Genomic DNA, 55,441 nt, shown 5'->3' on the forward strand with positions numbered 1-55,441 from the left:
GGCTCGCCGGATTCGGGGAGCGCTATCCGGACGTCCAGGTCCGCCGGATCCTGGTCCGCGACCGCCCGATCCAGTCCCTGCTGGATGCGGCGGAGAACGCCCAGCTGTTGGTGGTCGGCAGTCATGGACGCGGCGGTTTCGCCGGCATGGTGCTCGGCTCGACCAGCAACGCGCTGCTGCACAGCGTGGAATGCCCGATGATCGTGGTGCCGACCCGCTGACCGGGCCGACATGGTCTCGGCGTAGTGGTACCTGCAGTACCGCCCCCGACAAGGGGGTGCGTGCTGCTCGTTGATTGCATGTTTTCTAAACTAATAACCTAGTTTATTAGTGAAGGAGGATATTGCCATGGACGATCAGACCACTGCGGAGCGGCCGGCAGCAGTACTGGAGCAACCGATAGCGTTGAAATCGGCTCTGGTGCAAGAACTGTGAGCGTGCGGGCACTGTTGCCGGTCTGGTCGGACTGGCGTGCGGGCGTGCGTGCTCCGGGCGCGGATCTGCTGTCCGGGCTGATCGTCGCCCTGGTCGCGCTGCCGTTGGCGCTGGGCTTCGGGATCTCCTCGGGCCTCGGCGCGGCCGCCGGCCTGGCGACCGCGGTGATCGCGGGCGCGGTTGCGGCGGTCTTCGGCGGATCGCGGTTCCAGGTGTCGGGGCCCACGGGGGCGATGACCGTGGTGTTGGTGCCGATCTTCCATCAGCATGGTGCGAGCGGGGTGCTGGCCGTGGGGCTGCTGGCCGGGCTCGTGCTGGTGGTGCTCGCGGTCGCCGGGGTCGGGCGTGCGGTGCGCTACATGCCCGCCCCGGTGATCGAGGGCTTCACCGCCGGTATCGCGGTGGTCATTGCGCTGCAACAGGTCCCGGCCGCGCTCGGTATCGCGCACGCGCACGGGGACAAGGTGTGGCAGGCCGCCGCTGACGCCGTGCGCCAGTACCTGGGCCATCTCGACCCGCTGCCGATCGCCACCGCCCTGCTGGTGGCAGCGCTCATGCTGGTCGGTGGCCGGTATCTGCCCCGCTGGCCGTTCGCGCTGCTGGCCGTGGCGCTGGCGACCGCGGCGGTGGCGGTGTTCGATCTGCCGTTGGAGCGGATCGGCGCCATCCCGTCGGGATTGCAGGCCCCCGGCCTCGGTTTCCTTCATGCCGATCAGCTGGGTTCGCTGCTGGCGCCAGCGTTGGCGGTAGCCGCGCTGGCGGCATTGGAGTCGCTGCTGTCGGCCACGGCCGCCGATGCAATGGCCGTGGGGACACGCCACAACTCCGACCGCGAGCTGTTCGGTCAGGGCCTGGCCAATATCGCCGCACCGCTGTTCGGAGGTGTCCCGGCCACCGGCGCGATCGCGCGCACCGCGGTGAACGTCCGCTCGGGCGGTCGCACCCGGCTGGCCGCGCTCACCCACGCGATCGTGTTGGCGGCCATCGTCTTCCTGGCAGCCCCGCTGGTCGGGCAGATTCCCCTCGCCGCGCTGGCGGGGGTGCTGCTGGCGACCACGGTGCGGATGGTCGAGACGGCGTCGCTGGCGGCGATCGCCCGCGCTTCGAAGGGAGACGCGGCGATCATGGGCGTCACGTTCCTTGTCACCGTCGCCGCCGATCTGGTGACCGCGGTGGCGGTGGGTGTGGGGATCGCGGTGGTGCTCGCCTTGCGCGCAGTCGCGAAAGAGGCTCGCCTACAACAGATTCCGCTGGACGAGGGAGATCATCTGGCCGAGGAGCACGACCTGCTCGACGAACACATCGTCGCCTATCGGCTCGACGGGCCGCTGTTCTTCGCCGGCGCGCACCGATTCCTGCTGGAGCTGGCCGAGGTATCGGATGTGCATGTGGTGATCCTGCGCATGTCGCACGTCACCGCGCTGGACACCACCGGTGCGCTGGTGCTCAAGGATGCGATCGGCAAACTCGAACACCGCCACATCGTCGTGCTCATGTCCGGGCTTCGCCCCGATCACCAGCGCCGTCTCACCGCGATCGGGGCCCTGCCCGCGGGCGGCGCCGCGCACCTGTTCACCCACACGCCCGATGCCATCACCTGTGCGCGGAAGCTGGCGCCCGCGGTGGTCGGGGACGGTCACGTAGCGGGCGCCTGACATCCCTGGTCCGCGCTGTTCAGTGCGTGTTGGTGGAGGGGCGGGCGGGGAGCCCCAGGGCGGAGCGGTTGCAGGCCAGGGCGAGGTCGGTAGCGGTCACCAGGCCGGTGAGGCGGCCGGTGGGGTCGGTGACGGCGACGGCATCGAGGTTGGGGCGCAGGACGATTCGGGAGATGACGTCGGCGAGCAGATCGTCGGAGTGAGCGATGGCGGCCGGGGGGAGCGGGCGGGCGAGGTCAGCGACCCGCAGGCCGGGGTGCGGACCTGCGCGGGTGCGCAGGAGATCGGCCCAGGCGAGGACGGCGTTCGGGTGGCCGTTCTGGTCGACGACCGGGAAGAGGTGGTGGTGGGTGTAGACGAGGTCGGATCGGAGGAGCTGGTCGAGGGTCCATGCGGCGTCGGCCATCCGCGGCGCGGGGGTCATGACATCGCCGATGGTGGTGGCGCCCAGGCGATGTCGCAGGCCCGCCATGGTCAGCTCGCTGTTGGCGGCGCTGTAGAGGAACAAGCCGAGCAGTATCAGCCACAGGCCGCTGAAGTCGCGGAACGCGATGATCTCGGCACTGCCGAGGCCGCCCAGGACCATGCCCAGGACCTGGCCGGTGCGGGCGGCCGTGGTCGCGGCGCGCAGGCGGTCGCCGCTGCGCCACCAGATCACCGCCCGCACGACGCGCCCACCGTCGAGGGGCGCCCCCGGCAGCATATTGAACACGGCGAGAACCACATTCACGGTGGCGAGCCAGACGAGGGTTGCGGTGACCGGGCCGCCGGGGGAGAAGACCGACGACACGGCCGCCGCGCCGTAGGCCAGCACGCCGAGCATCAGACTGGTGGCGGGGCCGACCAGGGCGACTCGTAGGTCGGTCCGGGCATCCTTGGGCTCGTCGGTCAGCTCGGAGGCCCCGCCGAGCAGCCACAGCACGATGCGTTCGACATGAATCCCATTGCGGGTGGCCACGATCGAATGTGCCAGCTCGTGTGCGAGCAGGCAGGCGACCAATCCGAGAGCGCCGGCGATCGCCGCGGCCCAGATGATTCCGGCGCCGGCGGTGCCACGGAGGTAGGCGGCGAGGATCCACGTGAAGAGCCCCACGGTGACGGCCGCCGACCAGTGCGCGGCGACCCGGATGCCGGCGATTCTTCCCAGTGGGACCGTGGATCGGAGCTGCATGGTGTCCTCGTCTGTCGTGCCGGTCGGATCAGTGCTCGGCCCCGGTCAGCCCCTGAGCGAGCAGGATGCGATGGGCCTGCTGCGCGGCCGAGAATCCGCCGTGCTCGTCCGGTCCGGCGTCGGCGGGATACTCGAGGCCACGCACGAGCGCGGTGACGGCCTCGGTGAGCGCGGTCAGGCGTCGTTCGATGTCATCGGTCTGCATCGGGCCCGGCTGTGTGGGGACCGCCGCGCCCCCGTAGACCGCCGCCAGGTCGGTGCCGAGCAGGAGGAAGCGCAGCGCCGCCGGCAGCTGCGCCAGCACATGGTCGAGCTGACCGGGAGAGAAGAGGTCCGCGAGGGCATCGGTCACTACCCCCACCAGCGGCACGGCCTCCTCGGAAGTGACGCCCGCGGCATGGGCGAACTGGGCGAGGAATGACGGCACATCGCGCGGGACCGGCACGTGGGCCGGTATCCAGCCCTCGTAGAACGTGCCGCGGAGCAGCTCGGGCAACTGGGCGCTGAGATGCGCGGCGGCATTGACGCCCAAGCGGTCGCGCACGGTGTGCAACCATGCGCGCAGGGCGCGATGGGCGAGGAAGCGATCCTCGGTGCCCATCGCGTCGGCCACGGCCGCCAGCCATTCGTGGGCGGTGTGCACGCTCCGCGCGAACGGATCGGTGTGATGGCTCATGGGACACGTCCTTTCGGGAGATGAGAACGCACTGAGCTGACAGGTCTGGTTCCACCCGCGCAATGCCTGGGCGATGGTGGCATCCATCGAGGTGGTGGTATCCACGGTAGTCGCGTCCGGCCACGGAGAGCTGGTCGTGGCCAGTGCATGCGCGATTTCGGGCGTGGCCTCGGAATCACCGGCGCGGCGCGTGCGGATGCGCGTGTCGGACGTCCGGGGCGGGCACTCACAGCGCAGCGAGATCAGCTCGGCGTGGGCGCCCGCCGCGAGCGCCTGGGCGCGGGCCCGTTCAGCGGCATCGATCCAGGAGGCGTCGAGTATCACCGAGATGCCGAGCCCGAGCCGCTGCCGTGCCATTTCCAGCATGTGGGTGTACACCAGTGATCTCGCATCGGGCCGGTAGGCCCCGGCGTCGAAGACGCCCCTCGCACCGGTGATCGCTCCCGAGGCGCGGAGCCGGGCCCGCACGGTGTCGCTCGAGATCACCTCGGCGCCGGTGACCTGTGCGAGACGGGTTGCGACAGTGGACTTTCCGGTCCCAGGCAGGCCGCCGACCAGAGCCAGCCGCACCGCGCCGGCCTCCAGGTGCCGTACCGCGAGGTCCAGGTGCCGGATCGCGTGACCGACGAACTGCTCGTCGCCCTGTGCGGCCCGGATATGGTTCGTCTTGGCCCGCACCATGGCCCGGTAGGCGATGTAGTGGTGGCGCAGTGAGGCCGGCGGCGAATCCCCGGCCGCGCGCAGGTAATCGGTGAGAAAGTCCTCGGCGAGCTGCGGTCGGCCGAGGAACTCCAGATCCATCGCCAGGAAGGCGGCATCGTCGAGGCCGTCGACAGCGCGGAGGGAATCGTCGAAGTCGAGGCAGTCCAGGATCCGGAAGCCGTCGGGGAGCGCGAAGATGTCTTCGGTCAGCAGATCGCCGTGCCCATCCAGAATCCGGCCGTCCGCAATGCGTTCGGCCAGCAGCGGTGCCCGGCCGTCGAGGAAACGCATGGCCAGCCGCTCGATGCGGTCGACCAGCAGGGGATCGAGCGCGCTGAGCGGATGGGATCGAGGGCCGCGCAACAGGATTCGCCATCGCTGCCGCAGGGCCTGTGCCGTCCCCGCCTGATCGATCGTGCTGCTGCGGACGGCACTGCGATGGAATCGGGCCATCACCGTCGCCAGCTCGGACAGTTCCGCCCGGTCGATCTCGCCGCTGGCGACCAGCCTGCTCAACCGCCGAGATTCCGGCATCCGCCGCATGATCAGCACGGGCTCGCCGGGACCGTCGACCGGACCGGTGAGATGTGCCAGGCCCAGGTACACATCGGGCGCCCAGCGCCGATTCAACTCGAGTTCGCGGCGCAGCGCATGTTCCCTGGCCTCGGTCGTGGCGAAATCGAGGAAGTCGGTGACGATGGGTTTCTTCACCTTGTACGCCCGATCACCGAACAACACGACCAGCCCGGTGTGCGTTTCCCGCAGCTCCGCGGCGCTCGCATTGTGGAGGATCTCGCTGCGCAGGTGCTCGGCAGCCACGGCGCGGTTCGCCGCCCGCTGTCGCATGTCGTCGGGCCGGACGACAGGACGTGACGTGGAGGCGTTCGTGTCCATGCCTCCCACACTCCGCGCTCCGGGCGGGCGGGAACAGAGGACTTCGGTCCCCGCGGTGACGACAACGGTCCCGTCGCCGGCAATCGCCCGCAACTACATCGCCGATCAGCAGCTGCCGGAGCGGTCTGAACGCACGGGTGCGCGGCGTCGCGATCACCGCGGGGCTCCAACCGGCGCTTTCCCGGAGCCGTTCGACACCGCCCGCCCCCCGGTCGGATGGAGACGCGGGCACATGAAGGGGCGTGCTGTTCCCGCTACGACGCTCGGAGGGACTCGATCGCGTGCATCAAACGGGTGCCCTCGGGGTCGGCTGTGGGTGCCGGTAGGACGATGCCGTGGACGAGGCCGGCGTAGCGGTCATGCACGAGGTCCGGCAGGGCGTCGTAGTCGCCGCAGACGATCAGCGCGTCGAGGACGTCGTCGGTGACCACGTCGTGGAGTTGATCCCAGCGTTGCGCTTTCACCAATTCGCGTAGGCGGTCGAACAATTCGGGCATACCGAGGCGTGTGAGCGTCGGCCGGTAGGACGGGGTGGAGTAGAGGAAGGCGAGTAGCCGCCGCTGCCGCTCACGGTCGCGTGCCACCTCGGCTGCCGTGGCGCCCGTGGCGATCGGGACCGCGGCGATGATTCCGGGGGCCTGGCGTGAGCGTTCGGCGGCGCCCGCGTGCACTGCGGGCTGGACGACGTCGCGCAGGTATCCCGGATCGGCGTTGGTGGAGTGCGTGATCACGCCGTCGGCGAGTTGTCCTGCGAGGCGGCACATCCCGGCATTCACCGCACCGAGCAGGATCGGTGGCGGGGCGATGTCGTCGGGGCCGGGGTTGAAGTAGGGCTGCAACCGGGTCAGCCGGTAGCTGTCGCCCTCGAAATGGATCGAATCGCCGGATGCGAACGCGGCGAACAGCTCTCGCAGCACGGTCACGTACTCCCCGATCCGCGCGACGGGTTCGGTCCACGGCATCCCGAAACGGCCTTCGATGTTCTGCTTGATCTGCGTTCCGAGCCCCAGCTCGAAGCGCCCGCCGGAGAATTTCGCGAGATCCCAGGCGTTGTACGCGACCAGCGTCGGGCTCCGGACGAAGGCCAGCGTGATCGCGGTGCGCACGGTGATCCGGCTGGTGTGCTCCGCCGCCAGCAGCGCGACCGCGAACGAATCGTGGATCGTCTCGGGGATGTGAACCCCATCGAATCCCAGCTCCTCCACCCGCCGCGCCACCTGCGGCACCTCGGACAACGGCAGTCGCGGATCCAGGGCTGCATAGACTTTCATCAACCGTCTTCCTCGGCGTCGGTGCATTCTCACCGCAGACGGTAGCGGGCGCACCGCTTCATCGGCCCTCGGGCCGAGCCGTCGAAGTCTCTCGAACGATGCCGACGGCGATGCCACCAAGTGGAACCGCGCCGGTCAGCACCGGCACATACTGTCGCATGAGCGGCACTGTGCGTCATCGATGGAATGCGACTGCCGCGATAGGTTTCTCGATGCCGACACCCCAAACAACACCGCGTCGGCGCGCAAAGGGTTAGCGCCCGCCCGGGCGGCAAATTCTTTCAGGGCGGCCCGGGCGGGCATTCTCTGTCCACGGATGATGATCTCAATCGCTTCGGAATTGACGCCACATGTGGCCTGCGCGAACGGTACTAGTGGCGCATGGGAGAATGTTCGCGTTGAATGCCTCGATCGCTTCACGACACCCAACGCAGACGATGCCGCCTGAACGAATGGGGTGTTTCCCCACTTGGCACCGGTCGGTCCTCAGGCCGGGCTGTTGAAGTGCCCTCGAATGATGCCGGCGGCGAAGGCATCCCATTCACCGGGGGCGAAGACAAGAGCGGGGCCTGTCGGGTTCTTCGAATCGCGAACTCCGACCGTGCCTCCGTTCAGCCAGGCTACTTCGACGCATTCGGTTTGGCCGCTACTGTGGCTGCTCTTGAACCAATGGGCACCGGACAGGTCGATGTTCATGCGGTATGACTCCTTGCTACCCGTCTGAGCAGGTCTCGCGTTGCTGTCTCGTCCAATGCGGTTTCTCTTATGGCCGAGGCGATTTCATGGTAACGCCGTACATCATCGTTGTTCTCCATGTAGATGTCCGGTTTGCCCGCTCCCTCGAGATAGACGAGAGGCGGCTCGATCGGGCGAGATTTGGCATCCTGTCCGAACTCGAGAATGACAAAGGGGCCATGCAGCAGACCGCGGCTACACCCACTCGCGAACGGCTGAACGCGCAGCGAGATGTTCGGCAGCTTGCCGATCTCGGCCATGTGCTGTAGCTGAGCAGCCATGACGCGCGGTCCGCCGATCATGCGGTGCAGTGCCGACTCGTGAAGCAGCAGCTCGAGTTTCACCGGATCGGTCTTGCGAGTGATGATCGTTTGCCGTTTGAGCCGCAACTCGACCCGGCATTCGATGTCTTCCCGGCTGCTTTCGACATAGAACGCGCTGATCAGGGCACGGGCGTAGTCGGCGGTTTGCAGGAGACCCGGAACGATCTCGTGGTAGGTGATCAGACGCTGAGCCGATGCCGCCAGCCCGACAAACATATTGAATGTCGTATCGCTGTAGAGACCGCCGAATGCGGTGTACCAGGAAGTGACCTGCGCTTGCTTGGCAAGTTCGACGGCCCGATCGGTATCGGCGGGAGTGACCTCGTACAGCTCGCACAACGCTCGGATGTCGCGGATGCGAAGCTTTTTCACACCACCGGTCTCGATGCGGTGCAGCGCGGTCTTGCTCAGCTCCACCAGGCGAGCCGCGCGATCCATCGAGAATCCACGGCTGTCGCGGGCCTCGCGCAGGAACCGGCCCAGTTGCCGCCTGGGCAGTGTCGAGGGTTCGTCATCGTTGGTCATGTGTGCATCCTGTGAAATTTCGGAACGGAACACGCGCCATCGCGGAACAGACTGTACGCCGGGCGCGGACCCCGTCCTGGCCAATCGGACCAATCGTGTTCGGAACGTCCGAATTCGCTGTCTCGCCAGGACATCGGTGGTGTCCTGATCGCACGCCCGGCGAGAAATCACACCATCTGGTTCTCCAAATGCCTGGCGCGCCATAGTCGTCCGATGAGCAGGGGGTCGATGATGTCCAGAAACAATCCGTGGTCGGTGCAGGCGATCATCGACCGCATCGAACGTGAGAAGCAGCGAACCGTTGACACAGAGCACGCCGAGGTCGGCGCGGCCGGGTATGCGGTGCGTGGGCTGTGGTCGTGCTACGACGATCCCGGCACATTGACTGCCGGACAGGCGCATACCGCCATGCAGCTGCATCTCGGATGCGGGGTGGACAGCTGCTGGGTGCGGTGGCGGGCGCGGACCGCGCTGGTCGTGGCAGGGCGCATGGTGCTCGATCCGCGTGCGGCACGGGTGCCGGGTGTGCACCGTAGGTCCCTTTTCGCCGTGTTGCGGATGGCGGGTTTCGGGTGTGGCGCACTGTTTTTCGGAGGTCGTCATGCCCTGCGATGACCCCGACCGGATCGAGATCCAAGTCATCCAGGACGTACTCGATACCGTCGAAGCCCGGCTGTGCGACCGCGAACGTCGCGGGTGGCGGTTGACCGCGCCCCGTTCGCTCATCTACGCAGCCGTCCTGCACGCGGTCATCGTCAGCGCCCGTGCCTCTCACCGCCTGCCCGCCACTCTCGACCACGCCGCGGTCCTCGACGCCATCTTCGACGGCACCGAACCGTCGGAACCCGGCGAACGCGGCCGCCCGGTCGAGGACGTGATCGAACGCCACACCGTGAACATGAACTGACTGCCTTCGCCGGGGGCGCAACGACTCGCCGGTCATGGCGGCAGCATGTGTCGACCGTGCGGATTACTCTCTTGCACAGAGGACTTCGTCATTCGAGGAGATGGTTGACACCATGACGATCAGCGAACCCACGAGCGTGGGAACCGACCCCTATCTCACGCCCCGTGCGTCGTCGTCGGCTCTGGTGCTCATCGATGTGCAACGCGACTTCTACGAGGACGACGCCCCGGCGGGGATCGATGGCACCGCCGCAGTGATTCCCGCGATGGCGCAACTCGTGCATCTGTTCCGCCGCCAGGGCAGGCCGATCGTGCACGTTGTGCGGTTGTACCGGCGTGACGGTTCGAATGTGGATCTGGTTCGCCGGCATGCGGTCGAATCGGGTGCGCAGATCGCCGTGCCGGGATCGGAAGGGTCGCAGATCGCGCCTGAATTGCTCCCCGGCGCAGTCGAGTTGGAGCACGAGCGGCTGCTCGCCGGGCAGTCGCAGCAGGTCGGTCCGGCCGAGTATGTGATGTACAAGCCGCGGTGGGGAGCGTTCTACGGCACCGGTTTGGAACAGCATCTGCGCGCGAGCGGGGTCGACACCATCGTGTTCGCCGGATGCAACTTCCCCAACTGCCCCCGCACGTCGATCTATGAAGCCTCTGAGCGTGATTTCCGCACGGTCTTGGTGTCCGATGCGATGTCAGGACTCTACCCGCGGGGTGCGGAGGAATGCCGGGCCATCGGAGTACACGTGCGCACGCTCGCCGACGTGTCGACGTGGCTCACCACGGACTGATCATTCTCTCCAGCCGTCGACGTTGGTGATCGAGACGAAGCTCACGAGGGTGGCCGGCGCAGAATCGGTTCACTTCGTCCTCCCGTCAGGTCTGGTTCGTCCTGGTCCGAACCCGGGTGGGAACGCGCAGCGCCCTACTTACGAGCCTCGATGGGCTGGCCTCCGATGAGCTGTTCGCGATCCCAGCGCACCCGCACGGCACCGGTCCATGTCAGAGCTCCACGGCTCAGCGGTCACAACATGTCCGATCGTGCGGGCGGGCTCGAACCACGACCTACACCACCCTGTATCGACGACCGGATCCGGAAGGCGCACCGTGCCAACCGAATCTAGCCGCACTGTCCGCATCCACCATGGCGCCCGCCACCTTAATACTGCAACCGACACCTGTGTGGGTTGGCGCTGGTAGATCTGTTGTGCGGCGTTGGATCGTGTTGTGGCCGAGTTGGATTCGTTGATTTCGCGGATCGGGGGCCGGTTCGCGCGGTCGGAGCCGCGGGTCCGGGCGCGGGAGTACGTGTCGGGATTGTTGGCGGGGCTGGAACGCAAGAACGGGTGGACGCTGGCCGAGCGTGCCGGTGAGACTGGCCCGCAGGGGATGCAACGACTGCTACGCGCGGCCGATTGGGACGTCGACGCGGTCCGTGACGATGTTGTCGAGCACGACGCGACAACACCAAGCCCGACTCTCCCACTACCGACGCCGCGGCCACCCACTCACCCGAATGTCGTTGCAGTACTGGGCCTGTCGATTCCGACAAGTTTGGCAAGGAAACGGTCCAGCTGTTCGGTGACGGGCGGCCAGGGCAAATCGGGTTCGTTGATACGTTGGGAGAGCATGCCGTTCACGGCAGTCCGCAGATCGATCGCCACGGTGGTCGCATCGTCCGACGGTGCGACGCCAGCGTCCATACATCGCTGCACCGAGTCGATCGTGCGTTGGACCATGACTTCTTTGAACGGCATGCCGAGTCTGCGGTGCACCGTGCTCTCGTGTAGCACCTTGTACAGCCCGGGGTGATCCTCGGCCCAGCCTGCCTGCGCCAGGATGCGGGCGCGCAGACCCGCACCGGGATCGGATTCGGCCGCGTCGGCCGAATCGCCGAGCTGCACGAGTTCTTCGTGGCAACGCAGGGTGGCAGCCAACACAAGGGAATCCCGGTCGGGGAAGTGGAGGTACACCGACGTGGCGGCGATCTTGACTTCACGGGCGACCGCGCGCAGCGAGAGCGCCTGATCGTCGGCCAGCTCGTCAAGCATCCGCACGGCGGTGGTGACGATGTCCTCGCGCAGCAGTTCGCCTTGGCCGCGCGCATTCGGCCGCCGACGGGCGGTGGAGGTAGCTGTGTCGTCCATGATTCGGCCATTGTAACCGGACACTCTTAGCGCTACGGTTATAGCGCTACGTCTGTAGCGCTATGGTTGTTCATTGATAGGAGGGGTCGTGACCCCGAGCAACATCATCGAGGCTGCAAAGCTTGATCTGCGTGCGTTGGACCCGGCATTCGCACAAATGGGTGCTGCCACCGTCGCGCAAGCCGATTCGGTGTCCGAGTTGACCGATCGGGAGAAGGTATTCCTGGAAATCACTGCCGATGTCTGCCAACAAGCGCTCGGGTTACCCTTCGAGCTGCACGTGCGCGCGGGCCTGGAGCGTGGAGTGTCCACCGCCGACATCCGTGCGCTGCTCCGTCTGATCTCCTACGACAGCGGCTATCACGCGGCATTGGGGGCTTTCGAACGGCTGGCTGAGATCGAGGCAGCGCTCGGTCTGCCCCGCCCCGACGTCGCTACGCTCGACGACGAGCTGCTGTCCACCGGACCGGATGCGCCGGCCAGCCCGCTGCCCGAGTCGGTCCGTGCCACGCTGGCGGAGCTGGACCCGCACTTCGCCGAGTTCTTCGACCTGCAGTCCCGCATGCGGCTGCCGTCCGGCCCGGGCACATTGACCGTGCGGGAACGGGCATTCGCGACGATGAGCGTGGACGTGCACTATCAGACGCTGCGGGACACCTTCCGCATCCACATCGAGCGGGCACTGGGCGCGGGCGCGACCCTGTCGGACGTGCGTGGGGTGCTGCGTTACACCGCTCAATTCGGCGCCACCCGAATGTGGCACGCGTGGCAGGCATTTCACGCCCACGCCGCCGAGGCCGGTTGGATCGACCGAGTGCGCTGAGCCGTCCATCGATATCGACGACAAGGAGACAGGTTGACATGAGACACGTTCTGAGACCGTGTCTCATGTCATTGATTTCGCCTTCGCCAGCTTCTGGTATCAGGTGAGTGCGGCGGCGAGGGTCGGAAAGGCGGATCCGCCGCCTGCTCATCGCCTTCGTCCTCACCCGCCACCACCCCGCCGACCACACCTGGGCCTGGTCACGATGGCGACGACGCCGACAACACCAAGCCCGTCTATCCCACTACCGACGCCGCGGCCATCCACTCACCTGAATGTCGTTGCAGTATTGGGTGGCGCACTTGAATCCCCGTGCCTCCGTGCAGATTACCAGCGCTCCCGATGATCGGTGCTGTTTGGAATGGCCTGGAACATCCTTAGCCTCATCGCATTTCGGGTGCTGTGAGGCTTCGGCATCTGAGCGTCCAACGCGCGAACATGTGTTTTCGGCGACCTCGGCCAACGTCGCCTGCCGTTCGAGAACACGCTGCACCGTCGGTAGATCCAGCCCCAACTGCCTCAGGGTGTGAACCAGCTCGAGGCGCTCGATCGCAGCGGCATCGACAGGCGGTACCCGCCCCTCGACCGTGCCACCGGCGGCACTGCTCCGATATCGGACCAGAACCGGATTGTTCTACCCGGCAACCCGGTTCGCTGTGCCAGTTGGCCGACCGTGAAGAGATCGGTGTCCTCGTGCATGGAATCCAACCTGCACCTTCCACCCACTGCCAGGTCGACTCGGTGGGCATCGCACCCGCTCGGGCACGTAACGCCGGCCAGAAACCACACGCCAGACAGCCGGCTCGCTCATCGGCAGCCGGCGATCTGGCACCCGCGGAAAGTCAACGGGCCGAGACTATCTCAGCTTCGGCAACGCATCGTACTGCCGATGCGGCCGGTAGGTGGTCAGTCGGATACCGCCTTGCGCGCGGCCAGTCGCGTCGTGAGCTGGGCGAGCACATGATCGGGAACCAGCCCGGAGACGTCGCCGCCGTGCCCCGCGACCTCTTTGATCAGCGACGAGGACAGGTGGCTGTACTCCGGATCGGAGGCCACGAACAGCGTCTCCACGGTGGACAGCCGGTGGTTCATGAGCGACATCGTGAGTTCGTACTCGTAGTCGCTCACCGCGCGCAGGCCCTTCACCATGGCGCGTGCGCCGTGCTGCACGCAGAAGTCGGCGAGCAACCCGTCGATGGCCTCGACGCGGACGTTCGGATATGCGCCGGTGACGTTGCGGATCATGGCGATCCGTTCCTCGGCGGTGAACAGCGCGCGCTTGCCGACGTTCTTGCCGACGCCGACGATCACCTCGTCGAACAGCATCGCGGCGCGGCCGATGATGTCGAGGTGGCCGTTGGTCACCGGGTCGAAGGAGCCTGGGTAGACCACACGCCGGATGGCTTCGCCGGTCAAGTCCGCGGAAGGATGATCGCGCGCCCCACACCATCAGGTCGGCCTGCGGCGCCCTGTTCGGCAGCGAAACGCTTCAGCCGGGTGAGGAGGTCGGCGGGCATGGGGGTAGTCCTTCTCGTCTCGAGGTCGACATGCAGGTCCAACTGCTCGGATGCGGCGACTCGGGTTTGGTTGCCGAGAGTGCGGACTTCGTGGAAGAAGTGCAGGCGTTTGGTATCCACACCCAGCAGCCAGGAATCGACTGCCAACCGTGCCCCACGGCGTACTTCTCGTTCGTAGGTCATTGCGGTCTGCACGACAACCTTGCCGAACCTTGTCTTCCTGACGTAATCGTCGCCCAGACCCAGAACCTCGGTGAACGCGGCGTGCGCCCGATAGACCACGATCCCGTAGAACTGGGCGTTCATGTGATCATTGATGTCGATCCACGTTGCGTCGACATCGCATTCGAGAGTTCGCACAGCGCCCCCACTTGTATCGGACCGCCGTAATCGGGTGCAGGCGGACATCAGTCGCGTATCCGGGCGGTCCGTCGGCGGACAGTCTTGGTCAAGACCGGCACCAGCAGGTAGATGACGATCGGGACCACGATGATGGTGAGCAGCAGTGTGCGAAGGGGAAGCGGGGTGTGTGCTGTCGTCGGGCCGATCAACGCCAGCGTGATCGTGATGGTCGGGTAGACAGCAATCCAGGTGATGAGCGCTCGCGTGTGGACTGACGGCTGATCGGTGATCACCTGTTGTTCGGTGATACTCATGATGCATATCCCCTCCGAGCCGGTTGGCGACGATCTTGCGATGTGCGGGTCGGCACCCGCCCCCTCTGCTCCGCCCTGATCCGGATGAGCCGAAGAAGCGGGGCGGGTTGCCGCCCTGGGCCCACAAAGATCATCAGCGACGTGCGCGCAGCCGGTCAATCCTCGGTTTGCCTTGGTAATCCCCAAGATTCAGCTTTGAACCGGACACGCATTACGGTGGGCTCGATGCGGATGACCTTCGATGACCTCCGGGTATTCGTGGCGGTCTGTCAGGCCGGAAACCTCAGTGCCGTCGCTCGCGACCTCGCGTGTACCCAGCCCGCGGTGAGTCAGCACGTCAAACGGCTCGAAAAGGCCACCGGCGTACGGCTGCTCGAACGCGGACCTGACGGCGTGACCCCCACCGCGGAAGGGCTCGTGCTGTATACGGCAGCGCGCGACGGCATCGTCGGTGTGGACCTGGCGCTACGCCAACTTCGCGAAATGGCCCGTGGCCAAACCGGTTCGGTTCGCATCACCACAGGAGCGACAACCATCCGCAACTTCATGTCCGAAGCCGTCGTCGACTTCCGCCGACGCTATCCCCACGCCGGACTCGAGTTCCGAACGATCATTTCCAGTCGCCGATGCTTCGAATCCCTCGCCGAGGGCCTCGTCGATCTGGCGTGGGTGACCATCGCCGACGCGATCCCTGGCATCGAACAACGCCCCGTCATGGACCTGCCTTGGGTGCTGGCGACCCGAGACGACGACCCTCTGGCTGACCGGCCCTCGATCACACCGGCCGACCTCACCGCGATCCGACACATCCAACTACCTGACAACGCAGTATCGCGTGTCCACCTCGACACCGTCCTCAATCGACTCGGAATCCAGCTGACACCCGAAACCGGTGTCGCAGATTGGAACACCGCAGTCCTGCTCGCCGAACTCGGCGTCGGCCACGCCATCGTTCCCTCGCTGCCATACGACTCCGCCGCCGCCTCGCACCGGCCACTGCGATTTCAGCCTTTACCGTTCCTTGCTCCACTGACCGTCGGATGGGCCGTCCGCCGCTGGGAAACACTCAGCCCGCTGGCGAGAAGCTTTGCAGACATGGTCGAACAACAATGCCGAGACCATTGAGAACTCGACACCGAGGCCAACGTCCGCACCGCGATCCGCGCGTTGCTTACCGAGGGTTCGGTGTTGTCGGCAAACGATCGTTCCGATCGACGATGCCGCGCGCTCGGCGGCACCCCGTCGTAGTCCGGGGCCACCAGTTCACCGTCGTGGGTCATCTCCCGCCCCGCCGCCAGCGACAGCAGGGTGGGGGAGATCTCGGGGAAGGCCGGGTTGAGGGAGTTGCCGTTGCGGCTGACCATGTGGCATACGCCGTCGGAAATCCATGCCAGGCAGCGGATTCCGTCGTGCTTCCATTCGTAGGCGTACCGGGTGTCGTCGTCGGCGGGAGCGGGCCCGGCCGTGGCGAGCATCGGCGCTGGTGCGGCAGCCCCATTCGGATGCAACCCAGTCGCTCACCGCGCCATCGCGCAATTCTCACCGTGGAGCAGCCCTACCGGGGCCCCAGATCATCGGTAGGGCTGTCGGTGATTCGGTGTCGATGTGTCCGGTTCGTGCGAAATAGCCCCAGACTCTGCGTAGTTGAGCGCCGAGTCTCTCGATATCGGTCCATGTGGTGGTGCCGAGCATCGGTGCTGGTTGCCATGCTTGCCGTGTGCCCAGGAGCAGAGGTAGTTCGACGCCGTGTGTCGCGCCGAACGCCGATCCCTCGGGGCGCCAGTCGAAGCGGTAGATGTGCACGCGGGCGCCCGCGTCGTCGAGCTCGGCCGCGAACGCCCGCACCGGTTGTGCGAGCAGTTGTTCGGTCAACTCGAGGGTTTCCGGTCCCGGGGCGGTCGCGGTGAATGCTGAGGTGTCGTCGAGGTTCCAGCCGCAGAGCACATCCAGGCCGGTGACGTTGTCGGCGAGACTCGCGCCCAGTGTGTGTAGCGGTTCTGCGCCCGAGACCGGATAGAACGGCGGTAACGCGACCCCACCGGCTGACGCCAGCTCCGTCGCGGTTCGGGCGGCGGCGTCGAGCATTGCGGCGACGGGGGCGGCACGCGGATCGACGCCCAGTTTCTCGATGAAGATCTCGCCGATCTTTTGCGCGTCCTGTCGTGCTCGGGTTGGTCGGGGTGCTGGTCCGCTCTGCAGGATGGCGCGGGTGAACAAGCCTCTCGCGGCGGGGATCTCCATGAGCAAACGGATCGACAACGCGCCGGCGGACTGCCCGAACACCGTCACCCTGTTGGGATCCCCGCCATAGCCGCGGATGTTGGTCTGCACCCAGCGCAGAGCCTCCACCTGGTCGAGGAGTCCGAGGTTCGCGTCGCTGACCCCGTCCAGACACAGGAACCCGAACACGCCGAGGCGATAGTTCACGCTGACCACCACGACATCGGCGTCGGCGGACAAGACACTGCCGTCGTACCAGTCCGACAGGCCGGCGCCGCTGCTGAAGGCGCCACCGTGGAAGAACACCATCACCGGCCGCGCCGCATCGTCACATCCGGGCGTGGTGATCGACAGGTTCAGGCAATCCTCGCCCTGCGGAAGTTCGGCTTTCGAGGTGCCCATGACCGCCCCCAGACGCTGCGGCAACTGCGGACAGATCTGACTACTCGACGCGACGGTATCGGTGCTCATTTGCGGGGGTTCGAACCTTCCCGCTCGCGCGTATCGAATGGACGCGATCCGCACGATCCCTGCCGTGTTCACGCCCCACCGCCGTAGGACATGGCGGGCCGTCGGTGCGAGCGAATCGCCACGACCGATAGTGAAACACTTGTTACACACATGGATGCATCAATACATGGAACAGTCGTTACAGTCAACGGATGCAGCCGATCCCGCACGAGGTCAAACGCGCCGACATACTCAGCGGTGTCATCGACTACATCGCACAGCACGGAGTGAGCGGGTTGTCGCTACGCCCTTTGGCCGCCGAACTGGGCACGAGCGCACGGATGCTCGTGCACTACTTCGGATCCAAGGAGAAAATGCTGATAGCAGCGCTGGAAACGCAACGCCCCGATATCACCGAGGCCTTCGCCGACGTGCACGACGCCCAGACCCTGCGCATGCGCCTACTCGACGGCTGGATCGCCAACACCAGCGGCGCTGCCACACGAAGCACAACCGTCGTTCTACAGGTCCTCGGGCAGGCAGCCGTGCAACAGGACCCATACCTGGCCTACGCGCGGGCAGCCATCGAAGTCCTGGTGTCCGCCCTCACCCAGGTTCTGCAGCGTATCGATCCCTCGGTCGAAAACCCGCAAGCATCAGCAACATTGCTCGTGTCCGGCATCCGCGGCCTGGTCCTGGACCGCCTCGTCACCAGCGACAGCGACCGCGTGGATACAGCAGCCCGCCAACTGATCGACCAGACACTCAGCAACTACAACCACACGGCCCGCCACTGAAAACCTTCCCCGACCAGTGCGGAGTGTTTCCCCGCGCACCAGTTCCGGTCATGTGAGGTGGCGGCCGAATCCCTCGAGCAGGGCTGTCACTGCGATGTCGAAGTGATCGGTTCCCACCGCCGCGTCGTCGGCAACGGCCAGGAGGTTGTAGTCGGGCGAGTCCGGTGCGGGTTTGCGACTACGGTCGGCGCTGTCGCCAGCTTTCGCCAGCATGTGACCGAGGACGTATTCCTGCAGGCACCGCGTCAGTTGTAGCGCTGTGCCAGGCGGGAATCCCGCCGTCTGCAGGGTTGCGCGACGGTTCCGTCGCCGTCGATCCCGACCCACGTCGACGAGTATGCGCTGCCCCGGTTGACCGGTGGGTACGCGTGCGGCACCGTCCATCGTCCGTGGGCGGCCGCGAATCATCGGCGATGAGAACGCTGATCGCCGACCCCGAATCGGCGTCATTGCGGGCCTGGGGTGCCGGTCTTCCCGCTGCGACCGATCGGTCGGCCGCGGCCCCGTTCGCGGGTTCACCCCAGTTCGGCCAGCCGGCCCGCGAGGAATCGTCGTTCCACCTCGTTGTCGGTGAGCAACATGGCCTCCTCGTACGCCGTCTGCGCTTCGGTCGGTCGGCCGAGCGCGGCGAGGAAATGTCCGCGGGCTGCGGCCAGATATCCGTAGCCGGCCAGCTGAGGCTCGGTGCTCAGCTCGTCGAGCGCTGCCAATCCCGACTCGGCGCCTGCGGCCAGGCCGAGGGCCACGGCGCGATTCAATGCCACCACCGGTGACGGCCACAGTTGGGCGAGAACTCCGTAGAGTCCGACGATTTCGTGCCAGTCCGTGTCGTCGTAGGTGAGTGCCTCCGCGTGTACGGCCGCGATTGCTGCTTCCAAGGCGTATCGGCCGGGTCTGCGCCGCAATGACTCTCGGACCAATGCGATGCCCTCGTCGATGTCGCCGCGGTCCCACAGGTTTCGGTTCTGTTCCGACAGTCGCAGCAGATTGCCGTCGGTGTCGGTGCGGGCCGGACGCCTCGCTTCGGTCAGCAGAATCAGTGCCAGCAGCCCGGACACATCCGAATTCTCGGGCAGCAGGGTGCGGAGCATGCGGGCCAGATCCATTGCGCGCGTGGTGAGATCGCGTCGGCTCAGCTCGGCGTGGTGGGGCGCGGTGTGGCCCGTCGTGTACAGCAGGTGCACCACCGTCAAGATCGCGTCGATCCGTTCGGGCAGCTCTGCCGGAGCGGGGACCCGATAGGGGATCCGCGCGGCGGCAATCTTCTTCTTGGCGCGGGTGATTCGCGCCGCCATGGTGGACTCCGACACCAGGAATGCTCGCGCAACCTCGGTGGTCGTCAACCCGCACACCAGCCGCAGCGTCAGCGCCACCTGAGCCTCGAGCGACAGTGCCGGGTGGCAGCAGGTGCTGACCAATCGCAATCGGTCATCGGGGATATCCCGCTCGGCGACCACGGTGTCTGCGACGTCGTCGTCGAAATCGTCCGAAACAAGCAGCGGCAGAGATCGTTTCGCCGTCGCCTGCCTGCGTAGCAGGTCCAGCGCGCGGTTGCGCGCCACCGTGGTCAGCCAGGCCGCCGGCTTGGCGGGCACGGCGCTTTCCCAGCGGGTCAGGGCCTGGGCGTAGGCGTCCTGGACGCATTCCTCGGCGGCGTCGAGGTCGCGGGTGACGCGCACCGTCGCGGCGAGCACGAAGGCCCACTCGCGCCGGTGCGCATCGGCGACCGCCGCCGCTACCGCGGCACTGGGCATCGCTACGGCTGGAATACGTGAATCGGCCGGACCTCGACGCCGCCCGCGGACATCGGGATCTGCTTGGCGCGGCTGATCGCCTCGTCCAAATCGGACGCCTCGATCAGGTAGTACCCGCCGATCTGCTCCTTGGTCTCGGCGAAGGGCCCATCGGTCACGACGAACCCGCCTGCCCCGTCGGGCCGTATGCTGGTCGCCGCATCGCTGTACTCCACAGCGTTTCCGCCGCGCAGCGCCGCCTGGTTCGTGGCCATGAAGTCCGCATGCCCCTGCGTCACCGACCGGCTGGACAAGGTGTCCCCGGCCAACCGCTCGTCCTGGTAGATCAAGACCAGATACTCCGCCATGATGCCGTCCTCTCGCTGTCCGGTCCGCCTCTCGGACCATTCAACTCTTCGACGCGCAGACCACCGCGGAATCGACAGGTCCGGAATCGATCTCCTAGATCGTCAGGCCCATGCCCTGCGCCAGCATCGGCCACGAGTCGTGCAGTGAGCCCTTTCAGCCTCGGGTTGCGGCTTGAAGCTCGCGGGCTTGCAGGAGGTCGACTGTCTTGACCAGTTGCCCGGCCCAGTACGGGCAGCAGCGTAGCTTTCGCAGCACCTTCCAGGTCTTGAGCTGGGCGTTGGCGCGTTCGCCGGGGCTGCGTAGCCTTGCGTGGGCGCGGTTGGCCCGCTTCTGCGATTCGGGCTTGTCGCGTCCCTTGTACGGGGTGAGCCGGCCCTCGACGCCGTGGTATCCCCTTGTCCGCCAGCACGATCAGCCCGCAGTGCGCGAGCTCGCGCATGATCTGCCAAATCCAGGCGGCCTTGCTGTCGTGCACATGCTGGGCAACGCAAACAAGAGCTCGCCGCCGCGGTCGTTTGATGTTGCCAGCTCCCGTTCACGTTCGCAAAACGATGGCCTGCCGAACACGAACACTCCTGCCAGGTGAGGGCCGTTGTGACTCGCAGCGGTAGATGGCGTGGTTTTCGCGGTGTCAGGCGGCGCCGGTATCGGTGTGGGCGACGGTGGTTGCTCGTGTGGTCAGGGTTATCACGGCGGCGAGGGCTGCGAGGAGTGCGCCGAGCGTGAGCAGGCCGGTGTCGAGTGTGGCGGCGGTGGCGACGATCCCGACGAGAAGCGGGCCGCCGGCGTCGCCGAGTTCGCGGCCGAGTTCGGCGGCACCCATGGTCTGGCCGAGCCGTTCGAGTGGGCTCGTCTCGGCCAGATGCGCGAATCCGAGGGGGGTGATGAGTCCCGTACCGGCCCCGATGATTACGGCAGCGCACACCGTCCCCGCTGTCCCGGGCAGGGCCGCGGCGATGGCGATCCCGATCGCGGCCAGCAGCAGCCCGGCTGCCAAACCGGATCGATCCTGGAGCCGTCCGGTGTCACGGGCGCGCCCGGCGCGTGGTTGAACGAGCGCGGCAGTGGCGGCGAGCAGCGACACAACAGCGCCCGTGGCCAGCGGCCCCAGGCCGTGGCGGGAACCGATCGCGGGCAGGAATCCGACCCCGACCGCGAGCGCGGCGGTGGCTCCGGCCAGGGCGGCCGTGGGGCGTAGGAACGGGCCGCTGGTGAGGCGGCGTGCCAGATCCAGCACGGTCTGACGGGTTTTCGGCAGCACCTCGACGGCGGGCACGACGACCCCCGCCCACACAGCGACTGCTGTGGCGAGTACCGCGAGGGCGGTGAACAGCAGGCCGTAGCCGCCCATGGAGACGAGGATGCCGCCCAGCAACGGGCCGAGGGTGTAGCCCAGGCCCTTCCACGCGCCGTAGCTGCCGAACGCGCGCCCGTGTGCGCCGGCCGGGGTGAGCCTGGCGACCATCGCCCCGGCGGCTGGAGAGAACGCGGCCGCGGCCGCGCCTTGACCGAATCGTGCGACACCGACCAGGCCAGGATTGCCGACCAGCACGAACGCCGCGGACGCGAGCGCGAACGCAACCAGCCCGCCGATCAGCACCGGCCGCGCTCCGACGCGGTCGGACAACGTTCCGAAGACGGGTTTGAGCAGCACCTCCGCACCGTCGTAGACGGCCAGCAGCAGCCCCAAGGTGAGCAGGCTCGCGTGCTGCTGTCCGGTATATCCGGCGAGGCTGGCTGCGATGCTGTGCGCACCGAACGCGGTCACGAACCCGGCCGCATACAGCGGCAGCAGCCGTGCCCGGCCTGGACCGGTTCGGGTACCGGGGATAGCGGTCATCGGGATTCTTGCTGCGCGGCAGCGGGTTCGACGGCGGTGCCGGTGAGCAGTATGCGCAGTGGAGTACGAGCGAGCAGGGCCAGCAACCGTGCCATGAGCGGTCGTGCCAGGTAGAACCCGACAAGGCTGACCGCGGCCCCGAGGGCGAGACCCGCGAGGACGTCTTGAGGATAGTGCGCGGCGATGTACACCCGGGCGAACGTCATCACGACCGCGGCCACGGCGGCGAGCACCGCGAGTCGCCGGTTCACCAGCCACAGCCCGGCCGCGACCGCGCCGGCCATGACCGCGTGGTCGCTGGGGAACCCGGCATCGGTGTTGCAGTGCAGGATCACGATGTCGTGCAACGCATTACACGGGCGGGTCTCATCGACCGCGGCGGCGATCGGCTGGTTGATCATCAGCGCGATCAACATGCCCAGCGGCGCCCACACCGCCGCCACCATCGCAGCGGGATCGGCGTCGTGGCGGGCGATCCACCATCCGGCCAGCAGCAGCACCGCGAACAGCACGACACCGTCATTGGCGTAGCCGGACACGATCGGATGCAACCACGGGGTATCGCGGGCAAAGTCGTTGATGTCGTAGAAGATTCGCGTATCCACGCTCATCGAGGCTCCCTCGGGGTCCAGTAGCAGCCGGTCACATCTGGTGCAGGGCTTGAAAGACCCGCTCGGTGTAGTCGGCCAGCCGATCGGCGCAGTGTTTGAGCTGCTGCTCGGCCTCGGCGGCCGCAGGGGCACCGAACACGTCGCGGGCCTTGATGTCGCGATGCCAGCGCCGCAACCGTTCCAGGCTCTGCTCCTCTTCCTCGAGCTCGGCCATCGTGAACTTGGCTTTGGCGATCTCCTTGTCGATCTCGGCATCGAACCCGGCGCAATCGGCCAGGAACTCCGCCCACTCCTCACCGCGCTCGGCGGTGAACATCGCCTCCAACCGCGCGGTGTCGGTGTCGGCGTGGCCCGTGGCATCGAGCACCAGCACCTCACCGGTCCCGCGGGCAGCCAGCTCGATCACCCGCGCGACTCCGTCAGCGAACACCGGAACGTCGGGCACCACCCACACGCCCTGGCCGACTTGCAAAGCACCTACGCGGCGCAGTTCACGCCACACAGCCACCCGATGCCGCGATGGTTCGGCCGGCACCCGGACCAACAACACCAGCCACCGCGCCGCAGCCTGATTCGCCGTCACAACATGAAATGTAACAGACGTTACCTACGGGTTGGTATCGGGCGACACATAGCCGATAGGCGCTCGTGCGCGGGGTGCGTGGCATTTGTGGATCGGAAGCGATCAGTTCTCGACACTCGGGCAACCCGAACACGCATCGGCAGGAATGCGATTCGGACCCGGTGTCCAAAGACGCGCAACCAGGGCTGTCGTTTTGGGGTAGACCCCAACTCGACACACCCGGTCCCTGCACTGTCGTCGGAATAGAATCCTTACCGACTTTTCCGATACTTGTCGGTGTCGTTTCTTAGACTCCAGACCGGCACATTCCAATGCTCAGAAGGGATTCCGGGTGACCTGAGGCGCGGGAATGATCTGACTGGCCCGCCCAGCTGTGAGTTTGCGCGGATTTGTCGCTTGGGCATCACTTTTCGGTGCCGGCATCGACCAGCAGACGCCCCAACCATCGACTCACGCCGGAGCCCGTCGGCGACCACACGACCAATCACTGCACGGACCAAAGCAGCCACATCATGCGCGCGATCAGATCCCGTTCCGGAAGTCTCTGATGTCATTGTCCTGCAATCTGACAACTCTAAAGAACGCGACCGACAGAGTGACCCTCGATCGCCGAAGGCTAGTCGCCTGCGTACTCAACCCGGTAGTTCAGGACGTTCGCCGACAGGTGCTGCGGTCGGTCCGGTCCGCGCGGGTCGCGGCATGAGCGTGCACTGCCCTGCGAGCAGCGGCTGACAGTGCTTTGCCAGCGCCGTCGGACAGTGTGCGAAACCATGACGGAAAAGACAGCGGAAATGCGGGCCGCCTACGTCCCGGCAGTCAATGCGATGTGGGAGGTGCGTGAACTGCCGAGGCCGGAACCGGGTCCCGGCGAGGTATTGATCCGGGTGCGGGCCAGCGGAATCTGCTACACCGACATCTGGTCCACCACCGGAGTGATCCCGACGGGCGTGCCCGGGGTGGTCGGGCACGAGACGGTCGGCGAGATCGTCGCGGTGGGCGAGGGGGTGCACTCGCGGGTGGTCGGTGACCGGGTCGCGGCGACCTGGATCCTGCAGACGTGCGGCCGATGTGAGTACTGCCGGCTCAACAAGCCGGTCAGTGGGGTGGCCGGCTTGAGCTGTGCTGCACCGAAAACCAGTGGGTTCAGTGTCCAGGGTGGGCATGCCGAGTACTTCGCGGCGCCCGAGGCTGCCACGGTGTTGTTGCCGGAGGGCTTGTCTTTCGAGTTGGCTGCCCCGGTCGCCTGCGCGGGTTACACGACGTGGAGTGCGTTGCGCGCGGGTAATCCGCAGCCGCACGAGCGGGTCGCCGTGGTGGGGATCGGCGGGCTCGGGCATATGGCGGTGCAGTATGCGAAGGCGGCCGGGTTCGAGACGGTCGCGATGACGCATTCACCGGACAAGCGGGAACTCGCACTGAAATTGGGTGCGGACGAGGTGGTCTCGGACGGCGAAGAACTGAAGGCGATGGGCGGCGCGGACATCATCCTGATGACCGGCAACTCCAACCGCGCGGCCATGGACAGCCTGCACGGATTGCGTCCGGAAGGGCGGATGGTGCTGGTCGGTCTGCCGCACGACACCGATTTCGTCATTCCGGGGCCGGAGACCGGGATCAATTTCGTGGTCAATCGCAATCAGATCATCGGCGCGACGCATGGCGGCTTCGAATACCTCACCCAGGCACTCGATTTCGTCGCCACCGGCAAGGTGACACCGATGGTCGAGACCTATCCGCTGGCGAAGGCCGCCGACGCCTACGAACGCGTGGCCGGCGGCGCTGTGCGGTTCCGCGCCGTGATCACCTACTGAGACCAGCGCTCGAGCCGCGCGCTACGCGGCCACTACGCGCATTTGTTGATGGTTTCGCTGTTGCGGTTCTGTCCGTGAATGGCTGGCGTCGGCGGCGTATCGAGTCCGCACTGGCAGCGGCTGCCAGCGCGGTATCAGCACTGCCGGGAAGTGTGAATGACCATGACAAAACGAGAGCGACAATGCGAGCCGCCGGGGTGATCCCGGTGGCCACACCCAGGCCCTCGACTTCGTCTGCACCGGCACGGCGACACCGATGATCTAGACCTACCCATTGGCGAAGGCCGCCGAAAAGTACTGCGGTCGAACCGGTTCGCCGCCAGCCGACCAATCTCTATCCCGCGCAAATAGGTTCGGTCAGCTACTACCGAACAAGTCTCCACTACCCCAATCACCACTACCCCAATCACCACTACCCCAACCATCGACCAAGCCACCGACACCCCAGTCCCCAGTGCCCCAACCGCCGACGTCCCACGGGTAAGCGTCCTGCACCACACCGGGCACAGGCGTCGGCGCAGCCACGGCAGGAACCGCCGCCGTCATTGGAACCACCATCGCGGCTCCAACGAGGGCAGCCCTCGCGAGCGGCTGGCATGTGGCAGTTCGGCGCGTCTTGTTAGCCATCGTCATTACCTTCTTCCGGCGAACTCGTCACAGGGACCCGGCCCACCGATTGCCGAGTCCATTGACATTTCCCGACACGTCTGATGATAAGCCCGCACCGTGCTCCACCGACGTGTCTCGTTGCCGAGCCGTGGGTCCGGGATGTGGCTTGTCCGAAGGACCGGTGTGCGGGTGGAGCCGGTCGCGCTGGAGTCAGGAGTCGTCCCCGATTGCCCTCCCGGGCCTGCCAGTTCGCGTCGTTGCTGATCGGCGAGCATCCGGGTGTAGACAGTGTTCGACAGGCGGCGTTTGAGCGCGCGCAACGTTTCCATCGAGGTCTTCCCACCGGCTCTGCGGGCGTCGTAGTAGACGCGGCCTGCAGTGCGGTTGCGGAGTTGGACGATCGCCATGATGTGCAGGATGCGCGCCTCGCGGCGAGGGCGCCGGGTTCTGGTGGTGGTGAATGCATGGACCTGCTCGGTCGATGATCCGGGTCGAGCAATCCGCAGCGCGTGCGGCGTCGAACTATCGAACGGTCCCGTGCATGATCGGTCGAGGGGGAGTGCTCGAGTGCAGGTGTTCATCAGCGGCCGGGTCAGCCGCTGCGTAGTGAGGCCCACGTCGTCATCGGTGCACCGCGCCCGGTCGCCGGGTCCGCCCGCGGTGACCAGGTATGCCACGTCGAAATCCGCTGGGCAGACACCATTGTGCGGCTGCACCCCCGGCCGGGGTCCACGCGGGCGGCACTGGACAACGCGCTGTGTGAGGTCACCGAGCATGTGGGCATCGACCTGCCGGCGTTTCTCGCACACGTCGCGATCGGGTCCGCGGTGCCCGAACCCCAGCCCTGGTAGCCGAGATACGCCGCTTCCTACCCCGATTCGTGCGACTCGCAGCGGTAGATGGCGCCGATGAGGCGAGCGTCTGTCGAGCGGGCCCGGCGTCTGCCGATTACCGGTCCGGCACCCGCGGGGCGCGTGCCCTACAGGTCGATGGTCTCTTCGATAATGTTGGTGCCCAGTTCTTCGGGGAACAGCGGGTCCCAGTCGGCTGCCGCGCCGAGGATGAGGCCGTCGAAGTCTCTGTGCTCGTAGTCGAAGCTGTCCGCGGTCCGGCCACGGTGTCGGCGTTCGATCACGTCCTGCTCACCCTGCACAAACGTGTCCCGCGCTGACGACATCGGATGGACGAGGGTCTCGCCGCAGCGGCGCGGTAGTGCACGTGGGGCGAGACCCTCGTATCGGCTCAGCAGGGTCAGGGGGTTGTTGTGCTGCGCCGACACCTCAGCGCATACCAACAGGTCGGCCTTCTCAATCGGTCGGTGCCCGATCGTGGCTGACTGATGATGAGGTCGTTATCGGCCCCCATCCCGTCCACCCACGTCGCTGAGTGTTCGAAAACGATCGATGCGAACAATCCGCCGGCGCAACGGCGTCGGACTTCGAGCGGTCCTGTAGCCGGGTGCGCCCGCGGTGACGAGGTCTGCCACGTCGAGATACGCCACCCTCGATTCGTGCACACTCTCTTCGATCCACTCGGTCTGAGCAGTACCGCACCGTAAAGAGCTGCGGTCGTTGCTGTTGCTGGGGATGGCCCGGGATCAGCTGATCGTGTTGATGAGCCACCTGCCCAGGCTCTGTGTCATCACCTCGTCGCTGTCGTCGATGCGTTCACGATCGAACTCACCGTTGGGGAACCAATCGACCTCGGCCTGGGAGCGCACTTTGATTTTCACCGGAATCCGGGGCCACCAGCCCACCCGCTCCATCAACGCGCCTTCCTCGGTCCGGTGCGGTGTCCCGTTCCAGGACACGTAGAACCCGGTCCGAGTATCGACGCCTTCGGTTTCCGACTTCGCGAGCGCGTAGCGGGCAAGCAGCGCGCCGCGCCCGAGACCACCGACGGTGAGCGGATATTCGGAACTGCGTACATCGTTGGCGAGGGTGATCGTTTCGGTGATCACCGAGGAGTTGGTCTCGAGATCGGCCGCACCGTTGTTGTATCCGACCAGAATGACGTCGTAACCAGCGGCGTGCAGGCCCGCAAGCAACGAGTACCCCTCGTTAGCGACATCCTCGAGGAGAACATCGAGATCGCTCGGCCGGTTATGGATCGAACCGGCGGCGATGATGAACGGATCGACGAGATCAGCGCCGTCGGCGGGATACAACCGCGCTTGACCAGCATCGAACTTCCAGGTCTCGGCCGGCTCGAGGATATCGGGCATCATGTCCTACCTCTCCTTCGTGCGAGCATTGCCTGTTCAGCAAGACACTTTGTGACGCAAAGGATTCCAACTCCAACCGAACCGCCGTTTCAGAAGGTGAACTGGTCGCCGTAGGCGGTGGTCTGCACCAGCCTCTCAGCGGTGCTCACCGTGGTGGTGATGAAAGGGACGGCCGATACCGGCGAGGCGCATTGGGCGATATTGAGCGCGGCATTGTTGAACGCGATGCGATGCGGGAACGTCGTGGCGGCATCCAGGCGGGCCGTCTCCGTTCTCGCAACAGTGACCTGGCCGGGTCCCACGTTCGCGAACACGCCTTCGCCCACGCCCAGATTCCCGATGACACCGGGCCTGATGACCCGACCGGGAATTCTCGCGCCCAGCCGTTGATCGGTGCCGATCTCGACACCGAAGCCGCCGTCCACACTGATCCCGCAGCCGAGGATGAATCCCGCGACCGCCTGTCCAGAGGTGATCGGGCCGCCGTCGACGGTGACCGAGTAATCGCCGGACATCTGCGCGGCATGCGAGAACGTCATGAGGAAGGTCGGTGTCCGGTCACCGGGCGGGTTCGCCTCGATGCTGTCGACCGACGCCGTCACATGAACTCCCCCACCGGAAATATCCGCACCGGGCGGCTGGGCGCGGCCGAGTCCGGGGCCACCGGCCCACAGGCCCACCACGCCCAGATATGCCGCGACCGTAGCGGCCAGGGCGCCGGTGAACGAACCTCGCATGCCTGGAGCCTTCCGGTTCACGACGATAGGCAACTCGACAGCACTGGAACAAACCCACACGGGAGGAACACCGCTTCGCAAGCCTAAACGGTGCCACCGGCCAGGCGATGTCACGGCCAGGCGTGTCGACCAGGGCACCCGGTGTCGATCCGCGTCGATCCCGACGGACATCGACGCCGAAGCCGCCTCCCTCCCGCCCGGGTGGGCGGCGACCAGGACACAGACGTCGATCGGTGAAGGGGCAGGGGCCAGCGGATCAGAGCGTCAGGGCCAGTGGATCCGCGGCCGCGCCGGCACGTCCTCGATCCGGATGTCGTTCACCGACGTGGGCGCGCTCAGACGTGTTGTCCGGCGACGGGTTTCCCACCAGCAGGTCACCGCGACCGTCGCGTAGGCAGCGGCCACCGCAACCACGGGTGCGAAGATCGCGATTGTCACCAACAGGGTCATCGACATGAGCTGCTCCCACCGCGCGGAAGGGTTCCTCGCCACACTGCGTCCGATATCGCACACCCGGAAATAGTCTGTGCCCCAACAGTTCTCGATCCATCAAGTATTTGGCTCATCGCACACGATCAGCGGTCGGGGGTGTGGCCTGGGCGTGGGTGCGTCCAGGCCACCTCAGCCCCTCGGATGCGTGCCTGCCCGAGTGCGCCGGGGCGCCCCCGCGCGCGGGTGCCCGGTCACCGGTTGGAGGGTATGCGTGTCGCCGCCGGTGACAAGGGGTGCAGCAGTTCCGCGTGGCGGCCGAACCCTGGCCTGCACCACACGAGCCGGGCTGCCACCGGTGCCGGAGAAGACGCCGGTAAGCAAAGATTGTGAAACACCGGTCGCCGGTACGCATCCCGAACGGTGCCGGCAAGCATGGGCGTTCATCGATCCGGGCAGATCTGTCTGTGGCCCCGCCCAGCCTCCCGGAAAAAGAACCGGGCGGGTGGATATGCATTCCGCAGATGACCCGCCGGAGGGGAGGCGACCACGAAATATCGTAGGCGCGCAGGCCCGATCAACGCCTTCTCTGCTCTGTACGCAGGAGCCGAATTGCCCTGTTTCCGGGGCATCGTGCCGGGAGACAATCAACAGGTCGATACCGCGCGAGTTGCGTCGGTTCACGCATCAGGAGCTGCTCATGATTACGCCGGTCATGCCCCACCGGCAACGGTTGACAGCACCAGAGCGCTCGGCCACCAGAGCGCTCGGCCACTGCCTGTGCTGGGCTATGTCCCGAAATCGCCGCAGAGAACACATGACGACATCTCGCGACAGTGACTCCTGGTCACAGGACCCCGCACACCAGCATGAGCTGATACATCGGCACGAGCTGACTGCCCGCCACGTCACCTGGACGGCTGGACAATACAAACACGGTGGCGGTCACCGCAGTCGGTCAGTGCATCCGCCGAAGATTCTCCGGACTACCACCGTCATGCTCGGATCCCTTGCAGCCGCGACAGTGATCGCGTTCGGTGCATCGGCGAATACGCCGACCGTCGAACTCCCACAGGTACCCAGCAGTTTCTCTGGCGAACTGTGCGGGGGCAACCTTGGCACCTGCGCGGATATCAGCCCGGACTCCCGGGGTCGTGCTGACATCCTGGTCCGGCCCTTCGACGGTCCGGAGGCGAGACATACGCCGCCTCCGCCAACCACCACCACCCCACCGCCATTGCATCCCCCACCGCCGGTGAATCCCCCACCGCCGGCGCATCCCCCCGGTGCATCCCCACCGATATTCTAGGTCTGAGCATCGATATCGCTCCCGGCGTTCGTCACGTCGAAGGTGTACGGATCGGTGTGGATTCTCAGACTCCAGCCCGCCACATTTCCCGAGCCGAGGTCAGGTCGTGACGACTGGTGCCTGCAGCTCGGACACCGACTCGTCCGGATTCTCCGAGGAGTTGAGCATGACCTCCCGCGCATGCCCGTCGAACCGGTAGCCGTGCGCATCGACCCAGCGGACGAGCAGCTGGCTGGTGCTCAGAAAGCTGTATGGCATGCCGCGGTGCACGATCGTGGCGGCGCATTCCACCGGGGGCAGCGAGACGATCTGAAGGTCCGCGTCCTCGGTGATTCCCTCGGGGACAGGGAGGCCCGTGCACGACGATCCCGTAGTCGCCTTCGTCAGGGGTCTCGAAGTAGACGGTGCGGGGGCCGATCGGAGCGACTCCGGCGGAGTTGAGCCGTCGGCGCAACTCGTCGAAGAGCCGGCCGATGAGCGGGCCGGTCTCGTCAGGGCTGAAGCTCGTGGCCGTCGCGTTCAGCTCAGCCAGGCGGACCGCGGGCAGTTGCCTGATTACGACGTCTTCTTGGGGCATGGAACCCTCATTCTCGATCGACCGGAGCCTCGCCTCGACCTGGGCCAGGCCCGACGCCGCCTGCGCCAGGGCCGCTTCCAGCTCGGCGCGTCGCAGTCGCAGCATCCCACGCAACTCATCGGTGCTGATGTCCTCGTCGAGGATCGTCTGCACCTGCTGCAGTGTGAAGCCGAGGCCCTTCAGCGCGACGATCCGGTTGAGCCGGGACAGCTGCGCCGCCGCGTAGAAGCGGTAGCTGCTGGACTGGTCCACGTGCGCAGGGCGCAGCAGACCGATGGCGTCGTAGTGCCTGAGCATGCGGATGGAAACACGTCCATGCCTGGCGAAGTCTCCGATTGTGAACATGACGCCTTCGAGTGTTGACCCTCACACGGTGGCAGGGTCAAGGAACATCCGCGAAGACAGCCGGATCGGCACGGCCGGCTGATCTTCCGATGCCGGCGCTGGCTGGTTCGGTCAGCGCGGTATGCACTGATGACAGTACGTTGCCTGCGTGGGCGGTAGGTAGCGCGATGTCAGTCCTCGTGGTCCGTCCGCAGGAGGACGCCCGTGACCGAGGAACGGAATTCCAGACGCTGTGTCCGGGGTAGCTGAACCTCGCAGAGCTTGCCGTCATAGATCATCCAGAGGCCGAAGCAGCTGTCTACTTCGTCGTGGACGAGGACTTGGACCGAGTGCGGGTCGGGCCAATCAGGGGATTCCAGATGCGCCAAAAGGCCAGTCCAGTTATGGCGGCGGAACTGAATCACCCAGGCGTAGCACTCGTGTGTTGCACGATTGGTGCCCTCGAACATCGCATCGCCTACCGGCGTGAAGCACTGATGCCATTCACGCTCGTCATCTCGAACGGTCAAGTGGTGCATGAGTTGTTCAGCATCTCGGCCGAGAACGATGACCTCAGCGAATCTGCTCATCTGGCCGATTCTCCACCACGATTGCCACCGGATCTGTATCGGCGGCTTCAGTCCCAGCCGCAGCAGCTCGGCTAGTTGCGGACGTTCCGCCGGCCTCGGATGGCCACGGCCAGTTGATCTTCCGTCGCGGTGCGCTGACCGGTCCGGTCAGCGCGAAATGCGGCAAAATAGTACGTTCACAATGAGACGTGGGCGCATGGTTTGGTCAGTGGCTGCTGCCCGGGTTCAGGCTCGGTGTCGGGGTGGGCGTGATCCATTGCGAGCGAAGGAAGACCCCGGCTCGGTCCAATGCCCAGACTGCTTCGTCGAGGATGGCGGCCATGCCTTGGAAGACGTGCGGAACCTCGGGGGTCACGTCCAGGTGAACGGATACATTGGCTGCGGCGGCGCGGGCGGCGAAGTCGATGGAGTCGTCGAGCAGGATTTCGTCACCGCCCACTTGAACGAGCAGCGGCGGCAGCTCTTCGAGATCGCCGAACAGCGGGCTGATGAGCGGATCGGAGGGGTCGGCCGTACCGGCGTAGTAGGCGGCGCAGGCTTTTAGATCCTGCGGGGTCAGCGCTGGGTCGGCGGCGGCTCTGGTGGCACGGCTGACGCGAGTATTGGTCAGATCCACCCACGGGGACATGACGACAGCAGCGCGGGGCTGGGGGAGGCCGGCCTGCTTCGCGGCCAGCAGCGTGGCCAGAACAAGCCCGCCACCTGCGGATTCACCGGCGAAGGCGATACGCTCGGGTGGTACTCCGCTGTCGAGCAGAGCGCCGTAGGCCGCCAGGGCGTCGTCGGTGGCGGCGGGGTGGGGCTGTTCGGGAGCCAGGCGGTACTCCACCGCGATGGCGCGGGCGTGTGCGCGCCGCGCGATATCCGAGGCCAATCCTGCACCGCCGAATGCGGATCCGGCGGCGTAGCCACCGCCGTGGAAATACAGCACGACATCGTCGGTCTCGATGCCCGCGATGTCGATCTCGACGACCGGGATATCGCCCAGTGTTGATTCCTTCAGCCGCACATCGTCGGAAAGCGGTGTGGCGGTTTGCAATTCGCCGAACAGCGACCGGGTTACCGTCAGGTCGGCGGTGAAATCCAGTGGGGTGTCGCGCACCAGCCGGTGGACGGCTTCGCGCTGCGCCTTGCTCATTGGTCGATCCTCTCGGTCCGGATGGAACGTCTCGCGGTAGCATTACCGAGAACTTGTCTTCATGTTGAGATAATTCCTGGTAATGCACATTGCCGAGAGTGGGGTGTGTCACATGGCCGAGATGCGGCAATTGTTCGATGACCTGGTCCGGTCGCAGATCGGGTTGTGGAATCTGGCCGATGCGCGGCTGCGAGAGCAGTTGGGTACCTCGGCTGGGGTGTACGACACGCTGCGCGCGATCGCGGCGACAGATCCGGCCCGGGTCCACGACTTGGCGGACCGGCTGCTGGTCACCGTCGGCGGCATGAGCAAGGCAGTGGACCGGCTCGAGGCGCAGGGTTTGTGTGTCCGTCGGGCCAATCCGGGTGATCGGCGCTCATCGATCATCGAGTTGACTCCCGCGGGGAAAGAGCTGCTCGCGCAGGCGAACACGGTACTGGACCGCGCGTTCGCCGACGCCGTCGGAGCTGTGCTTTCTCCGGCCGAAGCGGCCGAGCTGCAGCGTAGCCTCGCGAAACTCCGTAGCGTGGCTGTTTCGACACCGGCTTCGGCACGGCGCTAACCGCTCATGGGGCTATCGGATCGCTCGCTGGATGCCGACGAGCTTGCCGGGGACCAATCACGCTGACCAAGAAATCGGGGGTTCTGTCATTGCGCGATCCGGGCCCGAGTGGGACACCATAGCGGCTGATCTCCGCCAGCGAGCAGACGAACTCGAGAAGCGCTGACCAACCGCACTCAACTCGGCAGCAGCGGACATTTTGCGCCGCAACAGGTTCCGACCGCCGGCGCCGCGCACCGACCGGTTCGATCAGCGCGGTCAGCGGCATGTCAGGATGTTGAGCGGGGCGAGGATTCGCGCTGAGCTTCAAAGTAGGCAGGAAGGAATTGTTCATGACCGACAGATCGGACGGTCTCGTGCGCGACGACCCGGGGCCTCGGAAGGATCTGGTGGAGAGTTCTTCACCGTTCCTGCCTTCCGGGAGCATGATCCGGCAGGCGTTCATCTACCAGACCGCGCCGAGCTTCGCCCTGTTCGTGATCACCTATCTCACCGGGCTCACGATGTTCTGGATCAAATACCGCTGTGTAGCAGTCACTCCCGACGCCATCTATGTGCTGGAGAGCAGCAAACTGTCCGGCGGCGCCAAGTCTGTGCGCCTTATCGGCACCATCCCTCGCAATACACCGCTCGGCCCGGTCTCCGGACGATGGGGGCAGATGACCCTTCTCGGTGAGCGCGCTTGGGTTCACAAACGTTTTCATGACCAAATCGAGGCCGCCGACCACGAGGCCGGCTTCACGCGCTAGGCGCCAGACCCATCGCGTCGAATCCCGGTCCCGGGCGATGCTATGCGCGCCATTCGGCTACTTGGAGAATGGTGGTAGGGCTGGGTCGGGGCCAGGGTCTGGTCCAGGTGCCCGGTGGGATGCGCTCCAATTCGGCTGCCCGCCAGCGTGACCGGTGTGGCTCTCTGATGGCTTGCCTCCCGCCGGGTGCCGTGCGGGAGTGGCTGAAAAGGGGCATGCCCTGGCTCGAAGTAGCGGTGCCCTCCCCGTGCACGGACACCGAAGACCTGGGTCGGGAGGAACGGGCGATGACCGTCCTCATCGGGATGGATCCGCACAAACGCTCGGCCACCATCGAAATCATCGACCAGACCGCAGCGATCCTGGCAGGCGGAAGATACAGCACCGACAGGCCCGGCTACAGCGAAATGCTCTCCACCGCCCGACGATTCACCGACCGGGTGTGGGCAATCGAGGGCTGCAACGGCATCGGCCGGCACCTGGCCCACCGGCTGGTCCGCGACGGGGGAAACCGTCCGCACCGCTGGAAGCCTCTTCCGGAGACTAGCATCGGCATCGGCTTTCCCGCTCGGGCAACCGCAAGATCAACCGGGTGCTGCACATCATGGCCGTGGTCCAACTCCGGCATCGCACCGTCGGTCGCGCCTACTACGACCGCAAAGTGCCTGGCCGGCAAGACCTCGATGGAAGCATTGCGGGCGTTGAAGCGGCGCCTGTCGGATGCCGTCTTCGCCTGCATGGTCGCTGACCAAGACAGAAGCGAACTAGCAGGCCCGGGAGGGCAATCGGGAACGATTCCTAATCGGGATGTCAACTGCTTCGAAGGTTGGGAATGCCCGATCTCAGGCCGCCACAGCGGCCGGTTCGGGTGGTGCGGGTGTGTAGCTGCGATTGTCACGCAGCAGCGCCCATAGGACGTTGACTCGGCGGCGGGCGAGTGCGAGCACCGCCTGGGTGTGGTGTTTGCCCTCGGATCTCTTGCGGTCGTAGAAGATTCGCGATTGCTCGTTGCATCGGATACTGATCAGCGCCGAGGTGTAGAAGACGTGCTGGAGCCCGCGGTGGTAGCGGTGTGGCCGGTGCAGGTTGCCCGAGACACGTCCGGAATCACGAGGAACTGGTGCCACCCCGCCGTAGCCGGCGAGGTGGTCTGCGGAGGCGAATTCGGTCATCTCACCACCGGTGGCGGCAAGGAACTCCGCGCCGAGCAACGTCCCGATACCGGGCAGGCTCAGCAGGATCTCGGCGGTTCGGTGACGGCGAAACCGGCCCTCGATGAGCTTGTCAGTGTGCTTGAGCTGCTCATCGAGGGTGATCACCTCCTTGGCCATGTCGGCGACCAGCTCGGCGGCCAGCCGCTGTCCGGGCAGTGTGGTCTGCTGGGTGTTCGCGGCAGCGACCGCCTTGATCGCAAGTGCGGCCGCATTTTTGACTTTCTGTGCCTGCAGCCAGGTTTCGACCTCAGCGGTTCCGGCGTGGCGCAGGGCGTCGGGCGTCTGGTAGCGGGTCAGCAGCACCAGCGGGCCCTTGGTGGTCAGGTCCAGGGCACGTTCGAGGGCGGGGCTGATGCCGAGCAGTTGCTGATGGAGCCGATTCACCAGTCGGACCCGGTCACCGGCGAGGTCAAGGCGCCGCGCCACCAGCATGCGCAGCTCGATGACGAGTTCGTCGTCGATTCGGATCGGTGACAGGTCGCGCCGCATACGAGCCTGATCTGCGATGATCGCGGCATCCTTCGCGTCGGTCTTGCCCGCACCGCGATAACCGGCGGCAGCGCTGTTGACCTGGCTGCCGCTGAGATAGAACGCCCGCTGCCGATGCGCGGCCAGCAGTGCCAGCAGCAATGCCGATTCACCACTGACCAGATCCACTGCCCAATCCACGTCGTCGGCCAACGCGGCGACCTGACCGATCAGCTCCAGCAAGGCGGTCTCGTCGTTGGCGATCCGTCGCGACAACAACCGGCGGCCGTCGGCATCGACCACCACCGCATGATGATGCCCCTTGCCGACGTCCACTCCGGCCCAGGCCCGTTCCAATGTCGTCTCCTCGGTTCATCGAATATGTTGTCCCGCAGACGACTTCGCTGGCCAGTCCCTACGCAGCGACGAGTTCGCAATTCCTAATCAGCAGCCGAGTCGCCCTGGAGGGTGCCGGGCGGCCAATCGAACCGAGCCACACCAACGGCAGACTACTGAAAGCCACACCCGACACCCCTGGGAACCAGGACCCTACGACTGGCCCGGATACTCCCGGAGCAAAACGGTAGGGACTACTGACTCCAGCGCGACCGGCTTGAACCCACACCGATCCTTCGGACAAGCCACATCCCGGACCCACCAAACAGCCTAACTCCGCACCCACACCGACGTCTTGACTAAAGGGGCGGCAGTTGCGACGTTCTGCACCGCACCGGGTTCCGGCCGCCGGCGCCTCGCGTTGGCCGGTTCGGTCAGCGCGGTCAGCGGCAGTAGCGGATGTTCCGCCACAGTGGTCGGTTCCGTCGACGGCCAGCCCGCGCGAGCCGATTATCGGGGTCGCTTGCGCCACAACAGATAAGCCTGGTTTATCGGTCGCTCCGAAGATCGATATTGATCTATAAGCCCTGACGGTGGGATCGTCTGGGAAGCAAGATCTTCCAGCATTGCCGAGAGGAAATCGAACGCGATGACAGAGTCGTTGCCAGCAACTGCCGTCGTCCGCGTCGGGCGCGTCACCTTCGATCCGAGCCTGTACGACGAGGTCGTCGCTGCGGACAAGAAGACCTCGGAATATCTGATCCCGGCAATTCTGCGACTGCCGGGTCTTCTTCACTGGTACGCGGGTGTCTCCCCTGAAGGCTCGCTCTCCCAGGTGAGTATATGGGACTCCGAAGAGCATGCGGCGCAGATGGACGAGCTGAAGGAGATGCGGGTCAGAGCGCGCGACGATCTCGGAGCAGTCGGCGTGACGTTCACAGCTGAGACCGCGACGTACGCCAATTACCCGATCACCTGGACCATCTGACCCAGGTGTCGGAGGGAACACCAACTGCAACCAGGCGGTAATACTAGCCGCGCATCGCCCGGTTGACACTGGCGGTAGGGCCTGATCCCGGCCAGGATCGGGTCCAGGTGCCCGGTGAGTAGCTCCCTAATCGGCTGCCCGCCAGCGTCATTGGTGTGGCTCACTATTGGCTTGCGTTTCACCGGTCACCGTGCCGGGAATGGCTGAAGAGGGGGTTGCCCAGCTCGAAGTAGCGGTGCCTTCCCACACGGACCTCGTACCCAACGCGGCTCCACTCTGACCGACCTCCACGGCATCGGCCCGGCCGGCGCAGCCCGGCTACTCGCCGATGTCGGTGACATCCACCGATTTCGGGACCGGGACCGGTTCGCTTCCCGGAACGGCGCCGCACCCTTCGACGCTTCCTCCGGCCAGCAGAAACGCCATCGGCTCTTTCGCGCCGGACATCGCAAGATCAACCGGGTTCTGCACACCATGGCCATTGTTCAACTACGCCGTCCCAGCGCCGGGCGCACCTACTACGACCGCCGCAGAGCCGCGGGCAAGACCTCGATGGAAGCGATGCGGGCGCTGATACGGCGGCTGTCGAATGTCGTCTACGCCCGCATACTCGCCGACCAGCAGCGGCGCGAAAAGGCAAGCCCGGGAGGGCAATCGGGGGCGACTCTTGACTCCAGCGCGACCGGCTCGACCCCGCACACCGGCTCTTCGGAAAAGCCACAACCCGGACTCACCATCAACCAGACCAGCCCTGCCCTCCAGACCGCGCCTTGACATAAGGGGGAGCCATTACGGTGCGTTCGGTCGGCCTCGGATGGACACGGCCAGTTGATCTTCCGTCGTCCTGCGCTGGCCGCTTCGGTCAGCGGCTCGAGCGGAACCTCGTCAGCCGTGTGATAGGAAGTCAGCTGCGGTGAATCCTTAGCGCCGGATTTCGCAGTTTTGCGCGTCTTACACCCCGGTCAGTAGCTGCTTTCAGGAGTCCGGTCCGGACGAAGGCCCGCAGAGTTCCTCGGTGGCGGGGACGGCGGGGACTTGGCCGGGGTCCGAAACGTGACGGTCGCGGGTTCATGACTGGTGGCGCCGGAATTGGCTGGGGCTGTGGCCGGTGTGGCGGCGAAACCATCGCGAGAAGGCGCTCAGTTCGGAGAAGCCGAGTTCGGTCGCGATGTCGGTGAGCGCGCGGTCGTGCTGGGTGAGATAACGGTGGGCGAGGTCGAGGCGGGTGGTGTCGAGGATGCTGGTGAAGGTTTCACCAGCGTCGGCGAGGTGCCGGTACAGGGTGCGGCGGCCCATGCCGAGCCGGTCAGCGAGGACGGCAGCCGAGCAGCGCTGGGTGGGCAGGAGGGATTCGATGACGGCGCGCGCCTGGTCGGCAATGGACTCGCCGGACGGGGCGAGTGTTCGCAGGTAGTCGCGAACGTAGGGGCGGAGCAGGGGGTCGGCGAGGGGGTTCGCCGCGTCGAGGTCGTGAGAGTAGCAGACGATGCCGTCGGAGGACTGGTCGAATTCTATTGAGGGACCGAGGATCCGGTAGTAGGCATCGAGGTCGGGTGGTGCGGGGTGGGCGAAGCGGACCGATACCGGGCGCCAGGTGGGGCCGAGGAAATCGCAGAGGATCCGGCAGGGCGCACCGACGGCAAGCTGGCGGAATTGCCGGCCGAGCGAGACCCCCTCGGCCGCCTGGACGTGGATAGTGGTCAGGCTGTTGGTTTCGGTGAGCCGGATGCGCAGTGCTTCATTGTGCAGGGTGATGTTCCGCAGCGCGATTTGTACCGCGCTGCGGATATCGGGTTCTTCACGGGCGACGAGGGCGACGGGGCCGAGGTTGGACAAGCCTCGCCGTTCGGCGAGGCGTAGCCCGACGTCGTCGCAATTCGCCGCGGCGGCGGAGCGTTCCAGGAGTTGGTCGACCGCTGTGACCGGCAGCCAGATGTCGCTGGCGGTCAATCCGGCAGAGCCGATGCCGACCGAGCGCAGCAGCAGCATCGGGTCCAGCCCGAGGGACAGGGCCACATCGACATAGCCGGACAGCACGGCGCTGCGAATCATCGTCGCCGTCATAGCCATCCTTCCGGTGCCCCAGGAGTCAAATTACATGGCTCAATGGGTCAAGTATAGTTGCGTTTCGGCAGATACCGTGACCCGCATCACGTCCAATGCATCACAGGAGCTGCCGGTGACCACCGAGTCCGTACCCACCCCCGTCGTCGACGCAATGCGCGCCCAGGGTGCGTGGAATCCGTTGTGGGACAAGCTCTCTGAATGGGACCCGGTGTGGACTGAGCAGTTCATGTCCATGGGTACGCTGCCGATTCGCCGTGGCGTGCTGTCCCCGCAGTTCGTGGAGTTGCTGGCCATCGCGGTCGACGCCGCGTGCACGCATATGTACTCGCCCGGAGTGCGCCGCCACATCCGCGCCGCATTGGAGCTGGGTGTGTCTCGCGAGGAGATCCTCGCCGTTCTCGAGCTGACCACCGTGCTGGGCATTCACGCCTGCAACATCGGGGTCCCCGTGCTCGCCGAAGAACTCGACGCCTTCGAGCGTCGCCGCGCGGAGCAGCGGTAGTTCCGCACCGCGCAATCCACAACGATCAGGAAGGACGATCATGCACTACCTCGATGATTCGCTGCTACCGGAGAACCAGGAGAAACTGGTCATCCAGGTGGCCCCGTACGCTCCGGGGTTCCTGCCCGGAGATTCCGACGACATTCCGGTCACAATGGACGAGCAGATCCAGAAGGCGGTGGACTGCTACAACGCGGGGGCGCAGGTGCTGCATGTGCACGTGCGCGAGCTCGACGGGCACGGATCCAAGCGGTTGGAGATGTTCAACGAGATGCTGGGCCGGCTCCGGGAAGCAGTGCCGGAGATGATCCTGCAGGTCGGTGGGTCGATCTCGTTCGCGCCGCCGGAGGGCGGCGACAAGGCGAAGTGGCTGGAATACGACACCCGGCACATGCTGGCCGAGCTCGACCCGAAGCCGGATCAGGTCACCATCGTCGTCAACACCAACCAGATGAACCTCACCGAGCTGCTGACCGATGACGACATCGCGGGCACGTCGGTACAGCAGAACCCCGTGCTGTACAAGGCATACCGCGACATGGTGATGGAAGCCGGTCCGGAGTTCTACCTCGAGCATCTGCGCCGGCTGACCGCGGCCGGCATCCAGCCGCATTTCATGCTCGGCAGTCTGACTCAGCTGGAGACGGTGGAGCGGTTGATCCGTCGCGGCCACTACACCGGCCCGCTGGTGCTGAACTACATGGCGATCGGCGGCGGTTCGGCGGGCCTGCACCCGGCGGACCTGATCGAGTTCATTCGCCGGACGCCCGACGGTGCGGTGCTGACGATCGAAACCGTCATGCGCAATGTCACCCCGATGTGCACGATCGCGATCGCGTTGGGCCAGCACGTGCGGGTCGGTATCGAGGACAACCTGTGGGGCCGCAAGGGCGAGCGGCGCACCTCGGTCCAGCAGGTCGAGCAGATGGTCCGCATCGCCGACGAACTGGGCCGCGACGTTGCCTCCTGCAAGGAGGCACGTGAGATCTACCTGCTCGACGAGCAGTACGCCGGCACCGACGAGGCGCTGGCCAAGATCGGTTACCCGCCCAACCGCAAGCCGGGCCAGGTCGGATTCCTTCACCACGCCTGACCTTCACCGGTGACAGCGCGCCGCCACAACCGTGCGGCGCGCTGCCCCGGCCCTTCATTCTTCTCTTTCTCATCGTCCGGCATCGGTCCCTGCGGGCCCGGTATGCCAGTTCCACCAGGCTCGAGGATGCGCCATGGACATTCCCACCACTCCCGCCGCCCCTTCGGCGATCACACCCGCGACCCCGAGCGCACGTTCCCGGATCTTTCCGTGGATAGTGTTCGGATTGACCTTCGGGTTGATGTTGTCGGACTACATGTCCCGCCAGGTCTTGGCCGCGGTGTTTCCGCTGCTGAAATCCGACTGGGGGCTGTCGGATTCACAGCTGGGGTCGCTGACCAGCGTCGTCGCGTTGATGGTGGGCGTGTTGGCGTTTCCGCTGTCGCTGGCGGCGGACCGATGGGGCCGTGTGCGCAGCTTGCTGGTCATGGCGACCGTCTGGAGCGTCGCCACCCTGCTGTGCGCGCTGGCCACCGGCTACGGCCAGATGCTCGGCGCACGGTTTCTGGTCGGGGTCGGTGAAGCCGCATACGGCAGCGTCGGGGTCGCAGTGATGCTGTCCGTGTTCGCACCTCGGTTGCGGGCCTCGCTCAGCGGAGCGTTCCTTGCCGGCGGTTCTTTCGGGTCGGTCCTGGGAGTCGCACTCGGCGGCATCGTCGCCGCACATATCGGCTGGCGATGGACTTTCGTGGTCATGGCCGTGGTGGGTCTGCTGCTGGTTGCCGCGTTCCGGATGCTGATCACCGAATCCGCCCTGAGCCGTCATCAGGTCGCGGAGACGCCGGCGCCGGATTCGTCTCCGGCCCCGCACAACACCTCGCGAGCGCCGTTGGCGAGCCTGTTCGCGTCGGTATCGCTGTGGTGCGCCTACCTCGGTGGCGGCCTGCAGCTGTTCGTCGGGGGTGTGCTGCTGGCCTGGCTGCCCAGCTTCTTCAACCGTTCCTATTCGATGCCCCCGGGCCGCGCCGGCCTTGTGGCCTCGGCATATGTGCTGCTCGGCGGAATCGGAATGATCGTGTGCGGCATCATCACCGACCGGATCGGGCGCACCGATCCGGTGCGTCAGTGGAGCAGCGCACTGGTCTACTGCACGATCTCACTGATCCTGCTGACCATCGCGTTCGGTCTCGGCACCGGCCCCGCCCAACTGATCGTGCTCGCGCTGGGGACACTGACCGCCTCCGGCTCGACCGGTGCCACCACCTCGATGGTGGCCAGCCTCACCCATCACAGCTTGCGTGCCACCGCGTTCGCGACGGTCGCATTGGCCAACAACGTTTTCGGACTCGCCCTCGGCCCGCTCGTAGTCGGCTTCCTGGCCGACCGCTACGGGCTGGCCAACGCCTTGCGACTGGTCCCGTTGGTCTACCTCGGCGCCATCATCGCCCTGGCCCTGGGCCGCCGCGCCTACCCTGCCGGACTACGCCGCCTGGCCGCACTCGATACCCGGCCGACTGCCGCGTGAACTCGGCGGCGCTGCCCGCCGCATTCCCTCCTTCACCAACCCCCGCGAGGTGCCTCCATGCTCAATTTGTCTGTGCTGCTGGAAGATACAGCCCGCCTCCCGATGGGCAGGCTCGGCACACCCGAGGAATACGCCTCCCTGGCGGTCTACCTCGCCGGTGACAACCACTACCTCACCGGCCAGATCATCAGCCCCAACGGCGGAGCCGTCATCTAACCCCGCGGCCGGGAACACCCGGCCACGTCATCCTGGAGCACCGACCGTGAATCTCGCGACCGAACCGAACGTCCTGATCGTCCCCGGCCTCGGCGATCACCCCGACGACCACTGGCAGATCCAGCTCGCAGCAACACGTCCCAACGCCCGACTCCTGTCCCGGCCGAACGGCGCCCAGCGCCTGGACTGCCGCGCCTGGGTCACGGCGTTGGACCGGGCCCTGTCGGACATCACCGGCGAGGTTGTGCTGGTCGCCCACAGCGCAGGCGTGCTGGCCCTCGTCCACTGGGCCCAGCGCGCCACCCGCGACGTCCGTGCCGCGGTCCTGGTCACACCACCGGATTTCGAAGCACCGCTCCCGGACGGCTACCCGAGCACCACCGTGCTCGGCCAGCACGGCTGGACTCCGATCCCGCGACGGCGGCTGCCATTCCCCTCTGTCCTGGCCGCGAGCACCAACGACCCCTTGGCCAGCCGCCGGCGTGTGGCCGGCCTGGCCGAAGCCTGGGGCAGCCGCCTGATCGACGCCGGCCCGGTCGGACACCTCGACCCCGCCGCAGGCTACGGACCCTGGCCACAAGCCGGGCAACTGATCGACGACGCGACCCCAAACACGGTGCGCACCACCCCAGATCCGCACCAATCCCGTAGATGAGAACAAGGAACACCCGATGAGGAAAACCACCACCGCCGCGCTGCTCACCGCGACAGCCATTGCACTCACCACCGCGACGGCCGGCGCCGACCCCGCTCCCGCCGACCCAACGCCGAACGCCGTGCACTACGAAGTCGCTCGACGCGGCGACACCGCCCTACTCACGACCAGCGACGGCAAGCTGAAGGTCGACGGCGACCAGCTCGTCGTCACTGACCACACCGATCAACCGGTCGCCGCCATCCCGCTCACCTACCAGATCGACAACACGGCCTACCCGATCAACGCCCGGATCGACGGCGGCACCGCAACCCTCACACCATCGAGAACCGACGGCCGCCCGGCCGAGGCCGTCTCCCGCGACCAGGTCATCACCACCGACCAAGCCGCCAAACAGATCGCCGAATCCCTCAACCCCCGCGACGCGCAAGCCCTGGGCACCTTCGCCCAGCGGCTCTCGATCGGCGCCGCCGTCAGCGCTGTCCTGGGCGCCGTGCTGGGCGCCGGCGTCGGCTGCCTGACCGGCGCCGCAGTCGGGGCCGCGATCTCGAGCCCGGTCATCTTCCTGCTCGCACCTTTCGTCGGCGCCGCCGTCGCCGGCTGCGTCCTCGGCGCCGCCACCCTCGGCGCGGTCGGCTCCATGACCGGGCTCGTCGTCGCCGGCGGACCCATCACCCTGTTCGCCGCCATCCAGTACTTCTCCACCATCCTCGCACCCTGCCCACCCGAGCTCGCCTACTGCAAAGACCCCGCGCAACCCGCCGCGCCCGCGAAGTAGCAGTCCGCGCCACAACCGCGCACCCGGGGATCACGTCCGTCCCGGGCGCGCGGCCATGGCCAATCCGCCATCCGATCGCAGCGACCACATGAGCCAAGGATATGGTTCCCGCCGAAATCACCTCTCCACCAAGTGTTTCCGCAGTCCGGAGTGAACCACACCGACGGACTCCGCGCCTGGAACCACCGACCGGATTACGAGCTGGGTGGTTTGCCAGCCACACCCGAGCGGCAGTTACCTTCGGGAAACCGGTGGCTCGCCTGTCGCTGACCTGACCGACGATCCACCCCGAATCCACGAATTGCGCCCGCTCCGACACGGAATTCGCCTAGGGCGGCGCGTGTATCGCTGCTGGTAGAGACCCTGCTGAGCCCCCGTCCGGTGTCCGGGCGGGGGCTCAGTCGTTTCGCCGGAACCTAGCGCTGGCCGTTTCGGTCCGCGCGTTGCATCCGGGTCATATTGGGCCTCGCCCGTGGCCGTAATCTTCTACATGCAGGCGTGATCACCAACCGTATGGATCCATCCAATGGGCTGCGTCGATCAGACGGAGGATGACCTATGTCCGCTGATGATATGTCGATGCCAGATCCGATGGACGCTGCCGCGGCCGATGCTGGTCCTTGGGATGCCGCAGCCTTGTCACTGTTGCGGACGTGGGACCCGGCATGGGCTGACGCGTGCAACAAGATGGCGACCAATCCGTGGCGTAGTGGGGTCCTGAGCTCGAAGTTCGTCGAATTGGTCAGTGTCGGCTTGGCCGTGGCGTGTACCAATCTTGATGCGCGGGCGACGCGGCGGCATACGCGTGCCGCGCTTGCGGCCGGCGCGACGCGTTCGGAAATACTGTTCGTGATCAAGTGCGCGACCATGGTTGCGCTCCACTCGTGCAGTGTCGCTGCGCCGATCCTGCTCGACGAGGTACCAGCCAGCGGGAGCGAACCCGTGTCCAGAACCGGCGGCCTGCCGACTCCGTCGTGTGATGCGATGCGCGCTGCCGGACAGTGGAATGAGGCGTGGAATCCCTTCTTCGACCTTGACCCGGTATGGACCGAGGAGTTCATGGCGACCGGTGTCGGCATCTATCGAAGCGAGGTCATGTCCGCCAAAGAGATCGAGCTTCTCAGCATCGCCCTGGATGCGTCGTTCACCCATCTGTACTCACCTGGGATCCGTCGCCATATCAAGGCTGCGCTGGGCGCTGGCGCGACGACTCAGGAGATCATGGAAGTACTGAAACTCTGTGTCGCCCAGGGAGTGCAGGCATGCAACCTTGGTGCCGCGATCCTCGCCGATGAGCTGTCTCGAGTCGAGTCGCATGAGTGAAATCGGGCCATAGGATGGGACATAGCAGTACAGCGATCATCACCCGCGAATTTGACGTATCTCGACCGAGAGTTTCGGAGGCGAGAACATGTACTTCACCGATCGATCACTGCTTCCAGAGAACCAGGCACCGCTGATCATCACCGCGGCCCCCTACGGGCCGTTGTGGATGCCGTCGGACTATCCCGACGACATCCCGGTGACCTGGGACGAGCAGGTACAGAAGGCCGTCGACTGCTTCGAGGCCGGCGCCCGCCTGCTGCACATCCACGTTCGTGACCCGAAAACCGGCAAGATTTCCAAGAACTTCGCCGAGTACAGCGCCCAGATAGGCCGGCTGCGTGAGGCCGTGCCCGACATGGTGTTGCAAGTCGGCGGCTCCATCTCGTTTGCCCCGGAGGGCGATGCCGTCGCCAAATGGCGAAGCTATGACACCAGGCACATGCTGACCGAGTTGGATCCCAAGCCCGACCAGGTCACCGTGGCCATCGGCTCCACGCAATACGACATCACCTCGATGCTGACCGTCGACGATATCGAGGGCACCCACATGGCTGATCCGCACATCATGTGGCAGTACTCGCAAATGGTCGCCGACGCTACGCCGGAGTTCTACATCGAAAACCTCCGACGCCTACGCGAGAACGGCATTCAGCCCTACTTCGCGCTAGCGCACGTGCATAGCCTCGAGATCGTCGAACGACTGATCCGGCAAGGCTTGTACATGGGTCCGGTCAATGGGTTCTACAGCATGGTCGGCGGCGGCTCGACCGGCTCGAACCCCTTCGACCTGATGGAACTCATCCGCCGCGCTCCGCAGGGATCGTGCTTCACCTACCAGTCGATGTTCCGGCTGGTGTATCCGATCTCGGCGGTGTGCATCGCGCTCGGTCAGCACGTCCGTGCCGGAATCGAGGAGAACCTGTGGGGTCCGGTCAAGGGCCAGAGGTTTACCACCGTGGAGATGATCCGCAAGATGGTGCGCTTCGCCGAGGAGCTCGGCCGGCCTATCGCGACGCCTGAGCAGACACGGCAGATCCTCAAGCTCGGCACCTGGTACAACACCGCCGAGGAGACACTGTTCAACCTCGGGCTACCCCCCAACCGCGACGAAGGCCAGCGCGGCTTCCTCACCTACGAGGGCTTCCACACCTTCGAGGAAGAAGGCAGAGTGCACGCCGCAGCCGCCGCCGGTCCCACCGACCCACGCGACATCCTCTAGCTGTCGTGTCTCAGGACGTTGGCTCCACTGTCACGATCTCGAAGGCCGGCTGCTCGGGGCCGATCACCGGCAAGGCCGGAAAAGTGATACCGGCGGCGCTGGTCGCGGCCCCAACGACGCTAGAGGTTATTCGGCTTCGGAACTTGACATGGCCTTGTCTGGGCTGCCATGCGGGCGTTGGTGAGTCGGCTGAAGATGTTGTGCAGCAGGGTGTTTCGCTGCCCGATCGGGGCGCGCAGGGTCTTGTGTGAGTGGCTTGCGCGGCACGCCTGGTGGAGGTCAAGTGGGTCGAGTTCCGAAGCGGATTAGCCTCTGCGAAGAAGTAGAGCGGCGCGTGTATAGCTGCTGGTAGAGGCGTCGTAACTGTCCTTGCCGCCGAGCTGACGGCGGGCAGACCGGTCGGGGTTTGGTGCGACGGTGTTTGGACTTGCGGGATCTGAAAGCTCCAAGATAGTATGTGCGCATACTAAATCGGTTTGATCGAGGGAGACTGCAAGTCATGTGGAAGTTCGCGCACACCGAGTCCACCACCGCGACCCCGGCGCAGCTGTGGAGGCACTACGCCGACCCGACCGAGTGGTCGAAGTGGGATCACGAAGTGGAATGGGTGACGGTCGACGGCCCGTTCGCCGAGGGCACCACGGGCTCGCTCAAGCCGGCCGGTGGGCCCAAGACAAGGTTCGCGATGACTGAGGTCACCCCGAATGTGTCGTTCACCGATGTGAGCCGGCTTCCCTTGGCGACAATGACTTTCGAGCACCGTATCGAGGCCGCCGCCGAGGGCACGCGGTTTACCCATGAAGTCTCGATTGCGGGGCCGCTGTCACCTCTGTTCGCTCGTGTCATCGGTCGCCGCGCGGCGGCCGAGCTGCCCAAGGCGATGCGCAAGCTGGCCGAGCTCGCCGAGGCGGCCTGACTGCGGGTCCCGGGTTGCGCTATCACCGGTTGCCGTTGTTGTCGACCAGCTTGCGGACGGTGGTTCGGGTGAGTGCGATCTTGGACGCGTGGCCGGCGGCGCTGTGCGGTTCCGCGCCGTGATCACCTACTGAGACCAGCGCTCGAGCCGCGCGCTACGCGGCCACTACGTGCATTTGCTGATGGTTTCGCTGTTGCGGTTCTGTCCGTGAATGGCTGGCGTCGGCGGCGTGTCGAGTCCGCGCTGGCAGCGGCTGCCAGCGCGGTATCAGCACTGCCGGGAAGTGTGAATGACCATGACAAAACGAGAGCGACAATGCGAGCCGCCGGGGTGATCCCGGTGGCCACACCCAGGCCCTGGACTTCGTCTGCACCGGCACGGCGACACCGATGATCTAGACCTACCCATTGGCGAAGGCCGCCGACGCCTACGAATTTGCGGCCAGTGGCGTCATGCGGTTCCGCGCCCTCATCACCTACTGGAACCGGCCGGCACGGACGCCAATTATGTCGGACCCCTATTCACTGTTACGGACGCACCCGAGCCTGCAAAGGAAAGCTCATGGAGACGGACCCACCAACGACGCCGATCCTGTTTCTCAGTGGCGCAGGGCTTCCGGCCTGGATCTGGGACGAAGTGCGGGCCTCCTTGCCCGTCGAGTCGGTCGTAGCGGCTTACCCGAAACGGGTCGACGCGACCCTGCGCGACTACGTCGACACCGCTCTGGCGCAGGCACCGAATGGCCTGTTCACGATCGTGGCTCACTCGATCGGCGGTGTCGTGGCCAGTGAGATCGCAGCTACCGCGCCGGAGCGCATCGACCGATTGCTCGGCATCGCAGCGTCCTTTCCCGCCGCCGGAACCTCATTCCTCGCGGCATTGCCTGCGCCGCAGCGCGTTTTCACAGGGCTCATCATGCGGGTTGCCGGAACACGTCCGCCGGAGAAGGCGATCCGCACAGTGTTGTGCGCTGGCCTCGAAGAGGACGACATCGCGCACGTCGTAGCAGAGTTCGAGCCGGAATCGCAGCACCTCTACCGGGATAGGGTGTCACCACGAACGTTTCCGACGCGCACCGGATATGTCGCGACAACCGCCGACCGACAGCTCCCCGAAATGCTGCAACGCAAGAATGCAGCCGAACTCGGCATCGGCTTTCACCGTGAGATTCCCACAGGGCACTTGCCGATGCTGCAGGACCCCGCTTCCCTGACGACGGTAGTCGAGGAGTTCATCGCCCTCCCGTGAGACCATTCCCGTCCTCGAGCGACTTGCCAACATCGACGGGCCCTCAATTCGGCATGTGCGGATACTGGCCAGCCTCGGATCGGCAACGGCCCGTTGATCTTCCGCCGCGCCGCGCTGGCCGGTTCGGTCAGCGCGGCATGCGGTATGAGGGTGCGTTCGGTCAGCCTCGAATCACGACGGCCGACTGATCTTCGACTGCCTGCAAAGCTCGAGCCGAACAGCGCGGGAACGCACGAGCGGAGGTCGAGAATCGATCGATTCTCGACCTCCGCTCGTACCTGTAACCAGGGATGCTCAGTCGATCTGGAGGTTCAGCGTGTACGAGGCGTCGTGCTCGGGCGAGGTAATGGTCAGGTAATAGGTGCCCGTGGCCGGGAGGTAGAGCTGGGTTCCGGTGGTGTCGATGGCCAGCTGCTGGCCGTCGGGTGAGGTGAGCGTGTAGACGGCGGTTCCTGAGGCGGAGGTGTAGTGCGAGGTGATGTCGGTGCTCAGCTGCTGACCGGCGCGGGCGTCGAAGTGCCAGGTGTCGGAGTATCCGCGGTTGATGTAGCCGTCCACGGCGCCGTGGTCGGTGTCGAGCGCGAACTTGATCTCGGCATTGACCCCGCTGGCATTGGCGGCACCCGCGCCTGCCAAGGGGATGAAGAGCGCCGCCGCGATCGCAATCATGGCGACGGCCGCTTTACGGGTGGCCGTGGCAAAGGCAGTCATGAGGTTCCCCCCAATTCGATGTATCGGACAGCGCTACGCCACGTCGGCGTGCGCTCGTTCGGCCGGATGTTCTTCCATCCGGCACTATCGTGTCTTTCGCGTCCGAGGCGAAAACCGTTGCGCCCCTATTCTCATGGGCACGCAGGCCACCGATCTCCAAACCTCACCCGCACTGGTGCACAAGACTTCTCGCGCCAGCCCCTTCGAACCGCCCGGGTCGCGGCATGGGCGTGTGTTGGGAAGCTATTCGCTGGCGGTTGGGTCGGCTTGTGCGTCGTTGACGGTGTTGGCGTAATCGATCTCGGCCATATGATCCTCGGCCCAGGTGCGCAAAGCCGCCAGGGGGATCTCCAGGGACAAGCCAAGTTCGGTGAGCCGGTAGTGCACGCGTGGTGGCACTGTCGGCTCCACTCGACGGGTGACCAGACCGTCGCGGACCAGGTTGTGCAGGGTCACCGACAGCATCTTCTGGGATACACCGGGCATTCGCCGCCGCAGCTCGGCGAAGCGCACCTCACCCGGGGCGGCCTGCGCGAGGACCTTGACCACCATCGACGTCCATTTGGTGCCGATGCGGTCCAGCAATTGCCGTGTCGGGCATTGGGAATCGAACAGATCACCACGAACCGGCGTCTTCGCGTGCGCTGATCGAGTAGTCACCTGGACCTCACCACCTGTAGCCGAAGTGCCTTCTTGGCAGCGTAACTAAGGTTACCTACCGTTCCCTGGTAACCAATGGTAACCGCAAGGAGGTCCCATGACCCACACACCACCGCTGCAAACCGCCCCTATCGAGCTGCGCCGGATCGAGACCAACGGCATCCGCGCCAACGTCGCCATCGCCGGCGCCGGCCCCGCAGTCGTTCTGCTGCACGGCTTTCCCCACACCTGGCGACTCTGGAGCGAGATCATCGGCCCGCTGTCCGAGCACTACCGGATCATCGCCCCGGACCTTCGTGGGTTCGGCGCCACCAGCCGTGCGCCGGACGGCTACGACGCCGGTACGCTGGCCGCCGATACGGCCGGGATCCTCGATGCCCTCGGCGAACCCACCGCGGCCGTGGTCGCGATCGATGTCGGCACCCCGGTCGCGGTCCTGCTCGCCCTGCGCCACCCCGACCGGGTGCGACGGCTGGTGGTCATGGAAGCCTTGCTGGGCGCCCTCCCCGGCGCCGAGGACTTCCTCATCGCGGGTCCGCCGTGGTGGTTCGGCTTCCACACCGTCCCCGGTCTCGCCGAAACGGTCCTGCCCGGCCACGAGGCACAGTATGTCGAATGGTTTCTCACCACCGGCACCCGAGGCCGGGGCGTGCGGGCAGATATCCACGACGCATTCATCGATGCCTACACCGGTGAAGACGCCCTACGTTGCGCCTTCTCCTACTACCGGGCACTACCGACCAGCGCACGACAGATCGATCACGCCGTGGCAGCCGACCGACTCACGACACCCACCCTGGCGATCGGTGCCCACCCGGTCGGCGACGCACTCGAGCGGCAACTACGCCCTATCGCCGATACCCTTGCGGGACACGTCATTCCGGATTGTGGCCACATCATCCCGCTGGACCGTCCGCAAGAACTGCTCAACCTCATAACCCCCTTCCTCGCCGCCGACCAACCTGCCTGACCACACATCCGCAAAGCCCCCCATGAAGCCATCCCCGGGTACAACACACCATCCGGCATTCGGTAGTAGCGGACGTTCCGCCGGCGTCGGATCGGCACGGCCAGTTGATCTTCCGATGTCCCGCGCTGGCCGGTTCGGTCAGCGCGGTATGCGGCTACTTAAGCCTGGTGTCATTAGGGCCAGGATTCGATCATGAGAGTGTGTTCCCCAATCGTCTGTGCTTCGCTCCTCCTGGTCCGGCCGACCGGGGATGAAGCGTCCGAGTCCAGGCTGTCGCGTTTATCCAATACTGCGACTCGGCCAGCCTGGTTGCCTTGTGCCGTGTGCTCGGCGACCGCCTGCAAGTACTCGATTCTTACTGGCCGAGCTCTCCGACCGGCCGAACCTCGACACAGGAGACCCCTTGCCACCAAACCTGGCCTTGAAGGCAATGAACATCGCGCACCGCGGCCTGCTCCGGGCGAGCGGCGGGAAGTTGGGCAACTCCTTCAGCGGCATGCCGTCGCTGGAACTGACCACGGTCGGACGGAAGTCGGGACGATCGCACACGGTGATGCTTACCGCCCCGCTGGTCGATGGCGACACGATCGTCGTAGTGGCGTCCCGCGGTGGCGGTCCGGTCCACCCGGCGTGGTATCTGAATCTGCGAGACCGGCCCGAGGTCGACGTGTCGTTCCGCAGCGGCCCCCGTCGACGCATGACCGCCCGGATGGCGACTGTGGAGGAACGGGCCGAGCTATGGCCGAAAGTGATCGCGAGATATGACGGCTACGCCGCCTATCAGCAGCGCACCACTCGCGAAATTCCGCTGGTCCTGCTGACCCCACGGGACTGAACAGATTCAACGCAGACCGACCACGGGCCCTCACACACGAACCCGACGCGGCGGGCGCCCCCTGGCATTGGCAGAACAACCACACCTCGGCATGAGCGAGTACTCCCGGCGCGCGCCGTGGACCGGTCGGTCTGGTCAGTGGCGCCGGAGCGGAGACCAAAAACGGTCGGCCCGTTGGTCTTCGGGGCCGACCGCCTGGCCGAGTCGAACCGCGCGCCACGCGGCAATTGAGTGCGTTAGCCAGAAGGTCCCACAACCCTGATCGGACCAATTAGCGCTTCGTCCGTTGCCGGTCGGCACCCGTGCGGCGAGCGCGGTTCGATAGCACCAAGCCGCCGAGCGGCAGGCTGAAATGATTGCTCAAGCGCTGCGGTTTCGTGCGCCCAGGTGTCCCAATCATGGTAGGCGGCACCAACTTTGGCGCCGAATCTGTCGATCAGGGAATCGACTTAGGCTGCGGCGTGGGGCACCAAGGGTCTCGTTTCAGCGCGCGTTGAGGCGTGCGAGCTTGTCGGGATTGCCGATGGCGCGGATCGCGACCACGTGGTTGTCATGGGACTCCAACGCGATCACGGCCATGACGGGGCCCGCGAGTGACACGACCACCCCTGGCTCGCCGTTCACCGATGCGACCCGGAAGTCGGCGCCCGCTCCGAACAGTGTTCTGGCGAGCGTGACGCCGACCAGCTCGGCGCCGACCAATGGTCCGACGGGGGCGCCGGCGACTCGCCCGCCGGAGTCGAATTCGCCGACCACGTCGTGAGCCAGTACCTCCATCAGTGCCGCCAGGTCGCCGGTGGTGCAGGCGTGTGCAAATCTCTCGGCGACCGCGCGCGCCTGTGCTGGTGAGACCTCGAACCGCGGCTCAGGGTTGTCGCGCAGCGCGGCTCGCGCACGACTGGCCAGTTTCCGGGCCGCGGCCGGTGAGCGGCCGACCACCCCAGCGATCTCCTCGAAGCTCACTCCGAAGACATCGTGGAGCACGAACGCGACGCGTTCGGCGGGGCTGAGGGCGTGCAGCGCCGCCAAAAGCGCCAGGCGCACGCTGTCATCGAGGGTGACCTGATCTGCGGGATCGAGATCGGTGCCAGCCTGCTCGACGAGCGGCTCAGGCAGCCACGGCCCGACGTAGCGGGCCCGGGTGCGGTCGGCGCGCAGCCGGTCGAGGCAGACTCGGCCCGCAACGGTGACCAGCCAGCCCTCGATGTCGTCGATGCCCTCGCAGCCGTGGCGGGTGAGCTTGGCGAAGGTCTCTTGCACGGCGTCTTCGGCGTCGACGAGGGTACCGAGCATGCGATAGGAGACGTCGAGCACCCGCCGCCGGTGCACGTGCCAAGCCTGCTCGATGATGTCGCTCATACATACCTCCGACGAATGAGCCTGGTGAAATGTGACCGTCACATACGACCGCGCCGGCACGTCCTTAGAGATATGACCCTTACTACCAAACCCGTTCGGCCTGACTGGCTCACCACGCAGGATTGGCCGCATCCGCTGTACGCGTTCGACTTCGACGGGCGCCGCATCGTCTACACCGATACTGGCGGTGACCGTCCGGTCCTGCTCATGGTCCACGCCGGACTCTGGTCGCTGCTGTGGGCCGATCTGATCAGTCACCTCGAGGACCGGTACCGGTGCGTGACCCTCGATCTGCCTGGAACAGGACTCTCCGATCCCGGCGTGGCGACGGTGGCATCGGCCGCGCACACGATCACAGCATTCATCGACCATCTCGACCTCAACGCCGTGACACTGGTCGTACACGACCTCGGGGGCCTGGCCACACTCGCTGCTGTACACGATCGAATCGACCGCGTGGCCGCACTGGTGGCCATGAACACCTTCGGCTGGCGGCCCCGGGGCATGCTGTGGCTCGCACTGCGATTCTTCGGCTCGGAGCTGATGCGGGAGGTCGACGCATGGCCTGGGTTGGTCGCCTGGGCGAGTGCGACAAGGTTCGGTGTCGGCAGACGATGGAACCGCACCCGTAAGACTGCGTGGCGACGTGGTCTGCGCGACCGCGACCGCCGCCGGTTCTTGCACCGAATGTTTCGCGACGCGACCCGCGACCGCGCCACCGCCACATGCGCAGAAAGCACGGTCACCGCGCTGGCTGGCCGGCCGATGATGACGGTATTCGGGCGACTCGGCGACTACTTCTTCTTCGTTCGGCGTTGGCGGCGACTGTTCCCGCGCCTGACCAGGGTCACCGTGCCCTGGGGGCTGCACTTTCCGATGGCCGACAACCCGCAGCTCGTGGCCGATGCCATCGACCGCTGGCACCGCAGCCACGTGGCCTGTGCTCAACCGTGAATCCAGATCCCACTGCCACGTCCGGTCGGCTACCGACCCTCTGATTTCGCTGCACCTTCGACATTCGCTACTCGGCATGAGCCAACGTCGACGACTGCGCCCGCAGGGGACGCACTGAGATTGGGACGCCCCACCGGACCGACGGACCTGCTAGGTCGAATGTTCGCGCAACGCGGGCTTGTGGGCCTAACGCTGCACAACGCGAACACTCTGACGGCGGTTGGGCCGCAGATCCGGGTCCACCCGGTCGGCACCCGCACGGCGAGCGCGGTTCGATAGCGGCGAGCCGCCGAGCGGCAGGCCACGATCGTGCGACGGTGGACCACCCGCGCAGCGGCAATTGAGTGTGCGCTGGTTTCGACTGTCTGTCAGCTGCCGGTGGTAGAGATGGCCTCCGAAGTGGTATCGAGTCTGGAATTGGTGATCGCGGTATGAATCGGAGCAGTTTGGTCGCGATCGCAGAGCAACTGGCCTCGAACGAGCCGATGCTCGCTACGGGAGTGCGAGCTGCGGTCAACGAAAACCAGGCATGGACGCGCCTTATCGATGGCCTGGAAGAGGCCAGGCTCATGGGCTACATCGATGAGACCGACCCGGAGATGGCGCGAGATGTGTTGGAGCCCTTGAAGTTCTGCCCTGCCTCGATGTCCTGGGATTGGTGGGAAGAGCACCGCGAGGACGAGGACCAGGACGAGGACATCGAGCGATTCTTGGGCCTGGCAGGAGAACACAGCCAGGACCACCACGGCGTGCTCCTAGTCGAGCTCCCGTTGGGGGCGGACGGATATCTGCTTGGGTTCTTTCCCCCGGCAACAGTGGAGGACTTGATTGCGGCCGGTGATCTCTTCTTGGTGCGCAGAGGATGGCAGGGCACCGACTGACCGGCCGACCCGAACGCTTCATCCGCGCGCTGAAATCGGCTAGTTAGACACTTGCTGTCAGGATCGGATCCCGGCCAGGATTTGATCCAGGTGCCCGGTGGGATGCTCCCAATATTCGGCTGCCCACCGTCTGTTTTGGTGTGGCTCTCTACTGGCTTGCCTCCCAACGGGTGCCGTGCAGGGAGTGGCTGAAGAGGGGCCTGCCCCATTGCTCGAACTAGCGGTGCCCTCCCGCACGGACACCACTGTCGTTGCCGGACACGGGAGGGATGATGACCGTCATCATCGGAATGGATCCGCACAAACGCTCGGCCACCATCGACATCATCGACACCACCGGTCGTGTCCTGACTGGCGGCCGGTATGCCACCGACACCGCCGGATACAACGAAATGCTCTCCGCGGGACGAAAGTTCACCGATCGCGTCTGGGCCATCGAGGGCTGCAACGGCATCGGCCGCCACCTGGCGCACCGGCTGGTCCACGAC

General features: G+C 65.8%; 59 protein-coding genes and 5 pseudogenes (2 of these 64 running past the window's edge). 31 read left to right on the top strand and 33 right to left on the bottom strand.

From position 1 onward, the window contains the following. Together ACFXIV_RS22530 and ACFXIV_RS22535 are read left to right on the top strand one after the other, a co-directional pair. Positions 1-221, top strand: partial view of a universal stress protein gene (locus ACFXIV_RS22530; RefSeq protein WP_379396074.1) — the 3' portion only. 682 nt of this gene lie to the left of the window's left edge; only the last 221 of its 903 coding nucleotides appear in the window; its start codon lies off the left edge, out of view; the stop codon is at positions 219-221. Positions 222-431: 210 nt separating this feature from the next. Further along, on the top strand, positions 432-2,090 hold the full coding sequence (locus ACFXIV_RS22535) for a SulP family inorganic anion transporter (protein ID WP_379396072.1): 1,659 nt from the start codon (positions 432-434) through the stop codon (positions 2,088-2,090). A gap of 19 nt (positions 2,091-2,109) precedes the next feature. Here ACFXIV_RS22535 and ACFXIV_RS22540 read toward each other — a convergent pair whose 3' ends face one another. From ACFXIV_RS22540 to ACFXIV_RS22560, 5 genes are all read right to left on the bottom strand, one after another. Continuing rightward, on the bottom strand, positions 2,110-3,261 hold the full coding sequence (locus ACFXIV_RS22540) for a site-2 protease family protein (RefSeq protein WP_379396070.1): 1,152 nt from the start codon (positions 3,259-3,261) through the stop codon (positions 2,110-2,112). Positions 3,262-3,289: 28 nt separating this feature from the next. After that, positions 3,290-5,533: a DUF2267 domain-containing protein gene (locus ACFXIV_RS22545; protein ID WP_379396068.1), complete on the bottom strand. Its 2,244-nt coding sequence runs from the start codon at positions 5,531-5,533 to the stop codon at positions 3,290-3,292. A gap of 254 nt (positions 5,534-5,787) precedes the next feature. Further along, the gene (locus tag ACFXIV_RS22550; protein WP_379396066.1) at positions 5,788-6,804 is read right to left on the bottom strand and encodes a TIGR03617 family F420-dependent LLM class oxidoreductase; all 1,017 of its coding nucleotides are present in this window, start codon (positions 6,802-6,804) and stop codon (positions 5,788-5,790) included. A gap of 486 nt (positions 6,805-7,290) precedes the next feature. Continuing rightward, a complete protein-coding gene (locus ACFXIV_RS22555) occupies positions 7,291-7,500 on the bottom strand; it encodes a DUF397 domain-containing protein (RefSeq protein WP_379396064.1) in 210 nt (69 codons plus the stop codon). After that, on the bottom strand, positions 7,497-8,387 hold the full coding sequence (locus tag ACFXIV_RS22560) for a helix-turn-helix domain-containing protein (protein ID WP_379396062.1): 891 nt from the start codon (positions 8,385-8,387) through the stop codon (positions 7,497-7,499). Before ACFXIV_RS22560 ends, ACFXIV_RS22555 begins: the two co-directional genes overlap by 4 nt. Before the next feature lie 231 nt (positions 8,388-8,618). Here ACFXIV_RS22560 and ACFXIV_RS22565 point away from each other — a divergent pair, with 231 nt between their 5' ends. From ACFXIV_RS22565 to ACFXIV_RS22580, 4 genes and pseudogenes are all read left to right on the top strand, one after another. Beyond that, a complete protein-coding gene (locus tag ACFXIV_RS22565) occupies positions 8,619-9,002 on the top strand; it encodes a hypothetical protein (RefSeq protein ID WP_379421320.1) in 384 nt (127 codons plus the stop codon). Then, on the top strand, positions 8,989-9,294 hold the full coding sequence (locus ACFXIV_RS22570) for a hypothetical protein (protein ID WP_379396058.1): 306 nt from the start codon (positions 8,989-8,991) through the stop codon (positions 9,292-9,294). The genes ACFXIV_RS22565 and ACFXIV_RS22570 overlap by 14 nt, the downstream gene beginning before the upstream one ends. A 112-nt stretch (positions 9,295-9,406) precedes the next feature. Then, positions 9,407-10,078 carry a cysteine hydrolase family protein gene (locus ACFXIV_RS22575; RefSeq protein WP_379396056.1) on the top strand — a complete coding sequence of 224 codons (672 nt, stop codon included), beginning with the start codon at positions 9,407-9,409 and terminating at the stop codon, positions 10,076-10,078. Between the two features lie 424 nt (positions 10,079-10,502). After that, positions 10,503-10,742 (top strand): annotated as a pseudogene (locus ACFXIV_RS22580) (IS701 family transposase); the annotation flags it as partial. 53 nt (positions 10,743-10,795) lie between these two features. Here the strand turns inward: ACFXIV_RS22580 and ACFXIV_RS22585 are convergent. Further along, complete coding sequence (locus tag ACFXIV_RS22585) at positions 10,796-11,434, bottom strand: TetR/AcrR family transcriptional regulator (protein ID WP_379396055.1); 639 nt, start codon at positions 11,432-11,434, stop codon at positions 10,796-10,798. A gap of 88 nt (positions 11,435-11,522) precedes the next feature. Between ACFXIV_RS22585 and ACFXIV_RS22590 the strand changes: the two genes are divergently transcribed. Beyond that, positions 11,523-12,257, top strand: a complete 735-nt coding sequence (locus ACFXIV_RS22590) for a carboxymuconolactone decarboxylase (protein WP_379396053.1) — start codon at positions 11,523-11,525, stop codon at positions 12,255-12,257. A gap of 519 nt (positions 12,258-12,776) precedes the next feature. On the opposite strand, the gene ACFXIV_RS22595 is transcribed toward ACFXIV_RS22590, so the two are convergent. The 4 genes from ACFXIV_RS22595 to ACFXIV_RS22610 form a co-directional block, all read right to left on the bottom strand. Continuing rightward, positions 12,777-12,956, bottom strand: coding sequence for a MerR family DNA-binding transcriptional regulator (locus ACFXIV_RS22595; RefSeq protein WP_379396051.1), 180 nt, complete (start codon positions 12,954-12,956; stop codon positions 12,777-12,779). 207 nt (positions 12,957-13,163) lie between these two features. Further along, positions 13,164-13,658, bottom strand: a complete 495-nt coding sequence (gene coaD / locus ACFXIV_RS22600) for a pantetheine-phosphate adenylyltransferase (protein WP_379396465.1) — start codon at positions 13,656-13,658, stop codon at positions 13,164-13,166. Positions 13,659-13,669: 11 nt separating this feature from the next. Next, entirely contained in the window at positions 13,670-14,134 is a 465-nt protein-coding gene (locus ACFXIV_RS22605; RefSeq protein WP_379396049.1) for a thioesterase family protein, read from the bottom strand. Positions 14,135-14,181: 47 nt separating this feature from the next. Next, positions 14,182-14,430, bottom strand: coding sequence for a hypothetical protein (locus ACFXIV_RS22610; RefSeq protein ID WP_379396047.1), 249 nt, complete (start codon positions 14,428-14,430; stop codon positions 14,182-14,184). Between the two features lie 141 nt (positions 14,431-14,571). Here ACFXIV_RS22610 and ACFXIV_RS22615 point away from each other — a divergent pair, with 141 nt between their 5' ends. After that, positions 14,572-15,555, top strand: a complete 984-nt coding sequence (locus ACFXIV_RS22615; protein ID WP_379421321.1) for a LysR family transcriptional regulator — start codon at positions 14,572-14,574, stop codon at positions 15,553-15,555. Positions 15,556-15,680: 125 nt separating this feature from the next. Here ACFXIV_RS22615 and ACFXIV_RS22620 read toward each other — a convergent pair. Further along, positions 15,681-15,905, bottom strand: a pseudogene (locus ACFXIV_RS22620) (ATP-dependent DNA ligase); the annotation flags it as partial. A gap of 64 nt (positions 15,906-15,969) precedes the next feature. Further along, positions 15,970-17,271, bottom strand: a complete 1,302-nt coding sequence (locus ACFXIV_RS22625) for a carboxylesterase family protein (RefSeq protein WP_379421322.1) — start codon at positions 17,269-17,271, stop codon at positions 15,970-15,972. Between the two features lie 41 nt (positions 17,272-17,312). On the opposite strand from ACFXIV_RS22625, the gene ACFXIV_RS22630 reads away from it, so the two are divergent. Beyond that, the gene (locus tag ACFXIV_RS22630) at positions 17,313-17,897 is read left to right on the top strand and encodes a TetR/AcrR family transcriptional regulator (RefSeq protein WP_379396043.1); all 585 of its coding nucleotides are present in this window, start codon (positions 17,313-17,315) and stop codon (positions 17,895-17,897) included. A 48-nt stretch (positions 17,898-17,945) separates the two neighbouring features. On the opposite strand, the gene ACFXIV_RS22635 is transcribed toward ACFXIV_RS22630, so the two are convergent. The 8 genes and pseudogenes from ACFXIV_RS22635 to ACFXIV_RS22670 all read right to left on the bottom strand — a co-directional run bounded on the left by ACFXIV_RS22635 (position 17,946) and on the right by ACFXIV_RS22670 (position 23,033). Continuing rightward, positions 17,946-18,110 carry a hypothetical protein gene (locus ACFXIV_RS22635; protein WP_379396042.1) on the bottom strand — a complete coding sequence of 55 codons (165 nt, stop codon included), beginning with the start codon at positions 18,108-18,110 and terminating at the stop codon, positions 17,946-17,948. A 32-nt stretch (positions 18,111-18,142) separates the two neighbouring features. Then, a pseudogene (locus tag ACFXIV_RS22640) lies at positions 18,143-18,289 on the bottom strand (hypothetical protein); the annotation flags it as partial. 123 nt (positions 18,290-18,412) lie between these two features. Next, a complete protein-coding gene (locus ACFXIV_RS22645) occupies positions 18,413-19,651 on the bottom strand; it encodes an RNA polymerase sigma factor (protein WP_379396040.1) in 1,239 nt (412 codons plus the stop codon). A 2-nt stretch (positions 19,652-19,653) separates the two neighbouring features. Next, positions 19,654-19,998, bottom strand: a complete 345-nt coding sequence (locus ACFXIV_RS22650; protein ID WP_379396038.1) for a YciI family protein — start codon at positions 19,996-19,998, stop codon at positions 19,654-19,656. Positions 19,999-20,152: 154 nt separating this feature from the next. Continuing rightward, positions 20,153-20,471 (bottom strand): annotated as a pseudogene (locus ACFXIV_RS22655) (transposase family protein); the annotation flags it as partial. Between the two features lie 159 nt (positions 20,472-20,630). After that, positions 20,631-21,839: an MFS transporter gene (locus ACFXIV_RS22660; protein WP_379396036.1), complete on the bottom strand. Its 1,209-nt coding sequence runs from the start codon at positions 21,837-21,839 to the stop codon at positions 20,631-20,633. Beyond that, positions 21,836-22,450 (bottom strand): phosphatase PAP2 family protein, encoded by a 615-nt coding sequence (locus tag ACFXIV_RS22665; RefSeq protein ID WP_379396034.1) that lies wholly within the window; start codon positions 22,448-22,450, stop codon positions 21,836-21,838. The genes ACFXIV_RS22660 and ACFXIV_RS22665 overlap by 4 nt, the downstream gene beginning before the upstream one ends. Positions 22,451-22,481: 31 nt before the next feature. Continuing rightward, a complete protein-coding gene (locus tag ACFXIV_RS22670) occupies positions 22,482-23,033 on the bottom strand; it encodes a Chromate resistance protein ChrB (protein WP_379396032.1) in 552 nt (183 codons plus the stop codon). A 770-nt stretch (positions 23,034-23,803) separates the two neighbouring features. Between ACFXIV_RS22670 and ACFXIV_RS22675 the strand changes: the two genes are divergently transcribed. After that, positions 23,804-24,844 carry an alcohol dehydrogenase catalytic domain-containing protein gene (locus ACFXIV_RS22675; RefSeq protein WP_379396030.1) on the top strand — a complete coding sequence of 347 codons (1,041 nt, stop codon included), beginning with the start codon at positions 23,804-23,806 and terminating at the stop codon, positions 24,842-24,844. Between the two features lie 1,313 nt (positions 24,845-26,157). Then, the gene (locus ACFXIV_RS22680) at positions 26,158-26,304 is read left to right on the top strand and encodes a hypothetical protein (protein WP_379396028.1); all 147 of its coding nucleotides are present in this window, start codon (positions 26,158-26,160) and stop codon (positions 26,302-26,304) included. Positions 26,305-26,432: 128 nt separating this feature from the next. On the opposite strand, the gene ACFXIV_RS22685 is transcribed toward ACFXIV_RS22680, so the two are convergent. From ACFXIV_RS22685 to ACFXIV_RS22720, 8 genes and pseudogenes are all read right to left on the bottom strand, one after another. Then, positions 26,433-26,732, bottom strand: coding sequence for a hypothetical protein (locus tag ACFXIV_RS22685; protein WP_379396026.1), 300 nt, complete (start codon positions 26,730-26,732; stop codon positions 26,433-26,435). A 318-nt stretch (positions 26,733-27,050) separates the two neighbouring features. Next, positions 27,051-27,680 (bottom strand): hypothetical protein, encoded by a 630-nt coding sequence (locus ACFXIV_RS22690; protein ID WP_379396024.1) that lies wholly within the window; start codon positions 27,678-27,680, stop codon positions 27,051-27,053. A gap of 86 nt (positions 27,681-27,766) precedes the next feature. Further along, positions 27,767-28,414, bottom strand: coding sequence for an MspA family porin (locus ACFXIV_RS22695; protein WP_379396022.1), 648 nt, complete (start codon positions 28,412-28,414; stop codon positions 27,767-27,769). Positions 28,415-28,678: 264 nt separating this feature from the next. Next, positions 28,679-28,870, bottom strand: a complete 192-nt coding sequence (locus tag ACFXIV_RS22700) for a hypothetical protein (RefSeq protein WP_379396020.1) — start codon at positions 28,868-28,870, stop codon at positions 28,679-28,681. Between the two features lie 1,381 nt (positions 28,871-30,251). Then, positions 30,252-30,410, bottom strand: coding sequence for a hypothetical protein (locus ACFXIV_RS22705; RefSeq protein WP_379396479.1), 159 nt, complete (start codon positions 30,408-30,410; stop codon positions 30,252-30,254). 433 nt (positions 30,411-30,843) lie between these two features. Beyond that, positions 30,844-31,074, bottom strand: a pseudogene (locus tag ACFXIV_RS22710) (helix-turn-helix domain-containing protein); the annotation flags it as partial. A gap of 170 nt (positions 31,075-31,244) precedes the next feature. Further along, complete coding sequence (locus ACFXIV_RS22715) at positions 31,245-31,643, bottom strand: hypothetical protein (protein WP_379396019.1); 399 nt, start codon at positions 31,641-31,643, stop codon at positions 31,245-31,247. Between the two features lie 205 nt (positions 31,644-31,848). After that, the gene (locus ACFXIV_RS22720; protein ID WP_379396017.1) at positions 31,849-32,781 is read right to left on the bottom strand and encodes an alpha/beta hydrolase; all 933 of its coding nucleotides are present in this window, start codon (positions 32,779-32,781) and stop codon (positions 31,849-31,851) included. Between the two features lie 112 nt (positions 32,782-32,893). Here ACFXIV_RS22720 and ACFXIV_RS22725 point away from each other — a divergent pair, with 112 nt between their 5' ends. The 3 genes from ACFXIV_RS22725 to ACFXIV_RS22735 all read left to right on the top strand — a co-directional run bounded on the left by ACFXIV_RS22725 (position 32,894) and on the right by ACFXIV_RS22735 (position 34,840). Next, the gene (locus tag ACFXIV_RS22725) at positions 32,894-33,343 is read left to right on the top strand and encodes a MarR family winged helix-turn-helix transcriptional regulator (RefSeq protein ID WP_379396015.1); all 450 of its coding nucleotides are present in this window, start codon (positions 32,894-32,896) and stop codon (positions 33,341-33,343) included. Positions 33,344-33,675: 332 nt separating this feature from the next. Next, positions 33,676-34,092 carry a hypothetical protein gene (locus tag ACFXIV_RS22730; RefSeq protein WP_379396013.1) on the top strand — a complete coding sequence of 139 codons (417 nt, stop codon included), beginning with the start codon at positions 33,676-33,678 and terminating at the stop codon, positions 34,090-34,092. A gap of 592 nt (positions 34,093-34,684) precedes the next feature. Next, positions 34,685-34,840: a hypothetical protein gene (locus tag ACFXIV_RS22735; RefSeq protein ID WP_379396011.1), complete on the top strand. Its 156-nt coding sequence runs from the start codon at positions 34,685-34,687 to the stop codon at positions 34,838-34,840. Positions 34,841-34,934: 94 nt separating this feature from the next. Here ACFXIV_RS22735 and ACFXIV_RS22740 read toward each other — a convergent pair whose 3' ends face one another. Then, complete coding sequence (locus ACFXIV_RS22740; RefSeq protein WP_379396009.1) at positions 34,935-36,131, bottom strand: IS110 family transposase; 1,197 nt, start codon at positions 36,129-36,131, stop codon at positions 34,935-34,937. 628 nt (positions 36,132-36,759) lie between these two features. Here ACFXIV_RS22740 and ACFXIV_RS22745 point away from each other — a divergent pair. Beyond that, on the top strand, positions 36,760-37,098 hold the full coding sequence (locus ACFXIV_RS22745) for a hypothetical protein (RefSeq protein ID WP_379396007.1): 339 nt from the start codon (positions 36,760-36,762) through the stop codon (positions 37,096-37,098). Positions 37,099-37,374: 276 nt separating this feature from the next. Then, positions 37,375-37,872 carry a transposase gene (locus ACFXIV_RS22750; RefSeq protein ID WP_379396461.1) on the top strand — a complete coding sequence of 166 codons (498 nt, stop codon included), beginning with the start codon at positions 37,375-37,377 and terminating at the stop codon, positions 37,870-37,872. 294 nt (positions 37,873-38,166) lie between these two features. Here the strand turns inward: ACFXIV_RS22750 and ACFXIV_RS22755 are convergent, their stop codons facing one another. After that, a complete protein-coding gene (locus ACFXIV_RS22755) occupies positions 38,167-39,162 on the bottom strand; it encodes an AraC family transcriptional regulator (RefSeq protein ID WP_379396005.1) in 996 nt (331 codons plus the stop codon). A 154-nt stretch (positions 39,163-39,316) separates the two neighbouring features. Between ACFXIV_RS22755 and ACFXIV_RS22760 the strand changes: the two genes are divergently transcribed. The 10 genes from ACFXIV_RS22760 to ACFXIV_RS22805 all read left to right on the top strand — a co-directional run bounded on the left by ACFXIV_RS22760 (position 39,317) and on the right by ACFXIV_RS22805 (position 48,583). Continuing rightward, complete coding sequence (locus ACFXIV_RS22760) at positions 39,317-39,667, top strand: carboxymuconolactone decarboxylase family protein (RefSeq protein ID WP_379396459.1); 351 nt, start codon at positions 39,317-39,319, stop codon at positions 39,665-39,667. 40 nt (positions 39,668-39,707) lie between these two features. Then, positions 39,708-40,760, top strand: coding sequence for a 3-keto-5-aminohexanoate cleavage protein (locus tag ACFXIV_RS22765; protein ID WP_379396003.1), 1,053 nt, complete (start codon positions 39,708-39,710; stop codon positions 40,758-40,760). Between the two features lie 133 nt (positions 40,761-40,893). Then, complete coding sequence (locus tag ACFXIV_RS22770) at positions 40,894-42,225, top strand: MFS transporter (RefSeq protein WP_379396001.1); 1,332 nt, start codon at positions 40,894-40,896, stop codon at positions 42,223-42,225. A 57-nt stretch (positions 42,226-42,282) separates the two neighbouring features. After that, positions 42,283-42,441, top strand: a complete 159-nt coding sequence (locus ACFXIV_RS22775) for an SDR family oxidoreductase (protein ID WP_379396000.1) — start codon at positions 42,283-42,285, stop codon at positions 42,439-42,441. A gap of 46 nt (positions 42,442-42,487) precedes the next feature. Beyond that, positions 42,488-43,096 carry an RBBP9/YdeN family alpha/beta hydrolase gene (locus ACFXIV_RS22780; RefSeq protein ID WP_379395998.1) on the top strand — a complete coding sequence of 203 codons (609 nt, stop codon included), beginning with the start codon at positions 42,488-42,490 and terminating at the stop codon, positions 43,094-43,096. Positions 43,097-43,112: 16 nt separating this feature from the next. Further along, a complete protein-coding gene (locus ACFXIV_RS22785; protein WP_379395996.1) occupies positions 43,113-43,874 on the top strand; it encodes a hypothetical protein in 762 nt (253 codons plus the stop codon). A 558-nt stretch (positions 43,875-44,432) separates the two neighbouring features. Beyond that, positions 44,433-45,197 carry a carboxymuconolactone decarboxylase family protein gene (locus ACFXIV_RS22790; RefSeq protein ID WP_379395994.1) on the top strand — a complete coding sequence of 255 codons (765 nt, stop codon included), beginning with the start codon at positions 44,433-44,435 and terminating at the stop codon, positions 45,195-45,197. An 88-nt stretch (positions 45,198-45,285) separates the two neighbouring features. Continuing rightward, positions 45,286-46,419, top strand: a complete 1,134-nt coding sequence (locus ACFXIV_RS22795; protein ID WP_379395992.1) for a 3-keto-5-aminohexanoate cleavage protein — start codon at positions 45,286-45,288, stop codon at positions 46,417-46,419. A 499-nt stretch (positions 46,420-46,918) separates the two neighbouring features. After that, complete coding sequence (locus ACFXIV_RS22800) at positions 46,919-47,335, top strand: SRPBCC family protein (protein WP_379395990.1); 417 nt, start codon at positions 46,919-46,921, stop codon at positions 47,333-47,335. Between the two features lie 561 nt (positions 47,336-47,896). Further along, a complete protein-coding gene (locus ACFXIV_RS22805; protein ID WP_379395988.1) occupies positions 47,897-48,583 on the top strand; it encodes an alpha/beta fold hydrolase in 687 nt (228 codons plus the stop codon). A 294-nt stretch (positions 48,584-48,877) separates the two neighbouring features. Here ACFXIV_RS22805 and ACFXIV_RS22810 read toward each other — a convergent pair whose 3' ends face one another. After that, positions 48,878-49,294, bottom strand: a complete 417-nt coding sequence (locus tag ACFXIV_RS22810) for a hypothetical protein (protein WP_379395987.1) — start codon at positions 49,292-49,294, stop codon at positions 48,878-48,880. Between the two features lie 243 nt (positions 49,295-49,537). Then, positions 49,538-49,954, bottom strand: coding sequence for a winged helix-turn-helix transcriptional regulator (locus ACFXIV_RS22815; RefSeq protein ID WP_379395985.1), 417 nt, complete (start codon positions 49,952-49,954; stop codon positions 49,538-49,540). 97 nt (positions 49,955-50,051) lie between these two features. Between ACFXIV_RS22815 and ACFXIV_RS22820 the strand changes: the two genes are divergently transcribed. Together ACFXIV_RS22820 and ACFXIV_RS22825 are read left to right on the top strand one after the other, a co-directional pair. Continuing rightward, positions 50,052-50,924, top strand: coding sequence for an alpha/beta fold hydrolase (locus tag ACFXIV_RS22820; protein WP_379395983.1), 873 nt, complete (start codon positions 50,052-50,054; stop codon positions 50,922-50,924). A 403-nt stretch (positions 50,925-51,327) separates the two neighbouring features. After that, positions 51,328-51,759, top strand: coding sequence for a nitroreductase/quinone reductase family protein (locus tag ACFXIV_RS22825; protein ID WP_379395981.1), 432 nt, complete (start codon positions 51,328-51,330; stop codon positions 51,757-51,759). Between the two features lie 483 nt (positions 51,760-52,242). On the opposite strand, the gene sigJ is transcribed toward ACFXIV_RS22825, so the two are convergent. Next, positions 52,243-53,118, bottom strand: a complete 876-nt coding sequence (gene sigJ / locus ACFXIV_RS22830; protein WP_379395979.1) for an RNA polymerase sigma factor SigJ — start codon at positions 53,116-53,118, stop codon at positions 52,243-52,245. A 72-nt stretch (positions 53,119-53,190) separates the two neighbouring features. On the opposite strand from sigJ, the gene ACFXIV_RS22835 reads away from it, so the two are divergent. The 3 genes from ACFXIV_RS22835 to ACFXIV_RS22845 all read left to right on the top strand — a co-directional run. After that, positions 53,191-54,072, top strand: a complete 882-nt coding sequence (locus ACFXIV_RS22835; RefSeq protein WP_379395977.1) for an alpha/beta fold hydrolase — start codon at positions 53,191-53,193, stop codon at positions 54,070-54,072. Positions 54,073-54,518: 446 nt separating this feature from the next. Continuing rightward, complete coding sequence (locus ACFXIV_RS22840; RefSeq protein WP_379395976.1) at positions 54,519-54,953, top strand: hypothetical protein; 435 nt, start codon at positions 54,519-54,521, stop codon at positions 54,951-54,953. A 272-nt stretch (positions 54,954-55,225) separates the two neighbouring features. Beyond that, positions 55,226-55,441: the 5' portion of an IS110 family transposase gene (locus tag ACFXIV_RS22845; RefSeq protein WP_379395974.1), read on the top strand. The gene runs 945 nt beyond the window's last position; 216 of the gene's 1,161 nt are visible here — the first part of the coding sequence; the start codon lies at positions 55,226-55,228; the stop codon falls past the right edge of the window.

The organism is Nocardia sp. NPDC059236 (assembly GCF_042754085.1).
Taxonomy (GTDB): domain Bacteria; phylum Actinomycetota; class Actinomycetes; order Mycobacteriales; family Mycobacteriaceae; genus Nocardia.

What these genes read in the sequence shown, in the direction of transcription:
- ACFXIV_RS22540 (WP_379396070.1), bottom strand. Translation starts at nt 3,261, where the DNA reads ATGCAGCTCCGATCCACGGTCCCACTGGGAAGAATCGCCGGCATCCGG.
- ACFXIV_RS22545 (WP_379396068.1), bottom strand. Translation starts at nt 5,533, where the DNA reads ATGGACACGAACGCCTCCACGTCACGTCCTGTCGTCCGGCCCGACGAC.
- ACFXIV_RS22550 (WP_379396066.1), bottom strand. Translation starts at nt 6,804, where the DNA reads ATGAAAGTCTATGCAGCCCTGGATCCGCGACTGCCGTTGTCCGAGGTG.
- ACFXIV_RS22555 (WP_379396064.1), bottom strand. Translation starts at nt 7,500, where the DNA reads ATGAACATCGACCTGTCCGGTGCCCATTGGTTCAAGAGCAGCCACAGT.
- ACFXIV_RS22560 (WP_379396062.1), bottom strand. Translation starts at nt 8,387, where the DNA reads ATGACCAACGATGACGAACCCTCGACACTGCCCAGGCGGCAACTGGGC.
- ACFXIV_RS22565 (WP_379421320.1), top strand. Translation starts at nt 8,619, where the DNA reads ATGTCCAGAAACAATCCGTGGTCGGTGCAGGCGATCATCGACCGCATC.
- ACFXIV_RS22570 (WP_379396058.1), top strand. Translation starts at nt 8,989, where the DNA reads ATGCCCTGCGATGACCCCGACCGGATCGAGATCCAAGTCATCCAGGAC.
- ACFXIV_RS22575 (WP_379396056.1), top strand. Translation starts at nt 9,407, where the DNA reads ATGACGATCAGCGAACCCACGAGCGTGGGAACCGACCCCTATCTCACG.
- ACFXIV_RS22585 (WP_379396055.1), bottom strand. Translation starts at nt 11,434, where the DNA reads ATGGACGACACAGCTACCTCCACCGCCCGTCGGCGGCCGAATGCGCGC.
- ACFXIV_RS22595 (WP_379396051.1), bottom strand. Translation starts at nt 12,956, where the DNA reads ATGCACGAGGACACCGATCTCTTCACGGTCGGCCAACTGGCACAGCGA.
- ACFXIV_RS22610 (WP_379396047.1), bottom strand. Translation starts at nt 14,430, where the DNA reads ATGAGTATCACCGAACAACAGGTGATCACCGATCAGCCGTCAGTCCAC.
- ACFXIV_RS22630 (WP_379396043.1), top strand. Translation starts at nt 17,313, where the DNA reads ATGCAGCCGATCCCGCACGAGGTCAAACGCGCCGACATACTCAGCGGT.
- ACFXIV_RS22635 (WP_379396042.1), bottom strand. Translation starts at nt 18,110, where the DNA reads ATGCTGGCGAAAGCTGGCGACAGCGCCGACCGTAGTCGCAAACCCGCA.
- ACFXIV_RS22645 (WP_379396040.1), bottom strand. Translation starts at nt 19,651, where the DNA reads ATGCCCAGTGCCGCGGTAGCGGCGGCGGTCGCCGATGCGCACCGGCGC.
- ACFXIV_RS22650 (WP_379396038.1), bottom strand. Translation starts at nt 19,998, where the DNA reads ATGGCGGAGTATCTGGTCTTGATCTACCAGGACGAGCGGTTGGCCGGG.
- ACFXIV_RS22660 (WP_379396036.1), bottom strand. Translation starts at nt 21,839, where the DNA reads ATGACCGCTATCCCCGGTACCCGAACCGGTCCAGGCCGGGCACGGCTG.
- ACFXIV_RS22665 (WP_379396034.1), bottom strand. Translation starts at nt 22,450, where the DNA reads ATGAGCGTGGATACGCGAATCTTCTACGACATCAACGACTTTGCCCGC.
- ACFXIV_RS22675 (WP_379396030.1), top strand. Translation starts at nt 23,804, where the DNA reads ATGACGGAAAAGACAGCGGAAATGCGGGCCGCCTACGTCCCGGCAGTC.
- ACFXIV_RS22690 (WP_379396024.1), bottom strand. Translation starts at nt 27,680, where the DNA reads ATGATGCCCGATATCCTCGAGCCGGCCGAGACCTGGAAGTTCGATGCT.
- ACFXIV_RS22695 (WP_379396022.1), bottom strand. Translation starts at nt 28,414, where the DNA reads ATGCGAGGTTCGTTCACCGGCGCCCTGGCCGCTACGGTCGCGGCATAT.
- ACFXIV_RS22700 (WP_379396020.1), bottom strand. Translation starts at nt 28,870, where the DNA reads ATGTCGATGACCCTGTTGGTGACAATCGCGATCTTCGCACCCGTGGTT.
- ACFXIV_RS22705 (WP_379396479.1), bottom strand. Translation starts at nt 30,410, where the DNA reads ATGCCATACAGCTTTCTGAGCACCAGCCAGCTGCTCGTCCGCTGGGTC.
- ACFXIV_RS22715 (WP_379396019.1), bottom strand. Translation starts at nt 31,643, where the DNA reads ATGAGCAGATTCGCTGAGGTCATCGTTCTCGGCCGAGATGCTGAACAA.
- ACFXIV_RS22720 (WP_379396017.1), bottom strand. Translation starts at nt 32,781, where the DNA reads ATGAGCAAGGCGCAGCGCGAAGCCGTCCACCGGCTGGTGCGCGACACC.
- ACFXIV_RS22725 (WP_379396015.1), top strand. Translation starts at nt 32,894, where the DNA reads ATGGCCGAGATGCGGCAATTGTTCGATGACCTGGTCCGGTCGCAGATC.
- ACFXIV_RS22730 (WP_379396013.1), top strand. Translation starts at nt 33,676, where the DNA reads ATGACCGACAGATCGGACGGTCTCGTGCGCGACGACCCGGGGCCTCGG.
- ACFXIV_RS22745 (WP_379396007.1), top strand. Translation starts at nt 36,760, where the DNA reads ATGACAGAGTCGTTGCCAGCAACTGCCGTCGTCCGCGTCGGGCGCGTC.
- ACFXIV_RS22755 (WP_379396005.1), bottom strand. Translation starts at nt 39,162, where the DNA reads ATGACGGCGACGATGATTCGCAGCGCCGTGCTGTCCGGCTATGTCGAT.
- ACFXIV_RS22760 (WP_379396459.1), top strand. Translation starts at nt 39,317, where the DNA reads ATGCGCGCCCAGGGTGCGTGGAATCCGTTGTGGGACAAGCTCTCTGAA.
- ACFXIV_RS22765 (WP_379396003.1), top strand. Translation starts at nt 39,708, where the DNA reads ATGCACTACCTCGATGATTCGCTGCTACCGGAGAACCAGGAGAAACTG.
- ACFXIV_RS22770 (WP_379396001.1), top strand. Translation starts at nt 40,894, where the DNA reads ATGGACATTCCCACCACTCCCGCCGCCCCTTCGGCGATCACACCCGCG.
- ACFXIV_RS22775 (WP_379396000.1), top strand. Translation starts at nt 42,283, where the DNA reads ATGCTCAATTTGTCTGTGCTGCTGGAAGATACAGCCCGCCTCCCGATG.
- ACFXIV_RS22785 (WP_379395996.1), top strand. Translation starts at nt 43,113, where the DNA reads ATGAGGAAAACCACCACCGCCGCGCTGCTCACCGCGACAGCCATTGCA.
- ACFXIV_RS22790 (WP_379395994.1), top strand. Translation starts at nt 44,433, where the DNA reads ATGTCCGCTGATGATATGTCGATGCCAGATCCGATGGACGCTGCCGCG.
- ACFXIV_RS22795 (WP_379395992.1), top strand. Translation starts at nt 45,286, where the DNA reads ATGTACTTCACCGATCGATCACTGCTTCCAGAGAACCAGGCACCGCTG.
- ACFXIV_RS22800 (WP_379395990.1), top strand. Translation starts at nt 46,919, where the DNA reads ATGTGGAAGTTCGCGCACACCGAGTCCACCACCGCGACCCCGGCGCAG.
- ACFXIV_RS22805 (WP_379395988.1), top strand. Translation starts at nt 47,897, where the DNA reads ATGGAGACGGACCCACCAACGACGCCGATCCTGTTTCTCAGTGGCGCA.
- ACFXIV_RS22810 (WP_379395987.1), bottom strand. Translation starts at nt 49,294, where the DNA reads ATGACTGCCTTTGCCACGGCCACCCGTAAAGCGGCCGTCGCCATGATT.
- ACFXIV_RS22820 (WP_379395983.1), top strand. Translation starts at nt 50,052, where the DNA reads ATGACCCACACACCACCGCTGCAAACCGCCCCTATCGAGCTGCGCCGG.
- sigJ (WP_379395979.1), bottom strand. Translation starts at nt 53,118, where the DNA reads ATGAGCGACATCATCGAGCAGGCTTGGCACGTGCACCGGCGGCGGGTG.
- ACFXIV_RS22835 (WP_379395977.1), top strand. Translation starts at nt 53,191, where the DNA reads ATGACCCTTACTACCAAACCCGTTCGGCCTGACTGGCTCACCACGCAG.